The sequence below is a fragment of the Longirhabdus pacifica genome (genome assembly GCF_004115085.1).
In the GTDB taxonomy this organism is placed as follows: Bacteria; Bacillota; Bacilli; order Paenibacillales; family DSM-105158; genus Longirhabdus; species Longirhabdus pacifica.
On the sequence record NZ_QXJP01000014.1, the window covers coordinates 1 to 57,671 of the forward strand.

Sequence of the window (57,671 nt, forward strand, 5' to 3'; positions counted from 1 at the left end):
GAAGATGTAAACGTGCAAGATGAAGATGGAGATACACTACTAATGTTAGCGACTGGGAACGGACATATCGACATTGTTCGGGCATTAATTCATGCTAATGCAAATGTAAACTTGAAAGGTGACGATGGATTCACCGCTCTTATGTTTGCAGCATCTGAAGGATATAACGATATTTTGCTGGCATTAATTCGTGCTAATGCAAATGTAAACTTGAAAAGTGACAATGGATTCACCCCTCTTATGATTGCAGCTGTGAAAGGGAATAACGATATGGTGCAAGCATTAATTCATGCTAATGCAGATGTGAATATGAGAAATAACGATGGATTGACCGCTCTTATGGTTGCAGCTATGAATGGTCATATCGATATAGTGAAGACATTAAGTCATGCTAATGCAGATGTGAATATGAAAGATAACGATGGATACACCGCTTTTATGCTAGCAGTATCTAAAGGACATATCGATATAGTGAAGACATTAAGTCATGCTAATGCAGATGTGAATATGAAAGGTAAAGATGGATACACCCCTCTTATATTTGCAGCTATAAATGGACATATCGATATGGTGAAGACATTAATTGATGCTAATGCAGATGTGAATATGAAGAATAACGATGAATACACCGCTCTTATGTTTACAGCTATAAAAGGATCTGTCGATATGATGAAGACATTAATTGATGCTAATGCAGATGTGAATATGAAAAATGACAATGGATTCACCGCTCTTATGACTGCAACTATGCATGGGCATAAAGATACGGTTGAATTATTACTTCGAGCTAAAGCGGACGCTTCATTGAGAACAAATAAGGGTAAAACAGCCTTAGACATTGCTAAAGAAAATGGACATGATGAACTGATTACACTCCTATCCAATGCAGGAATGTGAAAAAAAGCTAGTGGAGCGTTAAAATCCAAGCATCACACTCATTTGAACTAACTCGCTAGGCATATATTTTATAATGAAAACAAAGATGTTCAGTAAATATGAATATGACCATCTAGTATGTACTACTGATTCACTATGACATGATAAAAAAACATTTATTAACTATTTATATGTTTTACTATAAAAAAATTCGAGGTGTTGAAATGAACAAGCCCACATTAGACCTATTTCAAGCAGCAGGTGAAGGACACTACGATATTGTACAAACATACATCCATACACAGGGAGATGTGAATGTAAGAGACAATGAAGGAGTTACTGCGCTTATGATAGCCGTTGACGATGAACATACAGAAATAGTGCAGGCTTTAATAGACGCTAACGCAGATGTCAACGTAAGAGATAATGAAGGAGTTACTGCGCTTATGATAGCCGTTGAAAATGAAGATACAGATATGGTGCAGACTTTAATAGACGCTAACGCAGATGTCAATGTAAGAGATGAAGAAGGAGTTACAGCACTTTTGAAAGCAGCTGATGGAGGTGATATTGATATTGTACAGACTTTAATTGACTCAAAGGCAGGTCTCAATGTACAAAATATTCATGATGAAAATACACCACTTATGGCAGCAGTCCAAGGAAGCCACATGGATTGCGTTCAGGCTTTAATAGATGCAGGGGCAGATTTAAATATACAAGCCGATGATAAATGTACAGCACTTATGCTAGCCGTTTACTTTAATTTAACTGATTGTGTTAAAACTTTACTAGACGCAAAGGCGGACACTTCACTGAAAACGAATGCAGGCCAAACAGCTTTAGACATTGCTAAAGAAAAAGGAAACGATGAAATGATTACATTGCTGTCCAATGCAGGGGCAGAGGGAAATGAACTCACACCACTCATGCTTGCAGCGGATAAAGGGGATAGCGATACTGTAAAAGCTTTAATCCATGCCAAGGAAGATGTAAGTGTAAGTGATAACCTTGGACAAACAGCACTTCACAAAGCTGCTAATAATGGACATGCTCATATTGTAAAAGCTTTAATCCATGCCAACGCAGATGTAAATGTAAAGGATAACTCTAGCTGTACAGCGCTTATAAAAGCTGCTTATGAAGGACATACAAACACTATACAGGCTTTAATCGATGAGGAAGCGGATGTAAATGCACATAATAAGCATAGGCAAACAGCCCTTATTCTAGCAGCGGATGAAGGACATACCGATATTGTAAAAGCTTTAATACTTGCAAATACAGATTTAAATACAAAGGATACATATCATTGTACAGCGCTTATGTATGCTGCTAAAAATGGATATGCAGATATTTTAAAAGCACTCATCAATGCGGGGGCAGACTTAAATGTTCAAGATTTACTTCAAGAAACAGCGCTTATGTCAGCGGCATACAACGGACATGGAGATTGTGTTGAGGCTTTATTACATGCCAAAGCGGACACTTCATTAAAAACGGAAAATGGACGTACAGCTTTAGACCGTGCTAAAGAAGAAGGAAATGATAAAATGATTACATTGTTATCCAATGCAGGGGCAGAGGAAAATATACTCACAGCACTCATGCTTGCAGCGGATAAAGGTGATAGCAATACTGTAAAAGCTTTGATACATGCCAAGGAAGATGTAAATGCAAGTGATAACCTTGGACAAACAGCACTTCACAAAGCTGCTAATAATGAACATGAGGGTATTGTACAAACATTAATCTATGCGAACGCAGATGTAAATGTAAAGGATAACCACTATCAATATACAGCGCTTATGCTAGCGGCTAAATGGGTTCAACCAGGTATGGTGAAGGCTTTAATTGATGCAAAAGCGGATGTAAATGTACAAGATGCAGAGAAATACACAGCGCTTATGCATGCAGTTGATCAACGTTCCTTTGGAAGGCTAGAAACAGAAACTGTAAGGACTTTAATACGTGCTAATGCGGATGTAAACATGCAAAATAAAGATAAATACACAGCACTTATCATTGCAACTATCGCAGGAAATACAAACATTGTACAGACTTTAATTGATGCTAAAGCGGACGTAGATGTGCAAGATGTGGACAAATATACAGCGCTTATATTTGCGACGAACAGTGGTGATATAGATACTGTACAGGCTTTAATTAATGCTAAAGCGAACGTAAATCTGCAAAATGAAAATGGATTTAGCGCTCTTCACTATGCAACTTTTTTTGGCTACAGAGATATTGTTACATCATTACTGTCTGCTAAAGCGGACACTTCGTTGAAAACAGATGGTGGAGAAACAGCTTTAGACATAGCTAAAAGTATAGAAAATGATGAAATGATTACACTTCTAGCCAATGCAGAAATGTAAAAAGAAGCTAGTGGATTGTTGAACTATAGTATCACACTCATTTGTACTAACTTGATAGGCGTATATTTTATAGTTAAGACAAAGATCTTTCAGTAAACATGCCTATCTAGTATGTACTTCTGAATTACTATGACATGATAAAAAAACCATTTATTAACTTTTATATGTTTTACTAAATTTTAATTCGAGGTGTTGAAATGAATAAGCCCACATTAGACCTATTTCAAGCAGCAGGTGAAGGACACTACGATACTGTACAAACGTACATCCATACACAGGGAGATGTGAATGTAAAAAATGAAGATGGAGAATCACTTCTTATGTTAGCGACGGAGAACGGACATATCGATATGGTGCGGGCATTCATTCATGCTAATGCAAATGTAAACTTGAAAGATAACGATGGATTCACCGCTCTTATGTTAGCAGCGATGGAAGGACATATCGATATGGTGCAGGCTTTCATTGATGCTAATGCAGATCTCAATGTACAAAATGACTATGGATTCACCGCTCTGATGGTTGCAGCATCTGAAGAACATATCGATATGGTGCAGGCATTCATTCATGCTAAAGCGGATGTAAATATGCAAAATTACGATAAATACACTGCTCTCATGCTAGCAGTAGATAAAGGACATATCGATATGGTGCAAGCATTCATTCATGCTAATGCAGATGTCAATGTGCAGAATATGGATGGAGAGACCGCTCTTATGTTAGCAGCTACGGAAGGATATACCGATATGGTGCGGGCTTTCATTCATGCTAATGCAAATGTAAACTTGAGAAATGATGATGGATTCACCGCTCTTATGATTGCAGCAGCTAAAGGACATCAGGATATAGTGCAGGCTTTAATTGATGCTAATGCAAGTGTCGATATCAAAAGTAACCGTGAATACACCGCCCTTATGATTGCAGCTCTATATGGACATATCGATATGGTGCGGGAACTCATTCAAGCTAATGCAGATATAAATATAAAAGATAACCGCGGATACACCGCTCTTATGATTGCAGCAGGTGAAGGACATAACGATATCGTGCAGGCATTTATTCATGCTAATGCAGATGTCAATGTGCAAGATAAGCATGGAGAGACCGCTCTTATCCTAGCAGCTAAGAAAGGGCATATCGATATAGTGCAGGCACTCATTCAAGCTAATGCAGATGTTGAATTGAAAATGGACGATGGATACACCGCTCTTATGCTTGCAGCTATGGCAGGGCATATCGATATGGTGCAGGCATTCATTCATGCTAATGCAGATGTTGAATTGAAAACGGACCATGGATACACCGCTCTTATTATTGCAGCAGGTGAAGGACATAAAGATATTATGATGGCATTAATTCGTGCTAAAGCGGATGTAAATATGAAAGATAACAATGGACGCACGGGTCTTATGTTTGCAGCTATGAGAGGACATAAAGATATGGTTGAATTATTACTTGAAGCTAAAGCAGACGCTTCATTGAAAACAAATGCTGGTGAAACAGCCTTAGACATTGCTAAAGAAAATGGACATAAAGATATTGTTACATTGTTAAAACAAAAATTAAAAAGCTAGTGAATCGATCCAACATACCCATCTCATGTGTGGTTCTGATTCACTATGACATGATAAAAAAACATTTATTACTTACTTTTTCTATATTTTATTTATATATATTGAGGTGTTGAAATGCACAGGGAAGAAGACAACAGTGAATTAACACTTATCGTTCTTTTGTACATTCATTCTTTAATGTTCGCAACGTTTTTCTATGAAACAGCATTTTATATCCAGAATGTGGAGTTTCGATTATCTACTATTCTATTTAGTATCAACACTGCTATTTTTATATATGCAATAGTTCGATGGGCTCGAATGAAAAAGAGAGACTACCTACTTCTGGCATCTACAAAAGGTCATCCTATCTATATAGTACGAAAGTTCATGTATACAAAAGCAGATTTAAATGTGAAAAATGAAAAAGGAAAGACACCTCTTATGCTAGCGTCTGTGAACGGACATACCGATTTTGTTCAGGCTTTAATAAACGCTCAAGCAGATTTAAATACAAAGGATAACTCTAACTGTACAGCGCTTATGTTAGCAGCTTATGAAGGACATACCGATATTGTAAAAGCACTAATGGATGCTGAAGCAGACTTAAATGTACAAAGTTCATTAAAAAGAACAAGAAGTACAGCGCTTATGCTAGCAGCTACTGAAGGACATACCGATATTGTAAAAGCACTAGTGGATGCTGGGGCAGACTTAAATGTACAAAGTTCATCAAGAAGAACAAGAAGTACAGCGCTTATGCTAGCAGCTACTGAAGGACATACCGATATTGTAAAAGCACTAATTGATGCTGGGGCAGACTTAAATGTACAAAGTTCATCAAAAAGAACAGCGCTTATGCTAGCAGCCAATGAAGGACATACCGATATTGTAGAAGCGCTAATTGATGCTGGAGCAGACTTAAATGTGCAAAGTTCATCAAAAAGAACAGCGCTTATGCTAGCAGCCAATGAAGGACATACCGATATTGTAGAAGCGCTAATTGATGCTGGAGCAGACTTAAATGTGCAAAGTTCATCAAAAAGAACAGCGCTTATGTCAACGGCGTGTAACGGGCATAGAGATTGTGTCGAGGCGCTAATACGTGCTAAAGCGGACACATCGTTGAAAACGGATAATGGAGAGACAGCTTTAGACCTTGCTAAAGAAAAAGAACATCAGGACGTTATTACATTGTTATCTAATGCAGGAGCAGAAGAAAATATACTCACAGCGCTCATGATAGCAGCTGGTAAAGGAGATAGCGATACTGTAAAAGCTTTAATACATGCCAAGGAAGATGTAAATGTAAGAGATAGCATCGGGCAAACGGCACTTCATCAAGCTGCTAAAAAAGGACATGAGAATATTGTACAGGCTTTAATTCATGAAAACGCGAATGTAAATGTACAGGATTACCATCGTCAATATACACCGCTCATGTTAGCAGTTGAAAATGAAGACAACAATATTGTGCAGACTTTAGCTCATGCAAAAGCAGATTTAAATGTAAAAAATTCACGTAAAAAAACAGCGCTTATGTTAGCAGTTTTTGAAGGACATACCGATATTGTAAAAGCACTAATTGATGCTGGGGCAGACTTAAATGTTCAAGATGTACTTCAAGAAACAGCGCTTATGTTAGCAGTTTTTGAAGGACATACCGATATTGTAAAAGCACTAATTGATGCTGGGGCAGACTTAAATGTACAATCTAATTATAGAGAAACAGCGCTTATGTTAGCAGCTAAGAGGGGATATATAGATTGTGCTGAGGCTTTAATACGTGCTAACGCAGACACTTCGTTGAAAAACTATAAAGAACATACAGCTTTAGACCTTGCTAAAGAAAATGAACATAAGGACATTATTACATTGTTATCTAATGCAGGAGCAGAGGAAAATATACTCACAGCGCTCATGATAGCAGCTGATAAAGGAGATATTCATACTGTAAAAACTTTAATCAATGCGAAGGAAGATGTAAATGTAACGGATAACTATGGACAAACGGCACTTTACAAAGCTGCTAAAAAAGGACATGAGAATATTGTACAGGCTCTAATTCATGAAAACGCAGATGTAAATGTACAGGATTACCACCGTCAATATACACCGCTCATGTTAGCAGTTGAAAATGGAGACAACAATATTGTGCAGACTTTAGCTCATGCAAAAGCAGATTTAAATGTGAAAAATAAAATGGGAGACACCGCGCTTTATGTAGCCATACTTGCAGGACATACCGATATTGTACAAGCTTTAATTGATGCAGGGACAGACTTAGATGAAGAAAGTATATTGAGAGAACCAGCGCTTATGTTAGCAGCTGATAAAGGATATACCAACATTCTAAAGTTACTAATCGATGCGGGAGCAGACATAAATGAACAACAATGGAAATCTGAAAAAACAGCGCTTATGACAGCAGCATGTAACGGGCACATAGATTGTGTTGAGGCTTTAATACGTGCTAGAGCAGACACATCGCTAGAAAACAAAGATGGAGATACAGCTTTAGACCTTGCCAAGAAATTCTCACGTGATGAAATCATTAGATTGTTATACTTTGCAGGAGCAGAAGAAAATAAACTCACACCACTCATGATAGCAGCTGACAGAGGACAGATCCAAACTGTAAAAGCTTTAATCAATGCCAGGGAGGATGTAAATGTAACGGATAATCATGGACAAACGGCACTTCACAAAGCTGCTAATAATGGACATGCGGATATTGTCGAAATATTGATACATGGGAACGCAGATGTCAATGTAAAAGATAACCATCGTCAATACACAGCGCTTATATTTGCAGTTAAAAATAAACACACAGATGTTGTGAAGACTTTAATTCATGCTAATGCAGATGTCAATGTAAAAGATAACTATAACTACACCATGCTTATGCTAGCAGTTGAAAATTGGCACACAGATGTTGTGAAGGCTCTAATTGATGCAGATGCAGATGTCAATGTAAAAAATAAAAACAACCAAAATGCTCTTATAATGGCAGTTAACCTAGGACTCACCGATATTGTGAAGGCATTAGTTGATGCTAATGCAGATGTAAACCAATATGATATATCTCACGAAACAGCTCTTACATATGCAGCTTCCAAAGGTCATACTGAAATTGTTGTAATTCTATTGGCTGCTAAAGCGGACACTTCATTGAAAACGTATGGAGGTCAAACAGCCTTAGACCTTGCTAAAGAAAATGAACATAAGGACATTATTACATTGTTATCCAATGCAGGAGCAGAAGAAAATATACTTACAGCACTCATGATAGCAGCTGGTAAAGGAGATATTCATACTGTAAAAGCTTTAATCGATATCAAGGAGGATGTAAATGTAAGAGACAGCCTTGGACAAACGGCACTTCACAGAGCTGCAAATAGAGGACATAAGGCTATTGTACAGGCATTAATTCATGGAAATGCAGATATAAATGCAAAAGACCACCACATTGGAAGTACACCACTTATGCTAGCGGTTGAAGAGGGGCATATCCATATTGTGTGGGATTTAATTCTTGCTAATGCAGATGTGAATTTGAAAGATAAAGATGGAGACACCTCTCTTATGATAGCGGTATATGAAGAGTATACAGATAGTGTTCAGGCTTTAATACGTGCAGGGGCAAATGTAAATGTGAAAAATGAAAAAGGGAATAGCGCTCTTCACAGTGCAGCTTTCCAAGGTCATACTGAAATTGTTGGAATCTTACTTGACGCTAAAGCGGACACTTCGTTGAAAACAAACGCGGGTGAAACAGCACTAGACATTGCTAGAAAAAAAGGAGATGCACCTACAGTCACATTGTTAGAAAAAAATTAAAAAAGCTAGTGTAACGAATAAAATCTTAAAAAAACTGTTGAAGCGTTCATCTTTTACTGAAGAGGAGGAGTTTTCTCCTCTTAAAAATATCTAAACCTACTATCCCATTCACTAGCAAAACAATAGCAAGCACATTTTATTGTATCTATTACAGATTAATACATCAAATACATTATGTATTGTATTTACTCAACCCCTATCTCCCCATTGCTTCTAGAATAAACGTTACTAACAAAAATATTGAAGATATGGAGCCCAAAATTATACTAAGTATAAGAGAAAATTTTCTATACTTCCCAGTTATAATGGCTATAAAGGCAAGAACCACACATATATAACATAAGATGAGCATTGTTGTGAATATAATCAATGAAGTACCTCCATTTATGTGGCTGTAAACTCAATCTAAATATCGTTGTAATGTTAGCTACTCTTCTTTTTTTCAAAATAAATGGCTAATAATATTCCAATTATGATGGATTGATAAATCAAAATTGTTTCAATTTCAAAAAAAGACATGTCATACATACCGAATACAAATGCAAGAACATAATTAGCTACAATAGCTGACAAAATATAAAATAACAACACGACCCCTTCCCCCCTTTCACAAATAAAATTATAAATAAATTGAAAAATGTTAATAGGTAAAATTATATATATCATTATACAATATGGTAAAAACACTTTTAAATTCTAATCTTCTATCTTCTATATTAAGTGAAGCACTTCCTGGAGCTAACCGGTGGCCGTATGCAATTTCAATAACACCTGTTGTACCCTCATGCATTTTATCCGCTCTAATTTTTTGAAATCCATGTCCCCATTGTTCAGTGTTTTTCCCACCTGCTTTGACATCTACCTTCCATGAAACTCCTCCATCTTTTATAATGTCTGCAGGAAGATCCCAGTAGCTTAAATTTGTTATACCTGAAGACATTACAGTTGCTTTATTCCCAAAACCACTTGGATCTTCATGACGATGAGCCTTCCCCTGCCATACAACAGCCAACGTGTCTGTGTAGAAATACAACGGACTGCTATTCCATTTGTAATGTACGTAAATACCGTAAATATTTTCTACAGACGATGAAGATGGAAATTTCGATACGTATGCCCACATAATGAACTTATCATTGTTATTGTTATCCGTACTAGCAATTTCAAATGCAGGTGGGGCAAATAAAAGAGGTGTTGATGCATAGGAAAATAACTTAAAATTTCTGTTCCATTCATGATGTTGAATAACGTTAGAAGATTTAATCGTTTCTACTTTTTTCCCACCATTTGAAGCAATTTCCGTTTTAAACTCCAACGACATCCTATTGATTTCACTTTCTTCAAAACCCATGTTTACTAAGTGTGCATTTATATTTTCCTCTGATGCTTGTTCAATATTAAAAAACGGAATGATAGTATGATCACTTTCATCATCTGAAGCTTGAACTGGTGTAACGATAAACATAAACCATAAAAATAATGTCATCATACACGCTAGTTTTATCTCATCTCTCATTTTATGCTTCCTCCTTTATGTATGGATTCATTATGAACATCAAAAAAAACCTTGCATAGCAAGGCTTTAGTTTATAACTTCATGTTCACATTGTTTATAAATACAATAGAAATAGTATTTTTTGTTTATTTCATCCTATCAGTTTTTATAGCTCGTGGTCAATGAGAATGGAATATTTTGTGTTGGTTTATCACAGTTAATTGAGTTGTAACTACAAGTATTATCCTTTTCAAACTGAATAATTTCCATTAACTACGGGGAGATACTTTTAATTTTTCAACAACTTTTATTATAAGATACATCAAAAAATATACAGGAGGAAATGCTAAAAGGGTAATGTATTTAGTCCCTGTTAATATAAAGTATACATTTTCTTTTCTTAGTTTCAATTCTCTTTTTAGTAAATACATGGAAATAATGAAGCCGAGAAAAAAATCTAATTCTCTCATGATTATACTACCTAAAAAGTAAAACATAGTAGATAGGACAACAATTAATGCCCATATAAAATGAAAAGATTTCTGTATTATTTCTGACATTTTCATTAAAAATTTATTTTCTTGAATAAATAATTTTTTAAAAGGAATTAGAGTAATAATGATGTAACTACAAATAAGAACTGAATAAATTTCATGATATATCATCATGTGCTTATGTCTTCCCTCCTATTCGATATACAATATAATAGCATATCTATTATATTGTATGTTTATTTTAAAATAAAATTTTGTTAACTAAAGCTTTTCTTCACTCTAGCTCGCCTAATATATGAGTTTTAACGCACAAAAAAAAGCTAACTAAGCTAGCCCCCTTTATTCACATCTCCGTTGTATATTCATATCAACTCTGACCTAGAAAACTTACTTACTACCGCTTTTGAACTAAAATATTCAAATGAAACTATAGCTTTGTAAAAAATCAATGCGTATTGATGAATTTTATGTAATATTTGTAATATTTAAAGATAATGATGAATCCATACTCATAGAGCCCTGCAGATTCCCTGTGCTTTTTGTTTTGTTAGTTCTAAACTTGACTTACTTCAAATATTAAGTATTTATGCTACCTAATTTTTACACGATGAAAGGAGGAAATTATTTATGACATATAGTAACGTTGAAAATACACGAGTATGGTTCATTACAGGGGCAAGCAGTGGACTAGGATACGAATTCACTAAAAAAGCACTAGAGTCAGGTGATAAGGTTGTTGGTGTTGCGAGAAATATTGAAAAATTGAACGAATTAAAAAGTCAGTTTAAAGGAATGTTACTTCCTTTAAGGCTTGATGTTACTGATAGAAGTGCTGTTTTTACTACAGTGAACACTGCTCTTAAACATTTTGGAAGGCTAGATATTGTCATTAACAATGCAGGTAATATGGTATTGGGTATGATTGAAGAATTTAATGAAGATGAAGTTAGAAGTCAAATGGAAACTAATTTCTATGGTGCAGTATGGGTTTCCCAAGCAGTTATACCGTACTTACGAACACAAGGATCAGGTCATATTATACAGATATCTAGTATTGGTGGACTGATTACTGGTCCTATGTCGGGAATCTATAGTGCTAGTAAATTTGCTTTAGAAGGATTTAGCGATGCTTTAGCACAAGAAGTTGCTCATTTTGGTGTAAAAGTATCTATCGTAGAACCCGGAGGTTACTGGACGAATCTATACTTAAAAATGGGTTTTGCTACACAGAAAAAAGAGTATGATTCATTACGTGATGTGTTGGCTAAACAAAATTCAATCGAATCAGTAGATAGTGATCCTAAGTTGGCCGCTGAAGCTATAATGAAACTCGTGAATAGTGAGAATCCTCCTCTCCGATTGATCCTAGGAAGTCTTGTTTACGATTTAGCTGTTGAAAATACAGAAAAACGGATATCTACATGGAAAGAGTGGGAATCAGTCAGTCGTTCTGCGGAACATGGTATTCCTGCACCAGAAGGATATGGAATTATTGAAGAATAAACTTTTAAAAAAAGGACCCTAAAAGATATCTTTAACAGAGCCTTTGAGTGGCAAATAATCAAAACAAATCCGATGGATGGAGTAAAGAAACGCAAAAACATACTTATGCCGCCCCAGACTAGGAGCGGCATTATCTTTATTATTCGCTTACTTTATACTCTCTAACTTCGAATAACTCGATCATATCATGTACCACGTAGTCTGTACGGCTAATATCGCTACCTAAGTTGTAGTCCTTGTCGAACTTGTAAAATAGAGAAGATTTACTTTCGTACCATGTCATGAACGTGTTTACTTCGCTCATGCTTACATCGTACTCTTTCACTAATCCACTATTCAGTATAATCGTTAGAATAGCACGGTTGTTATCATCTGATTGCGGTGTTGCGCTTGCTTCATTGGAATAGGCGCTTTCTCCATTTTCGTTGACTGCTGTAACGACATAATAGTACGTAGTGCCGTTTGTAAGTGGACTATCTACATAAGATGTACCGTATACGTTTGTTGCTACTGATGTGTATGGACCACCAGAAGTAAGGGAACGGTAGACGTTGTATGTGTCTGCGTCTGTTACCTCGTTCCAGTTTAGCATTACTTTAGCGTCACCACCTGTTGCTGTAAGGTTTAGTGGTGCGTCTACGTCACTTCCTGGGGTGTAGATTTCTACTATATCATCAGAACCACCTACAACATATATCTTATCGTTAAGAACCGTGATTCCAGGTTGACTCCTAGCAAAATTCATGCTAGGAATTGTTGACCATAATTTTTTGAAAGGGTCGTACTTCAATATTGATTTACTACTTCTTTGAGCTATATATACATTATCGTTTAGAACAGTAGCTTCTAATTGATATTCTGCTTGTTGCATAGTATCACTAATTATCCATGCATTATTTTGAGGGTCATACACTTCAATTGTATCTAATAATGATATTTGATCATATCCGCCAAAAGCATAAATTTTATTATCAATTACAGCTGTTGCAAATTGTGTTCTGTTGCTTGACATACTTGCTTTTGTAGTCCATGTATTCGTGTCAGGATCATACATTTCTACTGAAGATAAAGGCTCAAGCCCATCACGATAACCACCAATAGCATAAATCTTATCATTTACTACTGCAGTTGAAAAATAAGTTCTGACAGTCGACATACTTGCTTTGGTAGTCCATGTATTGGTGCTAGGATCATACATTTCTACTGTTGAAACAGCGTCCAGACCAACTCCATCATCAGGTATATGTCCCCCAATCACATAAATTTTATTATTTACCACTGATAGTGCGAAATTTTGTTTAGGTTTAGGCATACTGGCCTTAAACTCCCATGTATCTGAAGCAGGATCATACATCTCTACTGTGTATTGCCAGCTATTTGTACTATTACGTCCTCCAATTGCATATATTTTCCCCTGTACTTCAACCACTCCAGGATCATGTCTGCCAATATTCATCGGTGTCCCTATCTCCCATGTACCACCGCTATCAGCAGCAAGCGCCCCCATTGGTACAATTGTAAACACCATCGCCATTATCAATAACAAGCTAAATATCTTTTTCATCTTTCTACCACCTCGTTAGTATTTTATGTAATTCGAATACTAGATTACAACGAACAAGATGGTATGTCCATGATAATAATGCATAATATGTTTAATTATAAATATTTTGTAATTAATTTATCTCTCTTACTTAATTTATATCGACAAATAGACAGAAAAAATTTCAAAACAGGGGTATCATTCTTATGTTTCGTTACCTTATTATATAACAAATTTAAAACGATAAATGGAGGTAATGAAATATGTCAGATGTAACACCCAAACTAGGAATTAAAAAGCCACTCGGCAATGAGTATGTAACGAGACAATCTTTTAATGAAAATTGGGACACTGTAGATCAAAACGCAGCCTCACAAACGGAACTAGACACGCACAAGGCAAAACAAACCATGCATATTACGGAAGAGGAACGTACTACTTGAAATGAGAAAGAAACTTTGATTTTAGAGAAACTGTTACAAGTTTAGCTGTTGCCGATATGTATGCACACTATTTTCATCAAGATAAGATCAAAACGATCACTCCTTCATTTTCAATACCAAAGTCACTTGGAATTACAGTTACAAGCAAAGAAAAATTCCATCAATTCTTGTTACAAAATAGTCTAGCTTGGAAGTAATTTATTAAAAAATTTTCAAAATAATTTTGTTCAATTTTTTCACTTAAACAACTTTCAACATAATAAAGGGGCAATTACGCCCCCCCTATTTCCTCGTTTACAAATTAAACGCCTTACCGTCTAGCTTAGTAGGGTTGAACACAATCCCCAATATCGACAGTAGTATTAACACAGCGTCGGCAAACGCTACAATTTTCGTCTTCAACTATTCCGTAGTCTCATAACCGAAAAATAGCATTGCACCCATCTGCGCTACTAACAATATTTGTGAAATAATAGACATCCACAATGCATAGCTTCTGTACCTCGGTTTGTTTTGAAATTACTCAACTACGGAACCGTCTATATGATGAAGCTTAAGCCACCTTTTTAGGTAGTTTTTTTCTTTTGGCAACTAAAAAATATCCCATTAATTAAAGGGTGTTATAGGGAGTTCAGATTGCAAAGCTTGTTATAAATAAATGATATCTATTTTTTCACTTTAGATAATTTAGAAAGTAATATATTGCTATCACCTTGGGTGGTCATATTATCAACATACTCTCCATCATCACTTCCAAAAAAGATCAAAATCATCTCTCCGCTCGATAAATTTCTTTTGATTTTACCAACGCGAGTATAAAGAATATCACTTTCATATTCATCAGATTTTTTAATTTCTTCATGTTCTGCTTTCTCTTTTGCCGTAAAAAGATCATTTAATACAACTGTATCTTCTATTTTAAAGCACTTCATATATTTATAATCTTTATGCACAGAATGTCTTTCTGCCTCGTCATCCTCAAGTAAAATATTCCGATCTAATATATACTCATCCTTCGTATGATCCATTTCTACCGCTTTAAATTCAGATTGTAATACTTTTATTAGTCTCTTAAAGTCTAATCTTTTTGCATGACCCATCTAAATTTCCCCTTTCTAACTTCAAAGTGTACTAGTTTTGCAAATACGGAACAAAAAGCTAGGAAATTCGGAAACACATATTATTTGTAGTCCTTGTGAGCATATCATGTATATCTTTACCTTTATCATCGTAATACATAAACCTCAGTAGATAAAACTCTTTTAATCTTACTTTATTAAACATCAAAAAAACCTTGCATAGCAAGGGTTTCATCTATATTTGGCCGAGAGGGCTCGAACCTCCACGTGCGCACCTACTCCCCCCTCAAAATAATGGTAGCATACTGTTCTGTATTTATATGTTTGGTAGTACCCGTATTTCAAAGTTAGTAACGTTATATATATTGATGGGTTGCTAACAATTCGTTAGCAAATCCGTTAGCAAAAAAATAACAATGAAGTAATTGCTCTCGTTGGACCGCGGGGAGCTACTGCTTATATGGGTACGTATAAAAACATGTAATAAAGATATTTATTGAGGTTTTTTAACATTTAAACCTGTTCAATCTTCACATCTTGTGCAACTACTTTGATTCTAAATGTCTTTACTTCTGGCTTTGAATTAACTATTGCTACACAATCAAGCACCGCATGAAGCTCAAAAACATTTCCTTGAACATAGATTTCCTCATGAACCCATGAATTATGTTCTATTCCCTCAGGTAATTGAAAGTCTAACTCTCGAACTCCAGTAAAGGTAACCTTAATCACTCCTGCATGATGCATTGCGTGTTTGCAATCAAAAATCATTTTACATGAATCGTCTTGAGGTGTATCCACATGTAGGAGCTGTGCATCATGTAGTGATTTTTCATATAACTGTCTAATATTTTCTGAAAGATTATTTTTTATAGAATCATAATAATTTCTATATTGTTGTACTTTTTTCGCGTATTGCTGATGATAATCTTCCTCCCACATTTCAATCCTTTTTTTGAAATCTCTATCCGATAGCTTTAAGTTTAAATAGTTATCATCTTCAAAATGTAGTTCACCTTTTTCCGACCAAAAATCTCTTACAGTCATAATGCCTTTTTGATTCATTTTTTTAAAATTGTTGGATAATATACTGCCCTTCATACCATTTTATTACTTCGTTTTTCATCTTTTCCTCCTGTGATTTAAAATGCAAAGATTTATTGCCGAATAAGATTAAAAAATAAATCAAATTGAATGTTTTACAGATCTTTCGCCAACTCTATTTCAAGTTAATGATGCGTTGTTTACATCTGGTGAACAAGAAGTAGAATACAACGGCATACCAAAAGATACAATAGGAAAATATGTATCCACTTCACTTTATAATAAATATTTGACTGATAGTAATATAGACTATCACACTGCTATTAGTTGGGCATTTTAAAAGGTAAAATTAAAAATAAATTGAAAGAATAGAACATACTTATGCCGCCCCAGACTAGGAGCGGCATTATCTTTATTATTCGCTTACTTTATACTCTCTAACTTCAAACAACTCGATCATATCATGTACCACATAGTCTGTACGGCTGACATCATTACCTAAGTTGTAGTCCTTCTCGAACTGATAGAAAAGTGATGACTTACTTTCGTACCATGCCATGAACGTGCTTACTTCGCTCATACTTACATCGTACTCTTTCACTAATCCACTATTCAATATAATCGTTAAAATAGCACGGTTGCTATTGTCATTTGCTTGTGGTGTTGTGCTTGCTTGGTTAGAATAGCCACTTTCTCCGTTTTCATTTACCGCAGTTACCACGTAATAGTACGTTGTGCCGTTTGTAAGTGGACTATCTACATAAGATGCACCGTATACGTTTGTTGCTACAGATGTGTATGGACCACCAGAAGTAAGGGAACGGTAGACGTTGTATGTGTCTGCTTCTGTTACCTCATTCCAGTTTAGCATTACTTTAGCGTCACCAGCTGTTGCTGTCAGGTTTAGTGGTTTGGTAATTCCCATTGGAGTAGCACTAACTTCATTAGAATATTTACTAACGTAAGTTATATTACCATTAGTGTCGTGAGCAGTAATAGCAAATGAATAAACTTTTCCATTTGTTAAACCAGTATGAGTGTAAAATGTATCAGTTATATCTTTTGCAATTTTTTTATAAATTCCTGTATCGTTTTGTAAGTAAACAGAATAAGTATCAGCAGTTTCTATATCATCCCAGTAAAGTTGCACTTCCATATTGCCACTATTGGCGTATAAAATTGGTTTTGGTAATCCAGTATTAAATTTGTAGTTATTATATAGTTCAACCTCATACATTCTATTTACATACGTTAAAGCGTCAATCATACTGGGTTCAATATCAATAATATTAATTCCTTCACTTAATACTTTTTCATGTCCAAATTCGTAACTACTTCCAATAATAAAAAGTGAATTTGCTTCTATATTTCCTACCTTTATAGTAACTTGTTCAGTATATTTAGGTGAAAAACTACTAGCTCCATTCACATCTAGGTAAGTTGAAGCATTATCATCCATAAATTCATTTGTTTGTTTGTATAGATGACCTCCAGTAAAATAAACATCTTCACTTGCAAACGCACCTACAGGTACAACAGTAAACATCATTGCCATCATCAATAACAAACTAAATATCTTTTTCATCTTTCTACCACCTCGTTAGTATTTTATGTAATTCGAATACTAGATTACAACGAACAAGATGGTATGTCCATGATAATAATGCATAATATGTTTAATTATAAATATTTTGTAATTAATTTATCTCTCTTACTTAATTTATATCGAAAAATAGACAGAAAAAATTTCAAAACAGGGGTATCATTTTTATGTTTCGTTACCTTCTTATATAACAAATTTAAAACGATTAAATGGAGGTAATGAAATATGCCAGATGTAACATCGAAACTAGGAATCAAAAAGCCACTAGGCAATGAGTATGTAACAAGGCAATCTTTTAATGAGAACTGGGACACTGTAGATCAAAACGCAGCATCACAAACAGAACTCGACACACACAAAGCAGATCAAACCATGCATATTACGGAAGAAGAACGTACTACTTGGAATGAGAAAGAAACACCAACAGGGGCGCAGCAGAAAGCAGATACAGCGCTAACAGATGCCAAGGAGTACGCTAATATAGTAGAGACCAATGTGAAAAATTACGCGGATTCTGTTGGAGTGGATGCAAAAAATTATGCCGATTCAGCAGCAACGACAGCAGAAGCCAATGCAAAGACGGATAGTGTGAGTAAGGATGCGGTATACAATCAAAACAACCCCATTGATCCAAACACGACTGTATTCCCTTATATATTAACTAATCATATAAACGGACCGCAAGCAAACATCAATTGGTATATTCGAACGTATTTTAATGGTGCTTCTTCCAATAATAACAAAGCGCAAATAGCGATAAGATACCATGGAAGCGGTAATGAAATGTATATGAGGCACTACTATAACAACTGGACAAATTGGACGAAATTCCTTACCGAACAAGACACAGCCGCAAGTTTGTCCATAGAGGATATAAATAATAACTTCCAAGCTGGTCACATTGAAGGAGCGCTGAAAGAACTATATGAAAAATGGGGCGTGTGGTCTGGAGGAATTAATCCGAGGGATTTACTATGCTATGGCAAAAGGGCGTTTGTCGGATACAATGACACGGATGGGGATAGACTGGTTATTAATTTTTTAGATGATTTTTCTAACGGTGTTACAATTTTTGGAGGAGTAAATTTAAAAAAAGGTTTAACATGGAACGATGGAGCCGATAGCCTTGACGATTTAAAGACCTCTGTCAGTGATGGTAAAAGTAAAATCGCTACCGCCATTACTGACGCAGGAGGTACGGCAAGTGGTAGCGATACGTTTCAAGAGTTAGCGGATGCGATAACGAATGATTTGAGTAGTGGCGGTGTTATTGGCTTTGGGGACAGCTTCACTGATGAAGGCCTTGCTTTGATTAATGGTGATTTTGATTTTTTAAAAGAAAATATTTCTGATTTGGTTTTCAATTGTAATCTGAGTTACAACGGAGTTTACACCACACCTTTTTTCAACCTAAAAGAAAGTATGTATATGCTATTTATGTATCTTTCAACAGATGAAAAATTAAGCAAAAGCTTTGAATGTTTGAGTGAAGTTTTAGATGAGTCAGATAACTTAGTTCATAGTGATACTGGTGATTTTGACAATATTAGCAAAACTTTTAGTTTTTATCTCAATAAGAACTTACCAAGAGGGAAATATAAAATAAGAATAAAAGGAGATTCTACGCAAAACACTATAGCAAAGTTAGATTCATTTTATATAAGTCGAATTAGGGGCACGAGGGTTGTTCAAAAAGAAAAATTGATAGATTAGAAAAAGGAATGTCAAAAATGACATAACAAGAAAGTGTATTAGAAAAACTTGAGGTGATAAACAATTAAACCAATAAGCATACTAACACTTCAATTTTAAATACTTGCAGGGATATAGAAGATTAAGAAGGGGCGGTTACGCCCCTCCTTTTATCCCCTCGTTTACAAATTAAATCCCTTGCCGTCTAATGTAGTCAGATTGGCCATTATCCGCAATATCAATAGCAGTATTAACACAGCGTCCGCGCAAATGCTACTATGATAGTAATATAGACTATCACACGGCTATTAGTTGGGTTATTTTAAAAGGTAAAGGTAAAATTAAAAATAAATTGAAAAAATAAAACATACTTATGCCGCCCCGACTAGGAGCGGCATTATCTTTATTATTCGCTTACTTTATACTCTCTAACTTCGAACAACTCAATCATATCATGTACCACATAATCTGTACGGCTGACATCGCTGCCTAAGTTGTAGTCCTTCTCGAACTTGTAAAATAGAGAAGATTTACTTTCGTACCATGCCATGAACGTGTTTACTTCGTTCATACTTACATCGTACTCTTTCAACAATCCACTATTTAGTATAATCGTTAAAATAGCACGGTTGCTATTGTCATTTGCTTGTGGTGTTGCACTTGCTTCGTTGGAATATGCGCTTTCACCATCTTCATTCACTGCCGTCACCACGTAATAGTACGTAGTACCGTTCGTAAGGGGACTATCTACATAAGATGTACCGTATACGTTTGTTGCTACAGATGTGTATGAACCACCAGAAGTAAGGGAACGGTAGACGTTGTATGTGTCTGCGTCTGTTACCTCGTTCCAATTTAGTGTGACTTTAGCGTCACCAGCTGTTGCTGTCAGGTTTAATGGTGTGGCTACGTTACTTTCTGGGGTGTAGATTTCAACTGTTGATAATATATTTTCGGTAGCTCCACCTATTGCATAAATCTTTCCGTTCAAAATTATACTGGCTAAGAATTTCCTTTTAGTTAGCATATCTGCTTTTGCTTGCCATGTATTTGTAATAGGATCGTACATCTCCACTGTTGATAAAACACCATTTACATCATTAATACCACCAATGGCATAAATTTTTTCATTAAGGACTGCTGTACTTAATCCAGCTCTAATAGTTGACATGCTTGACTTTGTTTCCCAAGTATCTGTAATCGGATTGTACATCTCGACTGTTGATAAAACACTGTTATCATTTGCGCCACCAATGGCATAAATTTTTTGGTCAACAACTGCTAGATCTAACTGTCCTCTTGTTGTGGGCATATTAGCTTTTGTTAACCAGCTATCTGTAGTAGGATCATACATCTCCACTGTTGATATGCGATCATTATCAGAGTCAAATCCACCAACTACATATATTTTTCCATCTACAACTGCGGTACCGAATTGCGTTCTTTCAGTAGGCATACTAGCTTTTGTCAACCAGCTATTTGTAGCAGGATCATACATTTCTACTGTTGATAAGCGATAATTGTCAAAATTATTTCCACCAATGGCATAAATTTTTTCATCTACAACTGCGATACCTAAATCGCTTCTTTCAGTAGGCATACTCATTTTGGTTGTCCATGCATTTGTATTAGGATCATACATTTCTACTGTTGAAAGAAAACTTCTAACATCATCTCCACCAATTACATATATCTTACCATCTACTTCTGCTACACCATGACCTTTTTTTCCCTCAAGCATCGGTGTACCCATCTCCCAAGTACCACCGCTATCAGCAGAAAACGCTGCAACAGGAACAATTGTAAACACCATCGTCATCATCAATAACAAACTAAATAACTTTTTCATCTTTCTACCACCTAATTAGTATTTTATGTAATTCGAATACTAGATTACAACGAAGAAAATGGTATGTCCATGATAATAATGCATAATATGTTTAATTATAAATATATTGTAATTAATTTATCTCTCTTACTTAATTTATATCGACAAATAGACAGAAAAAATTTTAAAACAGGGGTATCATTTTTATGTTTCGTTACCTTCTTATATAACAAATTTAAAACGATTAAATGGAGGTAATGAAATATGCCAGATGTAACACCCAAACTAGAAATAAAAAAACCACTCGGCAATGAGTATGTGACGAGACAATCTTTTAATGAAAATTGGGACACTGTGGATCAAAACGCAGCATCGCAAACGGAACTCGACACACACAAAGCAGATCAAACCATGCATATTACGGAAGAAGAACGTACTATTTGGAGTGAAAAGGAAACTCCAACAGGGGCGCAGGAAAAGGCCAATGTGGTGAGGGACTCATCTGTGAACAAATATTCCGCATACATTCCTGAAAGTCACATTGATCCAAATACAACACCTTATCCTTACACCGCTACGCAACATCCTAATTGTCCAAACGACACTGATCTATGGCACTTACGTACTTACTACCATCAAGGACTAGATTCAGATAAAGTGCAAACAGCACAAAATGCAATAAATAATGAAATGTATATACGTTATAACCATGGGACATGGTCTAGTTGGGTGAAGATGTTGACTGAAAATGATGTCATTCAACCTACGGCAGAGAATACATCGATAGAGGATAGTGGTGATAAGTTCGCAGCTACGGACGTTGAGGGCGCACTATCAGAACTTTTTACAAATGTCAGTGATGGGAAAACAACGCTTGCCGCTGCTATTACTGACATGGGACAAAGTGCACTAGGTAACATGACTTTCGCACAACTAGCGGTAAAGGTTAAGGATATATCTAAAAATGCTAGTTCTACACCCTCCGATGTATTAACGGGAAGAACTGCTTATGCGGGAGGAACTAAAATTACTGGGACTATGTCCAACAACGGCACGAAGATTATCACGCCAAGTACGACAAATCAAACTATCGCAAAAGGCTACCATAACGGACAGGGTTATGTTGTCGGTGATCCTGATTTAAAAAGTGAGAACATTAAGAGTGGTACAACAATTTTTGGTGTTGGTGGAAAATACAATCCTACATTCAAATGGGATAGAGGGAAGTTTGAAAGTGTGTATAACCAAACCTTGACTATTGATGCCCCTAAAGACTGCAGTAGAATATTATTTGTACTCATTTATGAAGATGATGGACTTAGGTATGGTTCTTCATATATAAGTATTTATAATTTTGATGGATCAAGATTCTACAAAGAGAATACTACATATGATGAAAAGGCATCACTTACATTGAATGATAAATCATTCACGTATAAAAGATGGGTTAATTCGCATATACCCTCATACGATGAAGATTATATAATCGGTTATTATTGAAATATTTGCACTAATTTACTAATTATATGTATCAATAGGGGCAATTACGCCCCTCCCTTTTACTTCCTCGTCTACAAATTAAATCCCTTGCCGTCTAGTTTAGTTGAATTGGACAAAATCCCCAATTAACGATAGTATTATTAACAAAGCTTCCGCAAACGCCACAATTTCCGTCTGCAACTGTTCCGTAATCTCGTAACCGAAAAATAGCATTGCCCCCAACTGAGCCACTAGCAATATTTGAAAAAATAATTGACATCTATAATGCATAGTTTCTGTACCTCGTTTTGTTCATCATCTTATACACTCTCCTTTAATTTTGTAATTAATGCAGCTACTTCTTCACGAGTAATGGGCTGATTAGGCTTAAACGAGTCATCTGGATATCCTGTCATAATCCCCATTTTTGAAACTTTTTCGATTGCTTCATAACTCCATCTTTCCTTGCTAACGTCTTTAAATCTCTTATCCTGTTTCAACTTTGCTAATACATCTTTCTTAAAACTGATCTCGGCTGAACAACGTATGATGAGGGCAGTTTTTACCGTAGACAATCGCATGCGGTTGTAATTGGCTGGCACTGGTGAAACCATGTTGATTCATAATCTGTGCAACGACCTCAACTGCATTGTCATATGTTGCTTTATCAAGCGGTTCTCCAGACATGAATTCTATTTATTTCCATTAACTATTCTTATCTACGGTGACATGCCAGCTCACTATGCGGCTTGTTGTAGTCATATACTTTCCATGCATCTCATCTCTTACACCATCGTTCCAATTATCGGTAGTGTGAATTAAAAAGCCTTGCAACCGTTCTTCTGATTCTCTGCATATATCAGCAATTTTTTGCCGGTATAACTCTCCACGGTGCGTACACATCTTCAATATCCAGGTAAAATAGGCAAACAAAAAGGACCGCAAAGGGTCCATGCAATTTAAAATAATGTAGTTGTCTAGTTTAAGAACTTAGGCACTTGGGCTTGGGTAATTAAATGAGGACAATCTATTAATCTATTACAGTTCGTTCATGCAGCTTACTTCCAGTGCCTTGTGAGCATATCATTTATATTTTGTCTGTCTTCATCGTAATATGTGAATCTTGGTGGATAAACTTCATGCATCCCTTCCTTAAGTTCATGGTATGCAATATAAGTTTCCGTTGAAGGAATATCAATTACCAAAGTTTCATTTCCATTCTCATAGTTCACTTCTATTGTATCAATATGAATGTCTGGGTTATACCCAGCAGTTACGATATACCAACCTTTATTAGTTTCTACATAACTATACGTACTGTTTTTATTCCCATTTGTAGTAACATTAAATTTCAGTTTATCATTTCTCCCTTTCTCTAAATGCCCAAAACCAAAAAATGATTCATTTGCTTGAGTAAAACTGTAAGAAACAATCAAACTCGTAGTACCGTCTATTTTGGAAACTTTGATTATGTCTGGTATAATACTATCTTCTTCCCCACGATTCAACCATACTTCTAAAGAGTTCTGGATGTCTTCGATATTGTTATTTATCTTGTAAGGGGCATAATATTTACTATCTACATAACCGTAACCTATTGCAAAGACAATAAAAATAAATACGATAATTAAAATCGCTCCATATGTTTTATTCAACTTCGAAACCCCCTTGGTAACGTCAATAATTTAGTGTAATTGGAAATTCTTTTTCATGCCGTAATACATAAACCTCGGTGGATAAATTCATCCAACCCTACTTTATTAGACATCAAAAAAAGCCTTGCTATGCAAGGCTTTCAGCTATATGCGGTCGAGAGGACTCGAACCTCCACGGGCGTACGCCCACTACCCCCTCAAGGTAGCGTGTCTGCCATTCCACCACGACCGCGCAAATGGTGAGCCATGGAGGACTCGAACCTCCGACACCCTGATTAAAAGTCAGGTGCTCTACCAACTGAGCTAATGGCTCTTAAACAAAAAAAATAAAAGAATACATTCATTTATTCTTCATTTCATCATTCATATATATGGTATATGAAAAGGTATAAAATGACCCGTACGGGATTCGAACCCGTGTTACCGCCGTGAAAGGGCGGTGTCTTAACCGCTTGACCAACGGGCCACGTTGTTTTAGCGACAAGTGTTATTATATCTAATAACAATCAAGTTGTCTAGAGTTAATTTTATTTTTTTTAAAAATAAAAAACGGGATAGCAATTGCTGCTATCCCATCCCCTATAATGTACCATTATCTTTTCGAAACATACTATTCTACAGTGGTTTCCACGATGACTTTTTCAGCTACACCGATTGGTGGCAAACTCTTCTTTACTCCCATCCCGTAAAAAGCATGCACCATATCTCCTTCTTTCAAATCATCCATCGTTAGCTTAGTTTGATCTGCTGCGTTGATGACTTCCGTATCTTTCGAAATGACTAACTTTATTTCATCATAGCTGTTTGCGCCCAGTTTTTCCTTTTACAACAATCTGTACTACTTCTTCATCACTTTCGTCTATTTCTGTAATTTCACCTGCTGTTCCAATATACGCTTGTTCCGATGTTTCCTTTACGACAATTTTATTTACGACTGTTTGTGCTGGAATGCTTTTTGTCATAGCTAGACTATGTTCCACATCCAAGTTCATGCCTAGTTGTAAATCATCTATCTCTAATGGGTTACCTTCTTCAGTGATTATTTCTGTATCCTCTGTTACTATTAACACGGTTCCATATTGAAATCCATTGATATGAACTTTTGTGACTTCTTTATCTTGAACGATATTGGTAATATCCCCTGATTTTTCTACCCATTCCATATCATCTTCCACTTCTTCATGAAGCTCAACGAAGATTTTTTCAGCTACACCAATCGGTGGTAAACTTTCTTTCACTCCTATACCGTAAAAAGCGTACACCGTAACTCCTTTTTGTAAATCTTGTACTGTTAGTTCTTTTTGATCTGCTGCATTGATGATTTCCGTATCTTCTGTAACATCTAACTTCACTTCGTCATAACTGTTTTCACCTATTTTTTGTCCATCTATAACAATCTGTACTTCTGCTTCATCACTTTCGTTTACTGCTGTAATCTCACCTGCTGTTCCAATGTATGCTTGTTCTGGGGTTTCTTTCACCACAACTTTATTTGCTACTGTTTGTGGGGGAATACTCATCGTCGTCGCTAAACTATGCTCCGCTTGTAATGCCATTCCTAGTTCTAAATCATCTATCGTTAAAACATCTCCCGCTTCAGAAACGATTTCCGTCTCTTCCGTTACAATCAACACCGTACCATACTGGAAACCATTGATGTGAATCTGGGTTACATCATTCACTTCTACGATATTGGTAATCGTGCCCGATTTGTTTACCCACTGTGCCATATCCTCAATAGAGATCGTACCATTATCTTTTGTTGTCACATTAGCTTGTAATGCTTGACTTAAAAAGGAAACCGGTACAAATGTAGTTCCCTCTGTTAAAGCTACTATAGACTCTAACGTCATGTTTTCTCCATTTACTACGTAGGCATCTTCATTAATCGTTAGTGTGGTCATCATAGCATCTTTCACCACATCCATAGACATTGTATCTGGGTACCATGTAATTTCGTATCCCAATGCTTCCACTACATGTCTTAGTGGAATCATGACGACATCTTCATCGGTAACATACGGTAAATCACTTCCTAGTTCCATCTCCGCACCGTTAATTTCTATTTTCATGTCATCTTCTGCCAACCATAATGTAATGGGTTCCTCAGTGAGACTATTTTCGTTCGTTTTCTCTAGTTGATCTAATTGTATGGGTAATATTTTAAATTCATGATCGTCAGCATATGCGTTTGATCCTACCACTAACATCATACCCGCAACCGATATTCCTATTAATTTTCTAACCTTCATATCAAGCATCTCCCTTTACCTATCTTTATTTGTGTGCTTGTAACTAGTTACACCTACTTAACGGGATGCATAATGAAAAGGTTGCTAATTATTTTCTGTTTGTTCATTTTTATCCTAGTATGAGCGTGTAGTAGGATGGTATACAAAAAATAACAAAAAAACCGCAGCAGCGGTTTGGTTTAATAAATTATTTATTTACATAAGGGTAATAAAAAATATAGCATGTGCCATACTATATTACCGGTCATTGACTATTTACAATGTGACGTTTTAAATTTAAATGAAATGAATTAAAAAACATCCAATATACCATATGGCGGAGAGAGAGGGATTCGAACCCTCGCGGCTGTTACACCCTAACGCTTTAGCAAAGCGCCCCCTTCGGCCTCTTGGGTATCTCTCCAAAAAAATGGCTCCTCGAACAGGACTCGAACCTGTGACAACTCGGTTAACAGCCGAGTGCTCTACCAACTGAGCTATCGAGGAATAACATATACTAATTTAACATACTTAATTATTTTATGTCAAGCTACGATTAAGTTGCTTGAACAAGTTCCTTCAACTTATAAGATCGAGAAATGATGTAAGAAAAGTTTACGCCTCAGTTATCAAATGAAAGTGTTTGGAGCGTTAACTTTCCTCCGCACTTTGCACATCTATATTTTTGCAAGTCTATTCTGCGTTTTCGCAATCCTTTTTGTCCGCACTGTGTACACCTAATTTCATATTTGTATAAGGGCTTGTCTTCTTTTATCGGTTTACAATAGCGGGCCCCTCCCACTTGCTGCAATAAATCTTTAAAGTCTTTATCTCGATGTCGGTACCCTTTTTTCCTCAAGTGCAAATGATAATGACAAAGCTCGTGTTTGATTACGGCTTCAACTTCTTCTCTGCTAAACGTATCATAATATTTTTTACTAATTTCAATATTGTGTGTAGTGAGGAAATACCTCCCGCCAGTTGTTCGCAGCCGTGAATTAAATGTAGCTTGGTGGAGAAATGGTGTATGAAAATATTGCATCGATATATGTTCAACCCAACGCTGTAGCTGCATATTGTCCATCGTGTTAATTCAAACTCCTTTCTACCACATATGCATGCTTGAATTTAACCATAACCTTGCGTTACACTGTAAGCAGTAATCGTGACGAGGGGGAAACAAACGATATGAAAGAAATGAAATATGTGATTCTAAAAGATGATCTTAACATACAATTTGTAGAGATGCCTTATCATTATGCTTATCAATTGAGCGCATTACATCAACGTCTGCATAAAGAAATTAGCAAGTTAACGGTAGCAACAAAGCCATCACTTGCTTATGTTGTTGCAGAATGTGAAAAGTTAGAACGTATTGATCCAAACGCGTCCATGATGAGTGGACTTGATTATATTAATATGATCGAAAAACGCTTCAGTGAAGTAAACGAAACGTCTTATCCTATCATTTCACTGCTGACGGAAATTCGTGCGTTACAGGCGCAGTTAGAACAGTGGTACGAAGAAGAATACGAGTAGAAAATGAAACTTAAAACAATGAAATAAGCACCATTGCCCTATATTCTGCCATACAATGAGATAGAACTACAGAGCAGAAAGGGGCCCGTTTATTTATGCCCATATGGCTGCGAAAACAGTTGATGCGTGCCTATTACACAAAAAACCTACAACATATTAAATTGTTGAATGATTGTTGGTATTTTTACCGTAAATCCAATCCACTTCAAGCGAAAAGCAAAAAATAAGTATCCCCCACTACCATTTGGCTGTAAGTATCCTGCACATGGTGCTGCTTACACCTTCATGATAGTGTGGGTTTTTTTATTATGAGGAGGATGGCTTTTTCATCGTTAATCCGACTCTACCCTTGTTCTCATCTATTTGTAGTACCCATACGGTCACGACATCCCCTACAGCAACAACGTCACTTGGATGCTTGACAAAACGGTCACTCATTTGAGAAATGTGGACGAGACCATCATTTTTCAATCCAATGTCTACAAATGCACCAAAGTCAATGACATTGCGTACGGTACCTTTGAGTTCCATTCCTTCCGTTAAGTCAGACAGTTTGAGTACGTCTTGTTTGAACAATGGTTTCGGTAATTCATCGCGTGGATCTCTGCCAGGTTTTTGTAAGCTGGAGATCATATCTCGCAATGTAGGTACCCCAATATCAATGAGCTGTGCAATGTCTGTAAGTTGAACTTCAGAAAGTGCTTCTTTCATTCCATCTGTGCCTATCATGTCATACGTCACATCAAGATGGTCAAATAAACGATCTACTGCAGCGTAAGACTCCGGATGAATGGGCGTTTGATCTAACGCATTACTACCATCTGGTATACGTAAAAATCCTGCGCATTGTTCATACGTTTTCGCGCCTAGTCTAGGTACTTTTTTCAGTTGCTTTCGATCGGTAAATTTTCCATGCTCATCCCGATAGTTTACGATGTTTTTCGAAAGCACGGCATTAATGCCTGCAACGTAAGACAATAAAGATGCAGATGCAGTGTTGACATCTACACCAACATGGTTCACCGCAGATTCAACGACGTTACCTAAACTTTCTGTCAAATACTTTTGACTTACATCATGTTGGTATTGACCGACCCCAATAGATTTCGGATCAATCTTCACTAATTCCGCTAACGGATCTTGCACTCTTCGTGCAATGGAAACCGCACTTCGCTCTGCCACATCTAATGATGGGAATTCATCCTTTGCCAATTTCGATGCAGAATACACACTTGCTCCCGCTTCGTTCACAATTAAATATTGCAGTGGCTTGTCTCTTTTTGCAATGAAGGAAGCGACAAATTGCTCCGTTTCACGGGAAGCTGTACCATTGCCAATCACAATGGAGTCCACATGATGTTTTTCTATTAAGCGATGACAAACTTCCTCTGCTTCGGCTGTCTTCATATGTGGTGCTGTTGGATAGATGACGGATACATCCAGCAATTTCCCTGTTTCGTCTACCACGCACAGTTTACACCCTGTTCTAAAAGCGGGGTCCATCCCTAATATCGTCTTGCCTCTAATTGGCGGTTGCAGCAATAAATTTTTGAGATTATCTGCAAACACATGTACCGCCTGTTGTTCTGCCTTCTCGGTAAGCTCTCCTCGCACTTCCCTTTCAATAGAAGGTGCAATGAGACGAGTATACGCATCCGCTATCGTTTCTTGTAACAACGACTTCACAACGGAGTGCTTTACGAAATCTCTTTCCATTTTTGCTATGATTTTCGCTTCTGGTGTAGAAATTTTCACTTTCAGCATCTCTTCTTTTTCCCCACGATTGATCGCGAGGATACGATGGGAAGGAAGTTTACGAATCGGCTCTTCGTATTCGTAATACATCTCATACACCGATTCTTGCTCTTTCTGTTTCGCAGCGGTGTGTATGACCCCTTCTTTCAACGTGATCGACCTAATCCACCCTCTGAGCTGTGCATCGTCCGCTATGTTTTCAGCTATGATGTCCTTTGCTCCTTGAATCGCTTCTTCGACGGTGTTTACTTCTTTTTCCGCATGGACGTATGTCGCTGCTTCTGCTTCTACGTCCCCTTGTGCAGGCTGCGCCATGATCCACTGTGCTAACGGCTCTAATCCTCGTTCTTTCGCTTTGCTAGCGCGTGTTTTACGCTTTTGTTTGTACGGTCGGTATAAGTCTTCGATTTGTTGTAATTTACTTGCTTGTACAATCTGTTCACGAAGTTCATCCGTTAGTTTTCCTTGTTCCTCAATTAATCGGAGCACTTCGTTCTTTCTATCTTGCATTTGACGAAGGTAACGCAGTCGCTCCTCTATCGTTCTAATCTGTGTCTCGTCTAGTTCGCCTGTCATTTCTTTTCGATATCTAGCTATGAAAGGAACGGTATTCCCTTCATCCAACAATTGTATCGTCACGTTGATGCGTGTCGCTGGAATGTTTAGCTCTTGTGCCATTTGCTTCATCATTTGCTCTGCATGCTGCTGTTCATCCAACGCTTGCTGTGTTTGTGTTGCAACAGCACCTTGTTCTTCCACTTTCATCCCTACACTTCCTCCTAAACACGAAATAGTTCTCTGACTTCATCCTCATTCATTTTCGAAATGAAGTTCTCTCCTGGTTTGATCACCGCATCGATTAATTCTTTCTTCTTTTGCTGCAACTCGTAAATTTTCTCCTCAATCGTGCCTTTGGTAATGAGTTTATACACTTGCACTTCTTTCGTTTGGCCTAAGCGATAGGCGCGATCCGTCGCTTGATCCTCTACTGCTGGATTCCACCATGGATCATAGTGAATGACCACGTCAGCACCCGTTAAGTTCAGTCCCGTGCCACCAGCTTTTAACGAGATTAAGAATATATCTTTCTCCCCACCATTAAATGCTTGTACCATGTTCATTCTCTGTTCCGCTTTCGTTCTTCCATCTAAATAAAAATAGTCCAAGTCATGATATTGAAGTGACTTCTGAATCAAAGAAAGCATACTCGTATACTGAGAAAAAATTAATATTCGATGTCCACCACTTACGGCATCTTTCACCATTTCTTTCAATACTTCTAATTTTCCGCTCTCCCCATTATAGTTATCGATAAAAATAGATGGATGACAGCAAATTTGACGTAAGCGAGTGAGTAGCGCTAAGATTTTAATTTGACTTTGCTCAAAGCCATTTTCTCCGATTTCTGTCTCTAATTGCTGCTGCGCCTGCAATAAAAAGGCGTTGTATACTTTCGCTTGTTCACTGGACATCTCGTTGACAACTTTACTTTCCATTTTATCTGGCAGTTCTTTCAGGACATGCTTTTTCATCCGTCGCAGTATAAAAGGTTTAATCATTCTGGACAATTCACGCAGTACTTTAGCATCTTCTTTTTTCGCAATAGGTGCTTCATATTGCCGTACAAATTGATGATGTGACAATAAATATCCGGGCATTAAGAAATCAAAAATCGACCATAGTTCCGTTAGCGCATTTTCCACCGGTGTTCCCGTTAGCGCAAAAAATCCGCGTGCCTCAATATCTTTTACAGACTTCGCACTGATCGTATTCGGGTTCTTAATATGTTGCGCTTCGTCTAAGATGCAGTATTGAAACGAAATGCCGCGATAGTAGTCCATGTCTCGTTTCAGCATGCCGTAGGACGTAATGACGATATCGATGTGGTTTAAATCTTGCAATTTTGCAATTCTTTCGTTTTGCTGCCCGTTCACGATGACAACGTTTAATGTGGGTGCAAATTTATGTACTTCTTCACGCCAATTATATAAAAGGGAAGTCGGCACCACAACGAGTGACGGTTGATGATTTCCCTGCTGCTTTTCTGATAGGAGAAAGGTAATGACTTGCAGTGTTTTCCCAAGCCCCATATCATCGGCCAAAATTCCACCTAATCCGTAATGCGCAAGTGACTTCATCCATTTAAAGCCGACTTTTTGATAATGGCGTAGTTCACCTTGAATGCCTTCTGGTAGAGCAAAGTCCAGATCTTGTGGTTCTCTAATATCTTGCACCATCTGTTTGAAGGCGCTGTTTCTCTCGATGTGAAATTGGTCATGTTCACGCGTCAAACTGTCGATATACAACGCACGATTTTTCGATAAGGTGATATGATCCATTTCCATCTCCTTTGCCGACAAATGCAAGTTATCTACCAAGTCGCCGATGACGTGCAGTTCATCCGATTCCAGCGGTATAAAGGCACCACTTTTTAAACGATGATACTTCTTCTTCAAACGGTAAGAAGACAGTAAATCTTGCAGTTCTTTTTTATCGATGTCATCTAAATGAATAGAGAGCTCTAACATATCGCTCTTTTCGTTTAAACGGATACCAGCCGAAATACCAACAGACTGCCTTATTTTAATTTGCTTAAAAGCATCAGAGTAGTACACTTCCGCCTGCTGATGAAGGGATGGCAAACCAAGCTGTAAAAATCGGAAAATCTCCTCTTCACCTGAGAGAATAAATTGTTGCTTGTTTTGTTCAAAGTAATGGTATTGAAAAATAGCGAGCAGTTCATTTTCTTCCTGTACTTTTCGCAGTAATAGACGGCCTTCGTCCCCACCGGCGTACGTATCTAATATCGGGTTAATGATCGTATTGCCATAATGGAACTCCATTACTGCAGAAATCGCATCATGGCTTTCTTTATCAAAGTATATTTTAGTTTGCAAAGGCTCTCTGTAGAAGCGATCACTTAATGTCTCATCCACTTCCAGCGTGGAGATTTTCTCTAATTCCGGCACAACGGTTGAAAAAAAGGACGATGCTTCACTGTCTGGTATCGTAATTTCACTTTGATGATGCTGCTGAAAAGCATTGATTACCGGTTTAATGTTTTCAGAGAAAAGCTCATCCACTTCGTAAACAAACCCATCATGATACAGGTAGTGACAGGCATGATGCAATGGAACAAAGTCCATACTTTCCTGCAATAAGTCGAGTTTGAAACCGCCCTCCATTTGCTGTACACCAAGTTGAATCGGCGGTCTGCCTTGTTTGACAGTGACATGTTCTACTTTTTGTTTTTCATAGCGACTATTTTCGAGACTAAAAGAAAAAGGGTGCTTGCCCATGATATTAAAAAACGTAGATAACGTCGTATCGGTTAATTTAAATTTTCGTCCTTCACATAATTTCGATGGATTGTAATAGCCATGATTCCATCGCTCAAGCTGCTTTTCGTCTTTATAGGTCGTCAGCATGAAGGACAGTAATTGCTTCGAGACGGGGGAAAAGATCATTTCTTGTGGTCTTAGCGTGAATTGCTTTCCGTATTTAATTTCACCACCGTGCAGCATGGTGTTCAAAAATTTATTCACGTCTTTTAAAATGTAAGTACGATCAATGCCGATGACAAACTCTAACCATGCCATCTCAAATCCAGCAACGGTACTACTACATAATGTAGGTATTAAATTAACATTTGTTTGGTGTTCTGGGATGAGAGACTCACTTCTTTTATGTTGGAAAAATTGAATCAGCTCTTGCGCACCTCTGGAAAGCTGATTGATCTGTCCTTTTGTCATCAGCTTATGCCAATCTGTCTGTATGGCTTTCATGACTGCAACAACATGTTTACAAGCGCTGTAATAATTGTAGTATGCGGGACAGTCGCATTCGTAGTCGCCTATTTCATTGTCTTCACTGAGTTCCACTCGGACGGCATAGCGTTTACTTCCTAGCACAGCAGCTTCAAAGCTACGATCATGTGGATCGTAATCTACGACGCTCACTTTTCCATCTCGATAATAATCGCATCCACGAATATAGACGCTAGTCGATGTTTCATTTTTTATCATCAAATCTGTCAGCACAGTATGTATCCCCTTTACTGTCTTGCTTACGTATACCCATTTCCAATGTGAATATGTTTCGTGTCATTCGTGTTGCGTTCATGTTGAGTGTGAATAAATCAGTAACATAAAATGACGAGAAGATATACGCTCCTCGCCATTTCATTTATTTTAAAAGTCGATCAGTCCTACACTTATCTGCAATGCTTCGTTCACTTTAATCATCGTATCTTCATCTAAGTGTGTAATTTTGTCTGTCAGCCTTTGTTTATCAATCGTTCTTATTTGTTCCAATAAAATGACTGAATCACGGTCAAAGCCGTGTGCTTCTGCATCAATTTCCACGTGAGTTGGTAATTTCGCTTTCTGGATTTGTGCTGTAATGGCCGCAACAATGACTGTTGGGCTAAACCGATTACCGATATCATTTTGTATGACTAATACGGGTCGCACTCCACCTTGTTCAGAGCCAACTACAGGAGACAAATCCGCGAAAAAGACATCTCCTCTTTTTACAATCAATTGCTACACCCCGCTTACTAAGCGGTCTAACGTACCGTCCGCATCTTCCTCCGCATGAAAAGCTTCCGAAGCCATGTTCAAGTTAATTTTGGCCATTTCCAAGTAACCTCTCTGCATCGTTTCACGAAGGACTCTCTTTTTCTTTTCTTTCAAATACACTTTCATTGCTTGGCGGATAAATTCACTCCGATTCGAATTTTCTTTTTGAACAATTCCATCTACTTCCTGCAAAAGATATTCAGGCAAACTAATCATGATCCGCTTCGTATTTCTGGTATTTGCCACCGATTTCGCACCCCCAAAGCATTAAAAACCAATAGTACCATTATACCGTAAAGCAGACACTTTTATACAAGATAATATATGAATATTATATATAATAGTGTATACTTTCAACCTTTGTTACGTTCATTTCTGCTTATACCTATTCGCCAAAAAGATAAAAATTCCTCTTTTTTTGCTTTATTTTTGTACAACTTTTTGGAGTAATGAATTCGATGCACTTAAGACCTCATCATTACGCACATAAATTCGCGGTACACGACTGGATATCATACAAGGAATTTCGTAATTAATCGTACCGAGCAAGTCAGCCCATTCTTCTGCTGCAATACGCTGTCCTTGCTGTTCTCCAATCAATACCACTTCTTCCCCAGTATCCACGCCATCGATACCTGTCACATTCACCATGCATTGATCCATACAAATGCGACCGACCACAGGCACTCGCTTTCCTTTGACCAATACGTGTACTTTGTGTGTAAGCATACGAGTAAAACCATCAGCATACCCGATAGGGATGGTTGCGATTTGCTCTTCTCCCTTGGTTCTGTATGTCACACCGTAGCTAACCCCATAATCTGGTGGCAACATTTTATTCATGATGACATTTGTTTTAATGCTCATGACAGGTTGAAGCAGTACCCTTTGCTTTTCCACTTCTTCAGAAGGATACAACCCATAAAGACTAATGCCAATGCGCACCATATTATAAGAAAGTCCAGGTGTATCAATCGCAGCAGGACTATTTCCCGTATGCACATATTTAAATGTGATTCCCATGTCTTGCAATCTATCTACTACTAGGTTAAATCTATCATATTGCCAATACGTATACTGCTTATCTGCTTCATCTGCAGCAGCAAAGTGAGTAAAAAGTCCTTCTATTTCTAGGTGCGGCATGTGAAGCGCCACTTCAATGAAAGGGATCGCGTCTTCTGCATTTACACCTAGCCGACCCATGCCTGTTTCGAGCTTCATATGCACTTTTAGCTTTTTTGAAAAAGACATGTCTGCAATTTCATCTAGCATACGTTGATCATAGATCGTCACTGTGATGTCATGTAGACTAGCGAGATGCATATGCTCTGGTGAGGTGTATCCCATTACGAGAATAGGAACATGAATGCCAGCAAAGCGAAGTTCAAGCGCTTCATCCAACATCGCTACTGCAAGATAAGGAACACCAAGTCTTTCTAGTTCTCGTCCAATCTCCACTGCACCGTGACCATATGCATCGGCTTTCAACACTGCCATGATGTTCATTTTTTTTGTGAGATAAGATTGAAAAGCTTCATAGTTATGTTGAAGTGCATCTAAAGAAACTTCCACACGTGTAGGACGATAGTAGTTCACACTGTTCACCTTCTCAAAGTCGCGGGGAACCAATAGAAGGTAGATTCCACCCCATATTTATTTGATACTATTATGTTAAAACTTGATTCCCCTACTGTCAAGTAAACACTGTGAACCACATTATGGATATGTTTAATTTATTTTATTTTCCGATTTGACCTTGCACAGACTTGGCAATAGCAATCATTTCATCTAGCGGTAAGTCCGCAGTCATCAAACGGAATTCGACACCTTCGTTATACCAATGCATCATCTTCATTTCATCTCCTGTCAAGACTGCAAATGTATAGCCAAGGTCTACCAGATCGCCTTGCATGCTATTGGCATGGACAGCTTGATCTCTCGGTGTAGACTGTACGATCGTATATTGATAATCTCCAGCGTAATGAATAAGTACCGCATCATCATCGCCGAGTTGCATATCGCTTATGCCTTGTTGTACAACACCCTCAGGTGTATATGCTGGAATGATCACACCGGACAATTGTTGTAATTGTTCTTCTTCCTCCATCCCTTCCACTGTTTCATCGGTCATGATAGAAGACATTTGGGATTCTAAGTTCCAGCTCGTCATATTGCGTTCCATATCAAAATCGTCGGCTTCAAAAGTAGAATCAAACTCGAAGCTCTGGAATTGCATCGTGACGATTTCTTTGTCTTGCGCGTCCATGACTCTCACTTGTTTCGGTTCATACTGTTTAGTAAACGTAATTTCTTGTCTGACCATCATACTATTTCTGTAATTCGCTTTGACATCAAAAACAAGGTCATCATTATTAGTTGCAAATTTGCGTTCTTCATCTTCCGTAACGCTAGACACTAACGTCTGAAATAAATATATTTGACCGTTTTTGTTCGGCCAATCGCTTTGGAATCGGAAACTTTTTTTCAAATGAGGGGTGAGTACGAACACACCTTCATCATTGCGTAATACAATCTGGCTAATATTTTTTTCTGCATTCGTTAGCTCAATACGATAGTAGTTAGGCTTTTTATACCATACTTCTACGTTGTATTCTTGCGTGTTTTCTCCTGTTTGCAGCGCCATTACGCCATTGCCTTTGTAACTATTTAGATTTTCTACTCTGTCTTCTAAATCTCCGATCACATCATTCGCAGATTTGCTTCCACATGCTGTAATCACTAATGCTACAGCTATCACCAGCATAGATAACTTCCACATTCTGTGCACTATTCATCATCCCCTCTGACATTTGTCTAACTGATACATGTCTATGAGGCAGGAGGCTCGTTTATGCAGACTAGCTGTAATAAGGAATAAAAAACATCGTTTAGCCACGAGGACCAAACGATGTTTACTAACGGCGGTGATGCCACCTTATGATGATAGAATACTGTATTAACGATTGACTCCCACACTCAATTGTTGCAAATACTCCATGAGGTCGTCCTTTATTTCTTCCCTTTGCATTGCAAAGTCTAATGTTGCTTTTACAAAGCCGAATTTATCTCCTACATCGTATCGCATACCTTCAAATTCGTATGCATACACCGCTTGTTTTTGGTTTAATTGATTGATCGCATCCGTAAGCTGTACTTCTCCACCCGCTCCAGGTCGCTGATGCTCTAATGTAGAAAGTATAGCGCTGTCTAAAATGTATCTTCCCATAATCGCATAGCGAGAAGGTGCAACTGCTGGGTCTGGTTTTTCTACAAGCCCATCAATCTCGACAGTAGGAGATGGTACGCCATCATATTTGGGAGAAACTATACCGTATTTATGGACGTCTTCTTCTGCCACCGGTTGTACGGCAACGACAGAAGATTGATATCTTTCGTACACTTCCATTAGCTGCTTCAAACAAGGCTTTTCCGCTTGGACGACGTCGTCTCCTAGCATCACCGCGAACGGTTCATCCCCAATGAATTTTCTTGCACACCATATGGCATGACCTAACCCTAACGGTTCTTTTTGTCTTATGTAATGGATGTTAGCCAAATTAGAAATGCGCTGAATATCATCCAATTCTTTTATTTTATCTCTTTTATATAAAACGTCTTCTAGTTCAAATGATTTATCAAAATGATCTTCGATCGCTCTTTTGCCGCGACCACTCACGATTAAAATATCCTCAATACCAGATTCCACTGCTTCTTCTACAATATATTGAATCGTCGGCTTGTCGACGATCGGCAGCATTTCTTTAGGTTGCGCTTTTGTTGCAGGCAAAAATCTTGTTCCTAGTCCAGCAGCGGGAATAATCGCTTTTGTTACTTTCTTCAACCCTCTCACTCCCCTTTAGAATATGTATGTATATAATAGCGGTAATAAGTTGAATAAGTTCATTCAACTTATATTTAAGATGAAGAAATAATGCAATATAAGTTTACGCCTCAGTTGCCAAGCGTAAAGGTTGTCATATTGAAATTTCTCCATCTTATGTTTAGCGGTATTAAGTTGAATACGTTCATTCAACTTATCTATATAAGATACAGAAAAAATGCAATATAAGTTTACGCCTCAGGTGCCAGCCGTAAAGGTTGTCATATTGAAATTTCTCCATCTTATGTTTAGCGGTATTAAGTTGAATAAGTTCATTCAACTTATCTATATAAGATAAAGAAAAAATGCAATATAAGTTTACGCCTCAGTTGCCAGCCGTAAAGGTTATTATATTGAAATTTCTCCATCTTATGTTTAGCGGTAATAAGTTGAACAAGTTCATTCAACTTATCTATATTTTAACATAGGTTCAAGTTACTCGGTGAGCAAATTAAAATGTCACAGTATGAAAAAGGGCAACAGAGCACAATAGAACGGCTCACGGGGGCATGGCTCCCCTTATTTTTTCTTTTTCACATTACAAAAAGAAAGGAGGTGTTGCCACGATGAAAATGTTATCAAAGGATTAGGCGAATTGTTCATACAGTTTACTACGACTACAAAAAAGTAAGCTGCCCTCGTCCAAAGGAAACAGCTTACTTTTTGTCCATCACATGAGTCTTGCCCTTATGGGCATCTATTGTACTCCACCACAAGTGTATCAGCACTTGTGGTTTTATATGTCTTTTTTTATCTATATGATATCGCAAAACCAACATGAAATATACAGTCCAGAAACTAAACTCACTTATAAAACAACGCGACACTAAAGCAACAGATTACTATATTAAGCACTAGCAGATTACTGCATCATGCATTAGCAAATAACTGTGTGGTCATGATAGTTATCACAACACTCTACATGGTGGTAATAGTTAATCATTCGCAGATACCATCTCTGTCCCTTGCTTCGATGATGGTTGCCCCTTCCCTTTTCTCTCACTCCACTCAAACCAGAGTAATCCTATCGTTGAAACGAAACAAAACACACCACCAGCGATTAAAAAAACAGAGCCTATCCCTAATATATTGATCACCTGCGCCCCTAAGAGAGGTGCAACAATAATGGGGATATGCACGATCGATTGTGAAAATGCATAAACTTTTCCCGTCATCCCATCTGGACTTTGCTGTTGAATGATCGTTGCGAATGCAATAGGTACGCCTGCACCTATAACACCTACTAGCATCCAAACCATAAACCATCCGATGACGTGCATGCCAAGAACAGTCATCCCTCCTAATCCAATGACAGCAAAAAGCAGTCCGTTCAATATCGGAATGCATAACATGAGGCGAAGAGGGTGAATGCGTTCAGCGAAGGAACCTACGATGAATGCACCGACAATACTTCCTATACCAATTCCACTAATAATGAGTGAAAACATCGTAGGTGGGATGCCGATCTCTTTTGACCAAAGCGCAATAAAACTATCATAAAGAAAAACGAAGAACATGCTTGCAAACACACAAGTAATCGCAAGCATAAGATATTTACTCTGTGCAATCACTTTCCATCCACTTGCCATCTCAGATAAAAATGTTTTACCTTTTTTCTCTGTTGGTTCGCTTTTATCCATCTTTTCTTTCGAAATAGATTTCGAAATAGATAATGTGTCTTCTGTTTTTGGCAGCATAGTCAGACATAGAGCAGAAATCAAAAAACAAATACTATTGGCAGTAAACGCTAATGATGGACTACCTAAAGACACGACTAGCCCACCAAGTGTAGGAGCTAACACTTTTGAAAGTTGAACGGATAATTGACTCAAAGCGTTTGCTTGCATACGCTGGTCTTCAGGTACGTACTGTTTAATAGCAGCTTGTCTAGCGGGGTCAAATAAGGTGGTCACACTATGAACGAGTACAGCAAGGAAGATAACCATCCAGTAGTTTTGTGTGAACACAAGCATAAACATAAAGATGCTCCGTATGATGTCACAACCAATCATCAGCTGTTTCTTCGGAAGCCGATCAGCCCACACACCAGAAATAGGGCTGAGTATGATCCAAGGTAGGGCGATAAAAATAGGAAACAAAGCGAGTTTTTCTGGAGGTAGTTCCCAATAATACGTAAACATCACCGAAATAGCGATAAAGCTTAGCCAATTACCAAAGTCAGATAACACTTGCCCACTATAAAGCCATTTAAACTCTTTTATTTTGAGCACTCTAATAAGTTTGTTGTTCACGCTATATCCTCCACTAGTATCGTCAATAATTTTTTGCGAATAGAAAATTCCTATTTCTTTTCAAGTTGAACTATCACCTTAATTTTTAAATAGAGTTGTTAATTCAGATCGTGCTTAATAAAATTTAATATTATTTCGAGTAGAAAATCGTTGGTTAAAGCTAGAAAAATCACTATTCAAATAATTTTGCATACTGCATTTGATTACATGCATTTACGTTCACTATAATGCTGTTACCAGCAAACAAATGACCGCAATCATAAAATATGTGTACACATCCATCTGTGTCAAACAACATACTGTCCAGTTTTAGCTTATTTATAAATTGCCGTCTATTTAAATGCATATTCTCTTCATGGTTGCTGTTATAAAGAGATAAGAATTGCACTGCTATTTGTAATTTAAAAGTGCAATCTTCTTGTATTAACTCATTACATCTGGATTGTAACATCGATACACAAGGTATATCTTGCTGCTCATCAGAAACAATGGCATACGATGATGTGTTCACTTGTACAAGTCTCTCACTATGGTTTCTTCTATGTAATGGCTCATGAAGTCTTCCGGTTAACTTCATCATTTCTACTTTGTGTCCCTTGTTTATACTCATCCATCGTCGCTCCTATTTATTTTTTATTGTTTGTACAACATCAAAAAATATGTAACACCTATATAAGCGATCTAACGATGCTTCATTTGGAAACTGGTTCATAAAAGCAAATGACTCTTTTTCACAGCACTATTCTGTTTATATTTGCTGTGCTTTACGCTTATATGCTTTCTCCAATAAATGATTTGGATCTTTAGTTGTAGGTAGGTCTTGTTCACGCAGACGACGAAGTGTTTTTTCGATCCACTCTAATTCCATTTTCAAATGTAAGTTTGTGTATTCCATAGATAGTGCAGCGATGTCTGTAATCATAGAAATATCATTATTTTCCCAACCTTTATAGTGCTCTAACATTTGATGTGAAGCTTCTTTCCTTTGTTCTAAATGCCGAATTAAATGTTGCACATCTCCTAAATGACCAGCCTTCCAAAAGCTCATTTTCATTCTTAATTCATCTCTGACGATAGGTTGCTGTGGGGTTTCAGATAGCCAAGACTCAAGTTCATCCCATCCTTTTTTCGTCAAATCATACACCTTAGTCGCTCTACCATGTTCTTGCGCTTCATAGCAGTAAATGAAATGTTCTTCTTCTAATTTTTTTAATTGAGGATAAATAGAGCCATAACTAATACTTCCCCAACTTTGTTCACGCCCCTTATACTCGACTTCTTTCTTTATCCCATATCCAGATGCGGGATACCAACTAATAACACCTAATAAAATATGTTTGATAGACATGTGTATCTCCTTCACTTTTCTTTTTATGTATCGTTACAATATATCGTATTGATATATTGTAACGATACATGGATGTCATTGTCAATAACTTCCTTAACTTTAATGCGATAAATTATATCGCCCAAACATCAAGAGGATTTAACCACAAAAAAATACTCCCCACTATGGGGAGTGTTAAACAAATACCTTTGAAATAACTTAAAATGAAGTGTGCATCGATCATGTTACTTTCTTTTTTGCAGCAAGTAGTTAATATTTCTCCATTGTCTATGTACAATGTCGAAATCCGTTTTAGGAAGATAAAATTCACCTGCTGATCTTGAGTATATAGATTGATAGGCTTGATTTCTGTCGCCTAATGTATTTTCTAACACTTGACCATTCTCCATCGTTGGATCATTGATATATTTACCCCAACACATGAACCAACGATAGTTTAATCCTAACGATTGTAATAAATCAATAGAAGGTATTTTCCCGCATTCTGCAATAGCAATAGGTTTTCCTTGTCCCACTTCATATAGTTCATCATATGTGGACAGGTCTAGTCTAGATCCAAACTCAGTATATAATGTTTGGGATAACACATCGCAGCGGTGGTGTCCAACATAGTAATATGCCAGCCGAGTGATATTTATATCGTTAGCTGATTTGGAATTTGGTCCCCATACCCACAATATATTATTTAAATTATGGTAGTTCACTAGCCTATCATAAAGTAAATTCCACAGTTTCTGAAAAGATTCTGGTGTTTTGCCTGCATACCAGAACCAGTACCCGTTCATTTCATGATATGGCCTGAATAAAATAGGAACACCGTTATTTTGCAGCGTTTCTAAATGGTCCGCTAATTTATCATATTCACTCAATAGCCATGCATTTTCATTACTACCTGGTAGCAAACATTGATCAAATTCTGCTTGTGTCGTATTTCGTGTTATGTTCCCCCATGTTGCTTTTGTAAATGGATAAGTCTGATGATAGGACATGTGTACTATACCACCACGATTCCAATGTGCAATGGCTTTCTCTACTATTTTACTTCGATATAAATTAATTTTTTCGTCTGTCCAATCTTCTTCATCTTCACCAACGATATGTGCTAACTGATATCCTACCAAACCTGGATACTTATCCTGCTCATTATAGATGAAGTTTGTGTATACTTCTGGCACGGTCATATACTCATGTTGTCCTGTAATGACACCGTCCATTGTGTACAACAAACCTAAGAGCATCTTGGCTTCTTCTGTTGAATTAGGATTAATAGTTTGCATGATTACCCCTCCCCTTACTGTATTTTATTTTCACTCCCCTTTCTTCATACTCGGTATTGTATATTGAACTTGTTAAATAGATGAACTTAACAAAAAAACGCTTTGAGAGGATGTCATTGTCTCATTGAAATGAAATAAGACTACAACGAATTAGATGGTATGTCCATGTCAACCATGTATATTATGTTTAAATATGAATATTATGTTATTTATTTTATTTCTTTGATTTAAATCGCTTTTAGTTGCAAAAAAAAAGAACAACCGTAGTAGTTGTTCAACATATTCGTTTTATTGCAAAAAATTTCATCTATATTTATATGTCTTCGTGTGTCAGATTGCTATAACGTCTGATTAATAGAACCCATCACCTGATCACTAGATGAAGTGTAGACTCTTTTTGAATATTGTACTGTTGCAATGTTCTTCCATTTTGTAAAAATTTCCCCTGGAAAATTAGTCTCTGTTTTTCCACGGCAACCCCTTCTTTATCTCTAATTTGTCTTTTGACATCACCTACATAACTATTAGAATGGACAATTAATTGAATGGTCTTTCCAGTTAAGGTTTTCACATTTATAAAATATGCCCCTCCGAATTCAGCTTCTTCAGCAGATTTTCCAACAGCAGTAGCTACACTTGCACTTTCAGCTAAAACACCATTACTTGATAATATAAAAATTCCTGCGAATAAAATTGTAACTAACTTCAAAAACTTTAACTTCATGCTCATTCCACCTTTTCTCTGCTTATTTAATAAATGATTTGTAATTGCCCCCCTTTTTTTATTTTAAATGTTCAATTTAATATTCAAACAAAATAATATCATGTTGAGAAGTAGAAGTCAAACATAGATTCTGAAATGAACTATACAATTTTTGATTGTTTTATATCAAGTATCTACTTTTGCTTTTAAACTATTATTTTATTACATGGTATGATATTTAATTATTTCTAATATTTTATGATACGACCATTTATTAAATAATATAGATGTAAAAAACTCTTATAAACTGTAACTATATTGTTTTTTATAAACTATTTGTTTCATTTTTTAATAAAACATTGATATTTAGTGGGTTATAATGGTAATATATATTTGTACCAAAAATAAATTATAAAGGAATGGTTTAGAATGAAAAAAATGTTTAATGTTTTGTTGATTTTTTGCTTTGCCCTCACAACTGCCTCTACTGCATTTGGTGAAACAAACAGCGACGATGAGGTTATTGTTATTAAATCTTGGGAGGAGAAGATTAAAAAACTATACTCCGATGAAGATATTTATGTTGTAACAAAAACGATCTATCAAGTAGATAATCCTGAAGCATTTATCAAAGATGATATCGAAAAAGATGGCCAAAATGCTGAAGATCCTAACAACCATAGTAACTTGCATGTTGATGTACATGAAGATCTTTTCTCTGTAATTGGGCATACTGAATCCCCCTATGGAGATGGGGTAGAGGGTTTTACATTCTTAAATGGAAGTATAGATAAGGAATGTACCGATTCTTGCAATATGAAGATCGATGTTGATCTCTACACTTTTGATGATGATGATGAGAAACTAACCAATAATTCAGATTTAACTTTTAAAGTATATAACAAGCTTTCAGAGAACACAGTTCTCGTGACAGAATATGATCAAGTTATATCGGAGGATCTTCACCATTTTAAATTTGAAGAAACTAATGTAACTGCTCTTTCAATTATACTCACAGCAGAGTATAAATATGAATACGATGGTGAGCCTAGAGAGTTTGATTATGCTGTTCAATTTGTTTATTAATTTAAAATAAAAGATTATATTAATTGGAGGTTATAGTTACTGATAAAATAAATGATTTGTAAAATAACTATTACTTAGTCTAAAAGGAGCGTCTGATAATACTTCAATATAAGCACTACTGGTTTTCATATCTTAATTAATGTCTGTAAAAAGTTATAATGTAATAACCCCCCAAATCTTACTTATTGGGGGGTTAGAAGTGCAAGTTGTACAAACTAATATTACCATAATACATAGGTATCATTTACCTTTAACTAAAGAAAAAAAGCCTCTCACTAATTCCGATGAATGAATGAGAGGCTTTGAGTTAGTCGCGATCTAACCCATTTATTTTTTTCCAATGTGGTCAAAATGTTAGCATTTCACTAAACTTTAAACCAAAAACCTTGGTAGTTCAGGGTTTATAGGGGCAGATTACATCATGCCGCCCATGCCACCCATTCCGCCCATGCCACCCATGTCAGGTGCTGCAGGCATTCCACCAGCGTTTTCTTCTGGCTTATCAGCAATAACTGCTTCTGTCGTTAAGAACATTGCAGCTACGGATGCAGCATTTTGCAATGCGGAACGAGTTACTTTTGCAGGGTCAACGATACCCGCTTCAATCATGTTTACCCACTCGCCTGTTGCCGCGTTGAATCCTACGCCAACATCTTCTCTTTTCAAACGCTCAGCAATAACAGACCCTTCTAAACCTGCGTTGCTTGCAATCGTACGAACTGGAGCTTCTAAAGCACGTAGTACGATGTTTACGCCTGTTTTCTCATCGCCTTCTGCGTTTACTGCTGTTACAGCTTGATAGATGTTCATCAATGCTGTACCACCACCAGAAACGATACCTTCTTCTACTGCTGCACGAGTAGAATTTAATGCATCTTCAATACGAAGCTTGCGCTCTTTCAATTCTGTTTCTGTTGCCGCTCCAACTTTAACTACAGCAACGCCACCAGCTAATTTTGCCAATCTTTCTTGTAATTTCTCTTTATCGAATTCAGAAGTTGTTTCTTCTAATTGATTTTTGATTTGAGTAATGCGTGCAGAAATGTCGCTAGGATCTCCAGATCCGTCCACAACGATTGTGTTTTCTTTCGTTACACGGATTTGACGAGCGCTACCCAATTGATCCATTGTAGTAGATTTCAACTCTAATCCAAGCTCTTCTGTAATCACTTGACCACCAGTCAATGCTGCGATATCTTGTAGCATTGCTTTACGACGATCACCGAATCCAGGTGCTTTCACACCAACACAGTTGAATGTACCGCGAAGTTTGTTTACTACTAATGTAGCAAGCGCTTCTCCTTCGATATCTTCTGCGATAATCACGATTGGCTTACCTTGTTGAACGACTTGCTCCAACACTGGTAAAATGTCTTGGATGTTCGTGATTTTCTTATCTGTGATTAAGATATATGGATCTTCTAATACAGCTTCCATTTTATCTGTATCTGTAATCATGTAAGGAGAAATGTATCCACGATCAAACTGCATACCTTCTACCACTTCAAGCTCTGTAGCGAATCCTTTGGACTCTTCTACTGTGATAACGCCGTCTTTACCTACTTTTTCCATTGCTTCAGCAATCAATTGACCTACTTCATCGTCTGCCGCAGAAATTGCTGCTACTTGTGTAATGGACTGTTTTCCTTCGATAGGCTTAGAAATACGTTGTAATTCTTCTACCCCTGCTCTTACCGCTTTTTCGATTCCTTTGCGCATTACCATTGGGTTAGCACCAGCTGTTACATTTTTTAAACCTTCACGGATCATTGCTTGCGCTAGTACAGTTGCCGTTGTTGTACCGTCACCAGCTACGTCGTTTGTTTTTGTAGCAACTTCTTTTACAAGCTGTGCTCCCATGTTTTCGAAAGCATCTTCCAATTCGATTTCCTTCGCGATCGTTACACCATCATTTGTAATTAAAGGACTTCCGAATTTTTTCTCCAATACGACGTTGCGTCCTTTAGGTCCTAATGTTACTTTTACCGCTTCTGCTAATGAATCTACACCGCTAAGCATTGCTCTACGAGCGTCTTCACTGAATTTAATATCTTTTGCCATGAATATAAACCCTCCTCATTATATTAAAACGCTTTGTTTATGTTCGTTTTCGTTACGTATATAAAACCGATATATGTTTGAATGTTATGCAAGAACAGCTAAAATATCGCTCTCACGCATAATTAAATATTCTTTACCTTCAAATTTCACTTCTGTACCTGCGTATTTGGAGAAAATAATACGATCTCCTTCTTTCACTTCCAAAGCAACACGAGCGCCATCTTGAACTACACCGCTACCTACTGCCACTACTTTACCTTCTTGTGGCTTTTCTTGTGCACTATCAGGAAGAACGATACCACTAGAAGTTGTTTCCTCTTTTTCAATTGCTTCAATTACTACACGATCACCTAAAGGTTTGATCATTTTATTGCCCTCCTTAGATTAAATACAGTTTTCTTATGTTTTTACTTGTTAGCACTATCTACAATCGAGTGCTAACAACCAATATTTATGATATACGTTTTACAGGCAGAATGCAAGTGGATTTACAATATTTTATTTTTTAAAACGCAGAAATACTTTACCATTTCACTGTTTAAGCCGATTCATTCTGCTGTTTGTAAACTCTCCTAGCCAGCCACACACTGCTCTCGTAAAGCATAAACATCGGTATCGACACGATTAACGGTGTAATAAAATCTGGCGGCGTCACCATCGTACTAATGATTAAGAGAACAATATAAGCATATTTTCTCACTTTAATAAGCAAGTGCGGATTTAATATCCTTATTTTCGTTAAAAATAAAACCACTACTGGTAGTTGAAATAACAGCGCAACAGGGATGATAATGTTAAACATGAAAGAAAAATATTGCGCAATCCCATATACTTCTTCTAAACCAAAACCAGATGCTATCGAAGTAGCAACACTAAACGTAAGTGGAAAGACGATAAAGTAGGCAAATGAAATACCGATAAGACATAACAAAAAAGCGAAAGGTATGTACATGATGGTCGCTTTCTGCTCACCTTCTTTTAGTCCTGGTTTGATAAACAACCACAACTGCCATAACGTAAAGGGCAAAGATATTAGCAAAGCAACCACCATGGAAACGCTAACGTACATACGTAAACCGTCCCACGGTGAAAATACATTTAGTGTTAACGAAGAGGCAGGCTCTACAGTTTGCAAATATAATATAAGCGGTTTAGCTGCAATAAAGCCGCCTACAAAAGATAATATAAATATTAAGACGACCCATACTACCCTTTTTCTTAATTCAGTTAAATGATCAACCATCGTAATTTTATTTTCCATGATTATTCCACCATCTTACTCCTTCAGTTAGTCAACATGCATCAAAGTGAAATACAGTCAGGTAAGAAATCAAATTACTTCCTTTTTCCTTACCTGAATGCATTGCGTTTCATTCTTATTCTGGTAATCGGCGATCACGATGGTTATCATCCTCTTTTTTTTCAGTGGAGCTGTTTGAAGTTACCACTTCAGATTGGTCCAAATGTTTTCGTTCTCGTTTTTCGTCTTCTTCATTTTCACTCATGATGTCTTGCGTACCTTTTTTAAATTCTCTCAGCGTTTTGCCAAATGCTTTTCCTAACTCAGGTAGCTTGTTAGGACCAAACAACAATAACGCAATGAGTAGAATTAAAATGATGCCTGTTATCCCAATATTACCTAACATAATTATCTCTCCTTATTCAATTTAACAACGATGTAATCCACCGTATCCTAATTGCTCAATATGTTCTTTCACAATCTTCTCTCCGGCACAAATTCTCGGCAATAGTACGTCGAAAGAAGTGTGCGGATCGTGCATGACACAGCCTGGCAGCCCCATAATAGGAATGTCATCCACATAAGCCATCATGAGCATCGATCCTGGCAGCATCGGCGTACCGTAACTGACAATGTCAGCACCACTCCTCGCAATGGCTCCTGGGGTACGATCATCTGGATCTACCGACATTCCTCCTGTGACCAAAATCAAGTCGCAAGATTGAGAAAGGAAATATTGTATTTGCTCATGAATATCTTCGATATCATCATTCACAAATTTTTGTTCTATTACAGTGGAACCCAGCGCGTGCACTTTTTCTTTAACGACAGGACCAAAACGATCTTTGATGCGACCTGTTAAGATTTCACTGCCCGTTGTCACTAGCCCTACTTTTAACTTTTTAAACGGTTTCACTTCTACAATGTGTTGCTGCTGTTTCTTGATCACTTGTGCTAGACGCTCGACAACTTCTACTTTCGCATTTCGCACGATCAATGGAATCACTCTAGTTGCAAGTACAGCGTCACCTTGTTTTGCTACAGTATAATTTAAAACGGTCGCAATAGCTACTTCGCCTAAACGATTGACCTCGTGAATAAAAGAAGGATGTATTTTGACTAATCCATCTATGGTCGCTTTCATCGTCACTTTACCTTCAGCAGGATCACTCCACGTGACGTTTTTCCCTCCGATAGCTTCTATCATGCGTAAGGCGGCATCGTCTTCGTGTACGTATCCCTTTTCTAAGTTCAACACATATATATGCTGCTTTCCAATGTCCAATAATGATTGAATATCTTCCTCTTGCACGACATGTCCTTTTTTGAACAAACGTCCTTTAAACTCACCTGGTATAATTTGTGTTAAATCATGAGCAAGCACCATACCGATGGCATCTTCTACTTTTATTTCTTGCATCATAGTGGATGGCAAATTAATCATGATCACCTACTTTACCTGTTAAGATTTCAAGTGCATGGGGTAGCTGCTTTATAATCACACTGAGGTTTTCATGCACGCCTTTTGGACTGCCTGGCAAATTAACAATGAGTGTATTGCCACGTATTCCAGCAATACCTCTGGATAACATCGCCCTTGGTGTCACTTTCAACGCTTCGTAACGCATCGCTTCTGCCAGTCCAGGTGCATGCTTATCAATGACTTTCAATGTTGCTTCTGGGGTCACATCGCGTGGTGCGAAACCTGTTCCACCTGTCGTAATCATTAAATCTACTTGATGATAATCGATCACTTCGATTAAATTGGCTGCAATTTCATCCATATCATCTTGAACGATGCGATAATCTATAATTTGTCCATTGATCTCTTCTTCCAGCATTTCACGAATGACTTGTGCACTCGTGTCTTTCCTTTCCCCACGAGACCCTTTATCACTTGCAGTCAGTATAGCCACATTCCAACTCAATACCGTTCACCCTCTCTTTTTTAAAAGGTAAGAGTTATGTTATCAGGATTCATGTTCATGAATACCGTCTATTCGTTATCATTTTGATAGTCTTCCCTTACATAGTCTCCACTTTTGCCACCTGTTTTAGACAGTAAACAAATATGCTGTATGACCATGCCTTTATCCATTGCTTTACACATATCATAAACGGTCAAAGCGGTTGCACTTGCTGCCGTCAACGCTTCCATTTCTACGCCCGTTCTACCTGTTGTCTTTACTTCGACCTCTACCGTCAACGTCGTTTCTTCACTGAAACTAAATTGTATATCTACACCAGAAATAGGTAGTGGGTGGCACATAGGAATCAAATCGGATGTTTTTTTTACAGCCATGACACCCGCCACTTGCGCAACGGCAAGCACGTCACCCTTTGCCATTTTGTTTTCTTTTATCGCTTCGAATGTAGTGGGCTGCATACGTATCGTCGCTTGTGCCGTAGCAATACGATGGGTGATGGCCTTATCGGTAATATCGACCATCACAGCACGACCTTGTTCATTGAAATGAGTAAATGAATTTGTCACTTCATGATTCTCCTTCTGTCATTGTATACGATTTTTTACATGTACATCATGTGCTTTAAAACGATAATTATAACAATGATGTGAAGATGTGATACCTTTTGATTTGGATGGACAATGAAGGCCTACCATGATATTGAATCAAGATGATACCCAACCTTTTTCGGTAACGATACGGTCGATATATATATCGTGCTCTAGCATCGGTACTTGGTCTGCGATTTGCGCCTCATAGGCAGCCGCCCATGTTTCCCATTGTCCCTTGTGTGGGTTTACCCCGTGCTGCAAACGCTGCTTTACACTACCCAACCATCGATCATAGTAACCACCGCCATACCCTAAGCGTCCACCTTTTCTGTCAAAAGCAAGACCTGGCACCATCACGATGTTATGTCCATGGATGTCTTCCATCGCTTCTGTCTCCTCTTTCTTCGGTTCCATAATACCGTAAGTTCCACGATGCAATTGTGATGGATCATGGACTACAAACCATTTTAACCGACGAGGAGCAGCATACGTTTTGGGCAAGAGCAAAGGCACTTGATGATGCCAACACCAATGTAATATAGGCATAATATCGACTTCGTTTCTAAAAGGCACATAAGCATATAGAGAAAACCGTTGTTTTCTCCTCTTGTCCTCCAAGCAACTACAAATGGCACGCGTAATTTGCTCTGCATATGTTTGCTTTTGTTCATGTGTTAACGCCGCTAGTTTAGCATGAACATCTATTCGTAACTGCGCTTTTACATGCTGTTGTTCCATTCGTTCAGGCAACGTATTGCCTCCTATACTATATAAGTTGAATGAACTTGTTGATGCAACTTATTACCGCTAATCATAAGATGGAGAAATCTCCATAACACAACCTTTACGCCTGGATACTGAGGCGTAAACGTTTATCCCATCATTTCTCCAACTTATATATATTTGTATACTATATCATTTTATCATATCATGAAATAAGAATTAACGTTACAAACCATTTACCGTTATTTAATCACATTAACTTTTAAATGATAACTGGTTATGTACTTTTTCATTTTCACTTATTTTGCTACAGCGCAGACAGATATAGATAAGTTGAATAGCGCATTATTTCAGCATGTATATAGAAGCACAAAGAGTCAGAAAGGCACTGAGGAGGAATCGTGATGTTATTACAAGCATCTAACATACATAAAAGTTTTGGAGCCAATGCCATTTTATCCAACATTCATTTGCAAGTCATACCACAGCAAAAAATTGGTCTTGTTGGTATGAACGGAGCAGGAAAATCTACATTATTAAAAATTTTAGCAGGGGAACTTACACCATCCAAGGGAGACATTCATAAAGCAAAAGATGTCCATATCGGTTATTTAAAGCAATCTAATATTTTCAATGAAGATGAATGTATATGGGATGAGTTAACGAAACCTTTTGCCACCCTATTGAACATGGAAAAAGAATTAAGGCAGCTTGAACAGCAAATTTCGATTATGCATACAGATACATCTTCCACTACAGACAATGAACATCCTTTGCTCAAAAAATACGACGCCCTTGCCGAGCAATTTCGCAGTCAGGGAGGATATGAAATAGAAACTAAAATCCGTACCATTTTAAACGGGATGGGATTTGCACAAATAGAACCATCGACAAAAGTAAGCACATTAAGTGGAGGGCAAAAAACACGTTTATCTTTATGTAAATTGTTGCTGGAAGAACCCACGTTACTTTTGCTAGATGAGCCTACGAACCATTTGGACATGCCTACACTAACTTGGCTAGAAACGTATTTGAAGCATTACAAAGGAGCCATTATCATCGTGTCGCACGACAGATACTTTTTAGATGCTGTCGTGGATACTACGTATGAAATTGAACGTACAGAAGCGATTAAATACGCAGGAAACTACAGCTTTTTTCTAGCGGAGAAACAAAAAAACAGACAATTACAGAAGAAAAGATTTGATCAACAACAAAAAGAAATACAACAAATGGAAGAGTTTGTGCAAAAAAACATCGTTAGAGCTTCCACAACAAAAAGGGCCAAGAGTAAACGAAAAGCCTTGGAAAGTATGGATGTCGTAGATCAACCGAGTGCAGAACTGAAAAAAGCAAAGTTCTCTTTTGAACAAGACAAAATGTCGGGAAAAGAAGTGCTGCATGTCGATAACCTTACGCTAGCGTATGACGAACATAGCGAACCGTTGATGGAACACCTGAATCTGCATGTCAGAAGGGGAGAGAGAATTGCGATTATTGGTCCTAATGGTATCGGTAAATCTACTTTCATTAAAACGTTAACAGGGAAGCATGAAACCAAACAAGGACTGATCAAATGGGGAACGAACGTTACGATTGGTTACTACGATCAAGAACAAGCAAATTTGGTTGGCAATCATACCATTTTAGAAGAAGTTTGGCGCGAGTATACAGAGCTAGACGAATTGATGATTCGAACGGTACTAGGGCATTTTCTTTTTAGTGGAGAAGAAGTGACCAAAGAAATTCGTGACTTAAGTGGTGGAGAAAAAGCAAGAGTCAGCTTAGCTAAATTAATGTTGAAAAAAGCAAACGTGCTCGTGCTAGATGAACCTACCAATCATTTAGACATTTTTAGTAAAGAAGTGTTAGAAGCTGCACTGCAACATTACGAAGGCACATTACTCTTTATTTCGCATGATCGATATTTTATGAATCGACTTTGTGAAAAAATCATCGAATGTTCCGCTCATGGGTTTCAACATTTCCTGGGAAATTACGACGACTATGTGGAAAAGAAGCAGGAAATAGAAGAATTGAAATCGACACAAAGCTTAGAAAATGTGAAGAAAACAAATGTAGAAGACAAAAATCATTACGAACAACGAAAAACTGAAAAACAACAAGAACGAAAAAAACAACGTAAAATAGAGCAACTAGAGCAGTCTATTGCGGAAATCGAAGATGAAATTTCACAACTAGAACAGTTACTAATCGACGAGCAGGTGTTGTCAGATTATGAACAATTACATGAAAAGACCAAAGAAATAGAAGCGAAAAAAGAGAACTTAAACACATTGTACGAGGAATGGGAACAATTGCAGGATTAATGGTGAAAGGACTCGTAAGATACGTTCATTCAACTTAATATAAGATGAAGAAATGTTATTAACGTTTACGACTCAGGTGCCAGTCGTAAAGGTTGTGGCGGTGATTTCTTCATCTTATGCTTAGTGGTAATAAGTTGCACTAGTTCATTCAACTTATTATAAGATGAAGAAATGTTACGATTAACGTTTACGACTCAGGTGCCAGTCGTAAAGGTTGTGATATGGTGATTTCTTCATCTTATGCTTAGTGGTAATAAGTTGAACACGTTCATTCAACTTACTATAAGATAAAGAAGTATTATTAACGTTTACGACTCAGGTGCCAGTCGTAAAGGTTGTGGCGGAAATTTCTTCATCTTATGCTTAGTGGTAATAAGTTGAACACGTTCATTCAACTTAATATAAGATGAAGAAATGTTATTAACGTTTACGACTCAGGTGCCAGTCGTAAAGGTTGTGGCGGAAATTTCTTCATCTTATGCTTAGTGGTAATAAGTTGAACACGTTCATTCAACTTATCTACTAGTCCTTTATTCTTGCTCACTGTGTTGTTTGATTATCTTTTCCGAAAGTTTAATCATTAAGACAGGGACGACAACATACGTAATAATGGTCGCTGCGGCTACGATACCAGAATCATTCAATAAAAATGCAACGATTGAAGCGAACGTCAAGGTATGAAATCCATGCATGCGATAAGGCTCCATTTGCGCAGTATATGTCATCCGTCTGCGACGATCGAAAGCAAAAATACACCAGACGAATAAGCCTACAAAAAACACTTTACTCCATGCCGATACGCCTACTAAGTGCCAGTTCATTTCTAATTTTCTTTTGATTAAGGCATAAATATAAGCCCAATCCCCATTCAACAATCGCGTCACTGCTCTTCCGATATGACTTTCGATTTGAAGGAGAGAGAATAACACACTCGTGCTAATTAACAACGTTAACCCTATTAAGCCTGCCATTCCTATCCATAGCACCATTTTTTTCGTCGATAAGATTACTTTTTTCTTAATTCTGTAAAAACCTATCGTCGCATAACAGAAAGCGATGGTAGCGCTTAATGCACCTCCTGCGTTCGTTCCCCACTGCGGAAGAAGTAAATACGCAATAATTGCGACATAAGTTATAACCACCGTGACCCAAATGCCTCTGACATGCGAAAATTTTTGCATGAGAAAACTCGTACTCAGTATGGCTGTTCCTATTAATACACCCATATACTCATTGCCAATGCCATAAAATCTTGCTCCGATAATAGGGTCATAGCCTAAGATGGAATATTTCATTGCTTTTGCTCCGAACCATCCATCTAGTACAATCAAGATCATCGTCAGACTGCTACTCACGAATATCTTTTGCAACATAGAAAATGAAACATAACTTAGCAAGGTAAACAGAAACCAACATAAAAAAAAGAGAGACACATACAGCCATGCTGGAATAAACGCAACATATCCTAGCACTAGAAATACAATTGGAATCCACAACATAGAAAAAAGCAAAATATCTAGCAGCTTTAATGTGAAGAATGGCATGTCCCTATTTCGAAGCAGTACGATAATCACAATAACTAGTACTGTCACTTCATACGTAATGAGTGGGTATAGTAGCTGTGGCCGTAATGTATGTACTTGCGTTATTTTGCCCAGATCTGTTTGTAACCACTGCAACCCATTCGTATGACGTTCCGCTTGGATCGGTTTGCCTATAAATGTTTCATTATTAAGTTCAAAGTCTTCTAGTATCGTAGGTGCAATGTCGAGGATAGAAACAATACCAGGTCTTTTCGTTGTCTCAGAATACAATAAAGCTGATGGTTCGTTTTGCTTATACAGCACAATAGGGGCTAACATGACTTTTTCTTGTAGTGCTTGCTTATGTACGACAGGTGAAAAAAGAAGCAACGTATCTTCTGCTTCTAATTGCGACATCATCTCTCCTACAAATTCATCGATTTCTTTTAATATCGTTAACTTTAATGTCATAAATTGTTCTGGCTCATACAGATGACGCAACGAATATAGACGATTTAAACCTCCTAATTCGATTAATGTGACTTGTTTTATATTCTGTCTTGTATTCATCTTTATTTGTTCTATTAACGCATCGTAATTCGTTTTTACGTTATACGGTCTGCTGTCATCTGCTTGTTCTAGTTCTTTGCCAACGTTTCCGTCCACCGTACCGTCGGCATTCATCAGCATAAAAGGGGCATGACGTAACCATGTTTCTACTCCACTCCCTCGATCTCTATTTCCAAACACAGCAGGATGTACATTCCCTTCTTGCAAAACATCTCCTAACAACCCAGGTGTCGCGGTTGTGGTTTGTTGCTGCTGTGTTATAGCATACATAGAAGGGATGACGATAGGTTTGGGGGTAGATGGTGAATGTAAATATTGATTCCACAAGTGGATCGCTTGATGTTGTTGTATAACATCATCTGTCATATACGCCTGATAATCGCTAGCAACGATCGCTTTTGCTCCAGCACCGATGGATAAATAACTGTCCTCTACGCCCCTTTGTGGTGTTCGAACATTCAGCGCACCGACTGCACCTTGTTGCATTAACGTCTGGATGTGGGGTGTATAAGATAAATAAGCATCATCTGCCTCTAAATACGAATAGCTAGGTATAGATAGGATCCACCATGTTGCTGGACGTTCACTTTCGCCGTAAGCATGAACCACGTTGGTTATCCACAAACAACTAAACACAATCCAACATGCAGCTATTTTTTTTGAAAGCATGTGCCTTCCTCCTCTGCCTTTCCCGTACTCATCATCTTTACCTAAAGAAGGTTATTCCATACGAGTACACCCCACATGTCGAACTTATTCCATCATTTCATTTATCCACAGCATTCGCGTCCTTCATGTTCTAAAAAAGCGACTTTTTTTGTGATGTTTTTGTAAATGTCCAGCAATTATCCACAATATCCACAGTTATGGCATCGTAGTTGTGCAAAACTTAATCACAACACATAAGGTTGTAAATGTTGTGTAAATTCAGGTTATTCACATTATACACAATGCCTGTGGATAACTTTGTCCACATGCTTTTTGGGTTGCAACGTCATAGACGTTTAGTGTATGATTTAGATTATTGTTGTAACTGTAAATTTTTTTTATACATTTTTATATAGCGTGGTAACAGAAGGGAGAGCATCTCTAGTGATACAATTAAGCGTCTTAGACCAATCACCGATTGTGTCTGGTCAAACAGCAAAACAAGCTATAGGTAATACAGTGCTTTTGGCACAACATACAGATCAGTTAGGTTATCATCGTTTTTGGGTATCTGAACATCACCAAACTCAAGGGCTCGGAGGTTCTGCACCTGAAATTTTAGTCACGCATCTTGCTGAGAAAACGACATCTATTCGCATCGGAACCGGCGGTGTCATGCTCCCTCATTACAGTGCATATAAAGTAGCGGAGGTCTTCCGCTTACTAGAAACGATGTATCCGAATCGTATAGATCTTGGAGTAGGAAGAGCACCTGGTGGCATGCCACTGGCGACGAAGGCATTACAAGAAGGCAAGTATGGCGCTGTAGATAGGTATCCGGAGCAAGTGGAGGATCTTATCGGTTATTTAACGGATCAGCTTCCAGAAAACCATCGTTT

At 37.4% G+C, this 57,671-nt stretch carries 47 protein-coding genes and 5 tRNA genes (1 of these 52 running past the window's edge); 13 read left to right on the forward strand and 39 right to left on the reverse strand.

Going from position 1 to position 57,671, the window contains the following annotated elements:
- From D1Z92_RS10845 to D1Z92_RS10860, 4 genes are all read left to right on the forward strand, one after another.
- Positions 1-897: ankyrin repeat domain-containing protein (locus D1Z92_RS10845; RefSeq protein ID WP_128895701.1), on the forward strand; the 897-nt coding region annotated here is incomplete at its 5' end.
- Between the two features lie 203 nt (positions 898-1,100).
- Positions 1,101-3,257 (forward strand): ankyrin repeat domain-containing protein, encoded by a 2,157-nt coding sequence (locus D1Z92_RS10850; protein ID WP_164931572.1) that lies wholly within the window; start codon positions 1,101-1,103, stop codon positions 3,255-3,257.
- Positions 3,258-3,454: 197 nt separating this feature from the next.
- Positions 3,455-4,831, forward strand: a complete 1,377-nt coding sequence (locus D1Z92_RS10855; protein WP_128895703.1) for an ankyrin repeat domain-containing protein — start codon at positions 3,455-3,457, stop codon at positions 4,829-4,831.
- A gap of 114 nt (positions 4,832-4,945) precedes the next feature.
- Complete coding sequence (locus tag D1Z92_RS10860) at positions 4,946-8,650, forward strand: ankyrin repeat domain-containing protein (RefSeq protein WP_128895704.1); 3,705 nt, start codon at positions 4,946-4,948, stop codon at positions 8,648-8,650.
- A gap of 640 nt (positions 8,651-9,290) precedes the next feature.
- Here D1Z92_RS10860 and D1Z92_RS10865 read toward each other — a convergent pair.
- On the reverse strand, positions 9,291-10,166 hold the full coding sequence (locus D1Z92_RS10865) for a hypothetical protein (protein ID WP_128895705.1): 876 nt from the start codon (positions 10,164-10,166) through the stop codon (positions 9,291-9,293).
- Between the two features lie 1,100 nt (positions 10,167-11,266).
- Here D1Z92_RS10865 and D1Z92_RS10870 point away from each other — a divergent pair.
- Positions 11,267-12,142, forward strand: coding sequence for an SDR family oxidoreductase (locus D1Z92_RS10870; protein ID WP_128895706.1), 876 nt, complete (start codon positions 11,267-11,269; stop codon positions 12,140-12,142).
- Between the two features lie 139 nt (positions 12,143-12,281).
- Here D1Z92_RS10870 and D1Z92_RS10875 read toward each other — a convergent pair whose 3' ends face one another.
- Positions 12,282-13,706, reverse strand: coding sequence for a Kelch repeat-containing protein (locus D1Z92_RS10875; protein ID WP_128895707.1), 1,425 nt, complete (start codon positions 13,704-13,706; stop codon positions 12,282-12,284).
- A gap of 242 nt (positions 13,707-13,948) precedes the next feature.
- On the opposite strand from D1Z92_RS10875, the gene D1Z92_RS10880 reads away from it, so the two are divergent.
- On the forward strand, positions 13,949-14,128 hold the full coding sequence (locus D1Z92_RS10880; RefSeq protein WP_128895708.1) for a hypothetical protein: 180 nt from the start codon (positions 13,949-13,951) through the stop codon (positions 14,126-14,128).
- 665 nt (positions 14,129-14,793) lie between these two features.
- On the opposite strand, the gene D1Z92_RS10885 is transcribed toward D1Z92_RS10880, so the two are convergent.
- The 3 genes from D1Z92_RS10885 to D1Z92_RS10895 all read right to left on the reverse strand — a co-directional run bounded on the left by D1Z92_RS10885 (position 14,794) and on the right by D1Z92_RS10895 (position 17,836).
- Positions 14,794-15,228 (reverse strand): hypothetical protein, encoded by a 435-nt coding sequence (locus tag D1Z92_RS10885; RefSeq protein ID WP_128895709.1) that lies wholly within the window; start codon positions 15,226-15,228, stop codon positions 14,794-14,796.
- A 492-nt stretch (positions 15,229-15,720) separates the two neighbouring features.
- Positions 15,721-16,254 carry a DUF4085 family protein gene (locus D1Z92_RS10890; protein ID WP_164931573.1) on the reverse strand — a complete coding sequence of 178 codons (534 nt, stop codon included), beginning with the start codon at positions 16,252-16,254 and terminating at the stop codon, positions 15,721-15,723.
- Positions 16,255-16,666: 412 nt separating this feature from the next.
- A complete protein-coding gene (locus D1Z92_RS10895; protein ID WP_128895711.1) occupies positions 16,667-17,836 on the reverse strand; it encodes a fibronectin type III domain-containing protein in 1,170 nt (389 codons plus the stop codon).
- A 243-nt stretch (positions 17,837-18,079) separates the two neighbouring features.
- Here D1Z92_RS10895 and D1Z92_RS10900 point away from each other — a divergent pair, with 243 nt between their 5' ends.
- The gene (locus tag D1Z92_RS10900; protein ID WP_128895712.1) at positions 18,080-19,567 is read left to right on the forward strand and encodes a pyocin knob domain-containing protein; all 1,488 of its coding nucleotides are present in this window, start codon (positions 18,080-18,082) and stop codon (positions 19,565-19,567) included.
- 385 nt (positions 19,568-19,952) lie between these two features.
- Here the strand turns inward: D1Z92_RS10900 and D1Z92_RS10905 are convergent, their stop codons facing one another.
- Positions 19,953-21,395: a Kelch repeat-containing protein gene (locus tag D1Z92_RS10905; RefSeq protein WP_128895713.1), complete on the reverse strand. Its 1,443-nt coding sequence runs from the start codon at positions 21,393-21,395 to the stop codon at positions 19,953-19,955.
- Positions 21,396-21,638: 243 nt separating this feature from the next.
- Here D1Z92_RS10905 and D1Z92_RS10910 point away from each other — a divergent pair, with 243 nt between their 5' ends.
- On the forward strand, positions 21,639-22,874 hold the full coding sequence (locus D1Z92_RS10910; protein ID WP_128895714.1) for a pyocin knob domain-containing protein: 1,236 nt from the start codon (positions 21,639-21,641) through the stop codon (positions 22,872-22,874).
- Between the two features lie 99 nt (positions 22,875-22,973).
- Here D1Z92_RS10910 and D1Z92_RS17325 read toward each other — a convergent pair whose 3' ends face one another.
- From D1Z92_RS17325 to D1Z92_RS10955, 12 genes are all read right to left on the reverse strand, one after another.
- A complete protein-coding gene (locus tag D1Z92_RS17325) occupies positions 22,974-23,144 on the reverse strand; it encodes a hypothetical protein (RefSeq protein ID WP_164931574.1) in 171 nt (56 codons plus the stop codon).
- A gap of 29 nt (positions 23,145-23,173) precedes the next feature.
- A complete protein-coding gene (locus tag D1Z92_RS17495) occupies positions 23,174-23,353 on the reverse strand; it encodes an S-layer homology domain-containing protein (protein WP_206099746.1) in 180 nt (59 codons plus the stop codon).
- Between the two features lie 19 nt (positions 23,354-23,372).
- Entirely contained in the window at positions 23,373-23,540 is a 168-nt protein-coding gene (locus D1Z92_RS17605; RefSeq protein WP_240666679.1) for a hypothetical protein, read from the reverse strand.
- 18 nt (positions 23,541-23,558) lie between these two features.
- On the reverse strand, positions 23,559-23,756 hold the full coding sequence (locus tag D1Z92_RS17610) for a hypothetical protein (RefSeq protein ID WP_240666681.1): 198 nt from the start codon (positions 23,754-23,756) through the stop codon (positions 23,559-23,561).
- Between the two features lie 155 nt (positions 23,757-23,911).
- Positions 23,912-24,508: a hypothetical protein gene (locus D1Z92_RS10920; RefSeq protein ID WP_128895715.1), complete on the reverse strand. Its 597-nt coding sequence runs from the start codon at positions 24,506-24,508 to the stop codon at positions 23,912-23,914.
- Positions 24,509-24,657: 149 nt separating this feature from the next.
- Positions 24,658-24,740, reverse strand: a tRNA-Leu gene (locus D1Z92_RS10925).
- 5 nt (positions 24,741-24,745) lie between these two features.
- Positions 24,746-24,821 (reverse strand) — tRNA-Lys (locus tag D1Z92_RS10930).
- A gap of 81 nt (positions 24,822-24,902) precedes the next feature.
- Positions 24,903-24,974 (reverse strand) — tRNA-Glu (locus tag D1Z92_RS10935).
- 328 nt (positions 24,975-25,302) lie between these two features.
- The gene (locus D1Z92_RS10940; RefSeq protein WP_164931575.1) at positions 25,303-26,760 is read right to left on the reverse strand and encodes a copper amine oxidase N-terminal domain-containing protein; all 1,458 of its coding nucleotides are present in this window, start codon (positions 26,758-26,760) and stop codon (positions 25,303-25,305) included.
- Positions 26,761-27,074: 314 nt separating this feature from the next.
- Positions 27,075-27,163: transfer RNA gene (locus tag D1Z92_RS10945), tRNA-Ser, on the reverse strand.
- 7 nt (positions 27,164-27,170) lie between these two features.
- A tRNA-Asn gene (locus D1Z92_RS10950) sits at positions 27,171-27,246 on the reverse strand.
- Between the two features lie 115 nt (positions 27,247-27,361).
- Positions 27,362-27,823 (reverse strand): SprT family protein, encoded by a 462-nt coding sequence (locus tag D1Z92_RS10955; protein ID WP_128895717.1) that lies wholly within the window; start codon positions 27,821-27,823, stop codon positions 27,362-27,364.
- A gap of 104 nt (positions 27,824-27,927) precedes the next feature.
- On the opposite strand from D1Z92_RS10955, the gene D1Z92_RS10960 reads away from it, so the two are divergent.
- A complete protein-coding gene (locus D1Z92_RS10960; RefSeq protein ID WP_128895718.1) occupies positions 27,928-28,278 on the forward strand; it encodes a hydrolase/acyltransferase in 351 nt (116 codons plus the stop codon).
- 95 nt (positions 28,279-28,373) lie between these two features.
- Positions 28,374-28,505: a cortex morphogenetic protein CmpA gene (gene cmpA, locus D1Z92_RS10965; RefSeq protein WP_128895719.1), complete on the forward strand. Its 132-nt coding sequence runs from the start codon at positions 28,374-28,376 to the stop codon at positions 28,503-28,505.
- Positions 28,506-28,584: 79 nt separating this feature from the next.
- Here the strand turns inward: cmpA and D1Z92_RS10970 are convergent, their stop codons facing one another.
- From D1Z92_RS10970 to D1Z92_RS11025, 12 genes are all read right to left on the reverse strand, one after another.
- Positions 28,585-30,798 carry a Tex family protein gene (locus tag D1Z92_RS10970; RefSeq protein ID WP_128895720.1) on the reverse strand — a complete coding sequence of 738 codons (2,214 nt, stop codon included), beginning with the start codon at positions 30,796-30,798 and terminating at the stop codon, positions 28,585-28,587.
- Between the two features lie 14 nt (positions 30,799-30,812).
- Positions 30,813-34,073 carry a DEAD/DEAH box helicase gene (locus D1Z92_RS10975; RefSeq protein ID WP_128895721.1) on the reverse strand — a complete coding sequence of 1,087 codons (3,261 nt, stop codon included), beginning with the start codon at positions 34,071-34,073 and terminating at the stop codon, positions 30,813-30,815.
- A gap of 150 nt (positions 34,074-34,223) precedes the next feature.
- Positions 34,224-34,574: a type II toxin-antitoxin system PemK/MazF family toxin gene (locus D1Z92_RS10980; RefSeq protein ID WP_128895722.1), complete on the reverse strand. Its 351-nt coding sequence runs from the start codon at positions 34,572-34,574 to the stop codon at positions 34,224-34,226.
- 3 nt (positions 34,575-34,577) lie between these two features.
- On the reverse strand, positions 34,578-34,859 hold the full coding sequence (locus D1Z92_RS10985) for a CopG family ribbon-helix-helix protein (RefSeq protein ID WP_128895723.1): 282 nt from the start codon (positions 34,857-34,859) through the stop codon (positions 34,578-34,580).
- A gap of 177 nt (positions 34,860-35,036) precedes the next feature.
- Complete coding sequence (alr, locus tag D1Z92_RS10990) at positions 35,037-36,209, reverse strand: alanine racemase (RefSeq protein ID WP_240666683.1); 1,173 nt, start codon at positions 36,207-36,209, stop codon at positions 35,037-35,039.
- A gap of 142 nt (positions 36,210-36,351) precedes the next feature.
- Positions 36,352-37,392: an outer membrane lipoprotein-sorting protein gene (locus tag D1Z92_RS10995; protein ID WP_128895781.1), complete on the reverse strand. Its 1,041-nt coding sequence runs from the start codon at positions 37,390-37,392 to the stop codon at positions 36,352-36,354.
- A gap of 177 nt (positions 37,393-37,569) precedes the next feature.
- Positions 37,570-38,454 (reverse strand): UTP--glucose-1-phosphate uridylyltransferase GalU, encoded by an 885-nt coding sequence (gene galU / locus D1Z92_RS11000; protein WP_128895725.1) that lies wholly within the window; start codon positions 38,452-38,454, stop codon positions 37,570-37,572.
- 974 nt (positions 38,455-39,428) lie between these two features.
- On the reverse strand, positions 39,429-40,745 hold the full coding sequence (locus D1Z92_RS11005) for an MFS transporter (protein ID WP_164931576.1): 1,317 nt from the start codon (positions 40,743-40,745) through the stop codon (positions 39,429-39,431).
- 172 nt (positions 40,746-40,917) lie between these two features.
- Entirely contained in the window at positions 40,918-41,355 is a 438-nt protein-coding gene (locus tag D1Z92_RS11010) for a DUF2262 domain-containing protein (protein ID WP_128895727.1), read from the reverse strand.
- 138 nt (positions 41,356-41,493) lie between these two features.
- A complete protein-coding gene (locus D1Z92_RS11015) occupies positions 41,494-42,093 on the reverse strand; it encodes a PadR family transcriptional regulator (RefSeq protein ID WP_128895728.1) in 600 nt (199 codons plus the stop codon).
- Between the two features lie 224 nt (positions 42,094-42,317).
- On the reverse strand, positions 42,318-43,370 hold the full coding sequence (locus D1Z92_RS11020; RefSeq protein WP_128895729.1) for a glycosyl hydrolase: 1,053 nt from the start codon (positions 43,368-43,370) through the stop codon (positions 42,318-42,320).
- Positions 43,371-43,734: 364 nt separating this feature from the next.
- On the reverse strand, positions 43,735-44,094 hold the full coding sequence (locus D1Z92_RS11025) for a ubiquitin-like protein (protein WP_206099742.1): 360 nt from the start codon (positions 44,092-44,094) through the stop codon (positions 43,735-43,737).
- 408 nt (positions 44,095-44,502) lie between these two features.
- Between D1Z92_RS11025 and D1Z92_RS11030 the strand changes: the two genes are divergently transcribed.
- On the forward strand, positions 44,503-45,159 hold the full coding sequence (locus tag D1Z92_RS11030) for a hypothetical protein (RefSeq protein ID WP_128895731.1): 657 nt from the start codon (positions 44,503-44,505) through the stop codon (positions 45,157-45,159).
- Between the two features lie 414 nt (positions 45,160-45,573).
- On the opposite strand, the gene groL is transcribed toward D1Z92_RS11030, so the two are convergent.
- From groL to D1Z92_RS11070, 8 genes are all read right to left on the reverse strand, one after another.
- The gene (gene groL / locus D1Z92_RS11035) at positions 45,574-47,220 is read right to left on the reverse strand and encodes a chaperonin GroEL (protein WP_128895732.1); all 1,647 of its coding nucleotides are present in this window, start codon (positions 47,218-47,220) and stop codon (positions 45,574-45,576) included.
- A gap of 84 nt (positions 47,221-47,304) precedes the next feature.
- Positions 47,305-47,586: a co-chaperone GroES gene (gene groES / locus D1Z92_RS11040; RefSeq protein ID WP_128895733.1), complete on the reverse strand. Its 282-nt coding sequence runs from the start codon at positions 47,584-47,586 to the stop codon at positions 47,305-47,307.
- Between the two features lie 172 nt (positions 47,587-47,758).
- A complete protein-coding gene (tatC, locus tag D1Z92_RS11045) occupies positions 47,759-48,481 on the reverse strand; it encodes a twin-arginine translocase subunit TatC (protein ID WP_128895734.1) in 723 nt (240 codons plus the stop codon).
- Between the two features lie 115 nt (positions 48,482-48,596).
- Positions 48,597-48,866: a twin-arginine translocase TatA/TatE family subunit gene (gene tatA / locus D1Z92_RS11050; protein WP_164931577.1), complete on the reverse strand. Its 270-nt coding sequence runs from the start codon at positions 48,864-48,866 to the stop codon at positions 48,597-48,599.
- Positions 48,867-48,887: 21 nt separating this feature from the next.
- On the reverse strand, positions 48,888-49,904 hold the full coding sequence (locus tag D1Z92_RS11055) for a molybdopterin-binding protein (RefSeq protein ID WP_240666685.1): 1,017 nt from the start codon (positions 49,902-49,904) through the stop codon (positions 48,888-48,890).
- Positions 49,897-50,388, reverse strand: a complete 492-nt coding sequence (locus D1Z92_RS11060; protein ID WP_128895736.1) for a MogA/MoaB family molybdenum cofactor biosynthesis protein — start codon at positions 50,386-50,388, stop codon at positions 49,897-49,899. The genes D1Z92_RS11055 and D1Z92_RS11060 overlap by 8 nt, the downstream gene beginning before the upstream one ends.
- A gap of 68 nt (positions 50,389-50,456) precedes the next feature.
- The gene (moaC, locus tag D1Z92_RS11065; RefSeq protein WP_128895737.1) at positions 50,457-50,954 is read right to left on the reverse strand and encodes a cyclic pyranopterin monophosphate synthase MoaC; all 498 of its coding nucleotides are present in this window, start codon (positions 50,952-50,954) and stop codon (positions 50,457-50,459) included.
- 138 nt (positions 50,955-51,092) lie between these two features.
- Positions 51,093-51,728, reverse strand: coding sequence for a 5-formyltetrahydrofolate cyclo-ligase (locus tag D1Z92_RS11070; RefSeq protein WP_128895738.1), 636 nt, complete (start codon positions 51,726-51,728; stop codon positions 51,093-51,095).
- A gap of 377 nt (positions 51,729-52,105) precedes the next feature.
- On the opposite strand from D1Z92_RS11070, the gene D1Z92_RS11075 reads away from it, so the two are divergent.
- A complete protein-coding gene (locus tag D1Z92_RS11075) occupies positions 52,106-54,031 on the forward strand; it encodes an ABC-F family ATP-binding cassette domain-containing protein (protein ID WP_128895739.1) in 1,926 nt (641 codons plus the stop codon).
- A 530-nt stretch (positions 54,032-54,561) separates the two neighbouring features.
- Here the strand turns inward: D1Z92_RS11075 and D1Z92_RS11080 are convergent.
- Entirely contained in the window at positions 54,562-56,793 is a 2,232-nt protein-coding gene (locus D1Z92_RS11080; RefSeq protein ID WP_128895740.1) for a hypothetical protein, read from the reverse strand.
- Between the two features lie 423 nt (positions 56,794-57,216).
- Here D1Z92_RS11080 and D1Z92_RS11085 point away from each other — a divergent pair, with 423 nt between their 5' ends.
- On the forward strand, positions 57,217-57,671 hold the 5' end (the start) of the coding sequence (locus tag D1Z92_RS11085) for an LLM class flavin-dependent oxidoreductase (protein WP_128895741.1). Its footprint extends 562 nt past the window's final position; the window shows 455 of its 1,017 coding nt (coding positions 1-455); it begins with the start codon at positions 57,217-57,219; the stop codon falls past the right edge of the window.

Bases quoted from the DNA above. Each gene is read 5' to 3' on its own strand.
- D1Z92_RS17325 (WP_164931574.1), bottom strand. From the start codon at position 23,144: ATGCATTATAGATGTCAATTATTTTTTCAAATATTGCTAGTGGCTCAG.
- D1Z92_RS11010 (WP_128895727.1), bottom strand. From the start codon at position 41,355: ATGAGTATAAACAAGGGACACAAAGTAGAAATGATGAAGTTAACCGGA.
- tatA (WP_164931577.1), bottom strand. From the start codon at position 48,866: ATGTTAGGTAATATTGGGATAACAGGCATCATTTTAATTCTACTCATT.
- D1Z92_RS10905 (WP_128895713.1), bottom strand. From the start codon at position 21,395: ATGAAAAAGTTATTTAGTTTGTTATTGATGATGACGATGGTGTTTACA.
- D1Z92_RS11055 (WP_240666685.1), bottom strand. From the start codon at position 49,904: ATGATTAATTTGCCATCCACTATGATGCAAGAAATAAAAGTAGAAGAT.
- groES (WP_128895733.1), bottom strand. From the start codon at position 47,586: ATGATCAAACCTTTAGGTGATCGTGTAGTAATTGAAGCAATTGAAAAA.
- D1Z92_RS10850 (WP_164931572.1), top strand. From the start codon at position 1,101: ATGAACAAGCCCACATTAGACCTATTTCAAGCAGCAGGTGAAGGACAC.
- cmpA (WP_128895719.1), top strand. From the start codon at position 28,374: ATGCCCATATGGCTGCGAAAACAGTTGATGCGTGCCTATTACACAAAA.
- D1Z92_RS17605 (WP_240666679.1), bottom strand. From the start codon at position 23,540: ATGTCTGGAGAACCGCTTGATAAAGCAACATATGACAATGCAGTTGAG.
- D1Z92_RS10890 (WP_164931573.1), bottom strand. From the start codon at position 16,254: ATGACTGTAAGAGATTTTTGGTCGGAAAAAGGTGAACTACATTTTGAA.
- tatC (WP_128895734.1), bottom strand. From the start codon at position 48,481: ATGGAAAATAAAATTACGATGGTTGATCATTTAACTGAATTAAGAAAA.
- D1Z92_RS10885 (WP_128895709.1), bottom strand. From the start codon at position 15,228: ATGGGTCATGCAAAAAGATTAGACTTTAAGAGACTAATAAAAGTATTA.
- groL (WP_128895732.1), bottom strand. From the start codon at position 47,220: ATGGCAAAAGATATTAAATTCAGTGAAGACGCTCGTAGAGCAATGCTT.
- D1Z92_RS10900 (WP_128895712.1), top strand. From the start codon at position 18,080: ATGCCAGATGTAACATCGAAACTAGGAATCAAAAAGCCACTAGGCAAT.
- D1Z92_RS10880 (WP_128895708.1), top strand. From the start codon at position 13,949: ATGTCAGATGTAACACCCAAACTAGGAATTAAAAAGCCACTCGGCAAT.
- D1Z92_RS11025 (WP_206099742.1), bottom strand. From the start codon at position 44,094: ATGAAGTTAAAGTTTTTGAAGTTAGTTACAATTTTATTCGCAGGAATT.
- D1Z92_RS10910 (WP_128895714.1), top strand. From the start codon at position 21,639: ATGCCAGATGTAACACCCAAACTAGAAATAAAAAAACCACTCGGCAAT.
- D1Z92_RS11015 (WP_128895728.1), bottom strand. From the start codon at position 42,093: ATGTCTATCAAACATATTTTATTAGGTGTTATTAGTTGGTATCCCGCA.
- D1Z92_RS11030 (WP_128895731.1), top strand. From the start codon at position 44,503: ATGAAAAAAATGTTTAATGTTTTGTTGATTTTTTGCTTTGCCCTCACA.
- D1Z92_RS10870 (WP_128895706.1), top strand. From the start codon at position 11,267: ATGACATATAGTAACGTTGAAAATACACGAGTATGGTTCATTACAGGG.
- D1Z92_RS10940 (WP_164931575.1), bottom strand. From the start codon at position 26,760: ATGAAGGTTAGAAAATTAATAGGAATATCGGTTGCGGGTATGATGTTA.
- D1Z92_RS10955 (WP_128895717.1), bottom strand. From the start codon at position 27,823: ATGGACAATATGCAGCTACAGCGTTGGGTTGAACATATATCGATGCAA.
- D1Z92_RS10855 (WP_128895703.1), top strand. From the start codon at position 3,455: ATGAATAAGCCCACATTAGACCTATTTCAAGCAGCAGGTGAAGGACAC.
- D1Z92_RS10865 (WP_128895705.1), bottom strand. From the start codon at position 10,166: ATGAGAGATGAGATAAAACTAGCGTGTATGATGACATTATTTTTATGG.
- D1Z92_RS10860 (WP_128895704.1), top strand. From the start codon at position 4,946: ATGCACAGGGAAGAAGACAACAGTGAATTAACACTTATCGTTCTTTTG.
- D1Z92_RS10970 (WP_128895720.1), bottom strand. From the start codon at position 30,798: ATGAAAGTGGAAGAACAAGGTGCTGTTGCAACACAAACACAGCAAGCG.
- D1Z92_RS11080 (WP_128895740.1), bottom strand. From the start codon at position 56,793: ATGCTTTCAAAAAAAATAGCTGCATGTTGGATTGTGTTTAGTTGTTTG.
- D1Z92_RS10895 (WP_128895711.1), bottom strand. From the start codon at position 17,836: ATGAAAAAGATATTTAGTTTGTTATTGATGATGGCAATGATGTTTACT.
- D1Z92_RS11075 (WP_128895739.1), top strand. From the start codon at position 52,106: ATGTTATTACAAGCATCTAACATACATAAAAGTTTTGGAGCCAATGCC.
- D1Z92_RS10875 (WP_128895707.1), bottom strand. From the start codon at position 13,706: ATGAAAAAGATATTTAGCTTGTTATTGATAATGGCGATGGTGTTTACA.
- D1Z92_RS17610 (WP_240666681.1), bottom strand. From the start codon at position 23,756: ATGTGTACGCACCGTGGAGAGTTATACCGGCAAAAAATTGCTGATATA.
- D1Z92_RS11020 (WP_128895729.1), bottom strand. From the start codon at position 43,370: ATGCAAACTATTAATCCTAATTCAACAGAAGAAGCCAAGATGCTCTTA.
- D1Z92_RS10960 (WP_128895718.1), top strand. From the start codon at position 27,928: ATGAAAGAAATGAAATATGTGATTCTAAAAGATGATCTTAACATACAA.
- D1Z92_RS10995 (WP_128895781.1), bottom strand. From the start codon at position 37,392: ATGTGGAAGTTATCTATGCTGGTGATAGCTGTAGCATTAGTGATTACA.